The sequence below is a fragment of the Litorimonas taeanensis genome (genome assembly GCF_003634015.1).
GTDB lineage: Bacteria > Pseudomonadota > Alphaproteobacteria > Caulobacterales > Maricaulaceae > Litorimonas > Litorimonas taeanensis.
Genome location: NZ_RBII01000001.1, coordinates 634,387 through 692,057, shown reverse-complemented (window position 1 = coordinate 692,057; position 57,671 = coordinate 634,387). Strand labels below are relative to the sequence as shown.

The 57,671-nt window shown below is 45.5% G+C and carries 53 protein-coding genes (2 of these 53 only partly in view); 22 read left to right on the top strand and 31 right to left on the bottom strand.

Annotated elements, in window-relative coordinates; translation table 11 throughout:
* The 3 genes in view from DES40_RS03130 to DES40_RS03120 are tightly spaced (at most 27 nt apart) and all read left to right on the top strand, a layout consistent with a single transcriptional unit that may run on beyond the window.
* Nucleotides 1-281 carry the 3' portion of a DUF6702 family protein gene (locus DES40_RS03130; protein WP_121099102.1) on the top strand. 250 nt of this gene lie to the left of the window's left edge, so 281 of the gene's 531 nt are visible here — the last part of the coding sequence; the start codon falls outside the window, past its left edge; the stop codon is at nucleotides 279-281.
* Nucleotides 282-308: 27 nt separating this feature from the next.
* Nucleotides 309-938: a glutathione S-transferase family protein gene (locus DES40_RS03125; RefSeq protein WP_121099101.1), complete on the top strand. Its 630-nt coding sequence runs from the start codon at nucleotides 309-311 to the stop codon at nucleotides 936-938.
* A 3-nt stretch (nucleotides 939-941) separates the two neighbouring features.
* Nucleotides 942-1,364, top strand: coding sequence for a VOC family protein (locus DES40_RS03120; protein ID WP_121099100.1), 423 nt, complete (start codon nucleotides 942-944; stop codon nucleotides 1,362-1,364).
* On the opposite strand, the gene DES40_RS13145 is transcribed toward DES40_RS03120, so the two are convergent.
* The 3 genes from DES40_RS13145 to DES40_RS03105 form a co-directional block, all read right to left on the bottom strand.
* The gene (locus tag DES40_RS13145) at nucleotides 1,361-1,534 is read right to left on the bottom strand and encodes a hypothetical protein (RefSeq protein ID WP_170144859.1); all 174 of its coding nucleotides are present in this window, start codon (nucleotides 1,532-1,534) and stop codon (nucleotides 1,361-1,363) included. The genes DES40_RS03120 and DES40_RS13145 overlap by 4 nt on opposite strands.
* Before the next feature lie 455 nt (nucleotides 1,535-1,989).
* Nucleotides 1,990-3,108, bottom strand: coding sequence for a zinc-binding dehydrogenase (locus DES40_RS03110; RefSeq protein WP_121099098.1), 1,119 nt, complete (start codon nucleotides 3,106-3,108; stop codon nucleotides 1,990-1,992).
* 31 nt (nucleotides 3,109-3,139) lie between these two features.
* Nucleotides 3,140-4,009: a pirin family protein gene (locus DES40_RS03105; RefSeq protein WP_121099097.1), complete on the bottom strand. Its 870-nt coding sequence runs from the start codon at nucleotides 4,007-4,009 to the stop codon at nucleotides 3,140-3,142.
* A 28-nt stretch (nucleotides 4,010-4,037) separates the two neighbouring features.
* Between DES40_RS03105 and DES40_RS03100 the strand changes: the two genes are divergently transcribed.
* Nucleotides 4,038-4,670 carry a glutathione S-transferase family protein gene (locus DES40_RS03100; RefSeq protein WP_121099096.1) on the top strand — a complete coding sequence of 211 codons (633 nt, stop codon included), beginning with the start codon at nucleotides 4,038-4,040 and terminating at the stop codon, nucleotides 4,668-4,670.
* Here DES40_RS03100 and DES40_RS03095 read toward each other — a convergent pair.
* Entirely contained in the window at nucleotides 4,667-5,302 is a 636-nt protein-coding gene (locus DES40_RS03095) for a carbonic anhydrase (RefSeq protein WP_121099095.1), read from the bottom strand. The two genes, DES40_RS03100 and DES40_RS03095, sit on opposite strands and share 4 nt — an antisense overlap.
* Nucleotides 5,303-5,449: 147 nt before the next feature.
* Here DES40_RS03095 and DES40_RS03090 point away from each other — a divergent pair, with 147 nt between their 5' ends.
* The 4 genes from DES40_RS03090 to DES40_RS03075 all read left to right on the top strand — a co-directional run bounded on the left by DES40_RS03090 (nucleotide 5,450) and on the right by DES40_RS03075 (nucleotide 11,814).
* Nucleotides 5,450-6,355, top strand: a complete 906-nt coding sequence (locus DES40_RS03090) for a fatty acid desaturase family protein (protein ID WP_170144858.1) — start codon at nucleotides 5,450-5,452, stop codon at nucleotides 6,353-6,355.
* Between the two features lie 16 nt (nucleotides 6,356-6,371).
* Complete coding sequence (locus tag DES40_RS03085; RefSeq protein WP_233345374.1) at nucleotides 6,372-7,760, top strand: M28 family peptidase; 1,389 nt, start codon at nucleotides 6,372-6,374, stop codon at nucleotides 7,758-7,760.
* A gap of 99 nt (nucleotides 7,761-7,859) precedes the next feature.
* Nucleotides 7,860-11,045: an amidohydrolase family protein gene (locus DES40_RS03080; protein ID WP_121099093.1), complete on the top strand. Its 3,186-nt coding sequence runs from the start codon at nucleotides 7,860-7,862 to the stop codon at nucleotides 11,043-11,045.
* A 193-nt stretch (nucleotides 11,046-11,238) separates the two neighbouring features.
* A complete protein-coding gene (locus DES40_RS03075; protein WP_121099092.1) occupies nucleotides 11,239-11,814 on the top strand; it encodes a DUF2799 domain-containing protein in 576 nt (191 codons plus the stop codon).
* A 19-nt stretch (nucleotides 11,815-11,833) separates the two neighbouring features.
* Here DES40_RS03075 and DES40_RS03070 read toward each other — a convergent pair whose 3' ends face one another.
* Together DES40_RS03070 and DES40_RS03065 are read right to left on the bottom strand one after the other, a co-directional pair.
* Nucleotides 11,834-12,337, bottom strand: a complete 504-nt coding sequence (locus DES40_RS03070; protein WP_121099091.1) for a hypothetical protein — start codon at nucleotides 12,335-12,337, stop codon at nucleotides 11,834-11,836.
* On the bottom strand, nucleotides 12,318-12,782 hold the full coding sequence (locus DES40_RS03065) for a hypothetical protein (protein ID WP_121099090.1): 465 nt from the start codon (nucleotides 12,780-12,782) through the stop codon (nucleotides 12,318-12,320). Before DES40_RS03065 ends, DES40_RS03070 begins: the two co-directional genes overlap by 20 nt.
* A 49-nt stretch (nucleotides 12,783-12,831) precedes the next feature.
* On the opposite strand from DES40_RS03065, the gene DES40_RS03060 reads away from it, so the two are divergent.
* Nucleotides 12,832-13,182, top strand: a complete 351-nt coding sequence (locus DES40_RS03060) for a hypothetical protein (RefSeq protein WP_121099089.1) — start codon at nucleotides 12,832-12,834, stop codon at nucleotides 13,180-13,182.
* Between the two features lie 84 nt (nucleotides 13,183-13,266).
* Complete coding sequence (locus DES40_RS03055) at nucleotides 13,267-14,304, top strand: aspartate-semialdehyde dehydrogenase (RefSeq protein WP_121099088.1); 1,038 nt, start codon at nucleotides 13,267-13,269, stop codon at nucleotides 14,302-14,304.
* A 76-nt stretch (nucleotides 14,305-14,380) separates the two neighbouring features.
* On the opposite strand, the gene DES40_RS03050 is transcribed toward DES40_RS03055, so the two are convergent.
* Genes DES40_RS03050 through kbl form a run of 3 tightly spaced genes read right to left on the bottom strand, consistent with a single transcriptional unit; the run spans nucleotide 14,381 to nucleotide 17,303 of the window.
* A complete protein-coding gene (locus tag DES40_RS03050) occupies nucleotides 14,381-15,001 on the bottom strand; it encodes a nitroreductase family protein (RefSeq protein ID WP_121100376.1) in 621 nt (206 codons plus the stop codon).
* A gap of 44 nt (nucleotides 15,002-15,045) precedes the next feature.
* The gene (gene tdh, locus DES40_RS03045) at nucleotides 15,046-16,080 is read right to left on the bottom strand and encodes an L-threonine 3-dehydrogenase (RefSeq protein WP_121100374.1); all 1,035 of its coding nucleotides are present in this window, start codon (nucleotides 16,078-16,080) and stop codon (nucleotides 15,046-15,048) included.
* A 17-nt stretch (nucleotides 16,081-16,097) separates the two neighbouring features.
* Nucleotides 16,098-17,303, bottom strand: coding sequence for a glycine C-acetyltransferase (gene kbl / locus DES40_RS03040; protein ID WP_121099087.1), 1,206 nt, complete (start codon nucleotides 17,301-17,303; stop codon nucleotides 16,098-16,100).
* An 85-nt stretch (nucleotides 17,304-17,388) separates the two neighbouring features.
* On the opposite strand from kbl, the gene DES40_RS03035 reads away from it, so the two are divergent.
* Complete coding sequence (locus tag DES40_RS03035) at nucleotides 17,389-18,003, top strand: uracil-DNA glycosylase family protein (protein ID WP_121100373.1); 615 nt, start codon at nucleotides 17,389-17,391, stop codon at nucleotides 18,001-18,003.
* On the opposite strand, the gene pbpC is transcribed toward DES40_RS03035, so the two are convergent.
* From pbpC to DES40_RS03020, 3 genes are all read right to left on the bottom strand, one after another.
* Nucleotides 17,968-20,007: a penicillin-binding protein 1C gene (gene pbpC, locus DES40_RS03030; RefSeq protein WP_121099086.1), complete on the bottom strand. Its 2,040-nt coding sequence runs from the start codon at nucleotides 20,005-20,007 to the stop codon at nucleotides 17,968-17,970. The genes DES40_RS03035 and pbpC overlap by 36 nt on opposite strands.
* Nucleotides 20,007-24,956 carry an alpha-2-macroglobulin family protein gene (locus DES40_RS03025; protein WP_170144857.1) on the bottom strand — a complete coding sequence of 1,650 codons (4,950 nt, stop codon included), beginning with the start codon at nucleotides 24,954-24,956 and terminating at the stop codon, nucleotides 20,007-20,009. Before DES40_RS03025 ends, pbpC begins: the two co-directional genes overlap by 1 nt.
* Before the next feature lie 349 nt (nucleotides 24,957-25,305).
* Nucleotides 25,306-25,701: an Hpt domain-containing protein gene (locus tag DES40_RS03020; RefSeq protein WP_170144856.1), complete on the bottom strand. Its 396-nt coding sequence runs from the start codon at nucleotides 25,699-25,701 to the stop codon at nucleotides 25,306-25,308.
* Nucleotides 25,702-25,791: 90 nt separating this feature from the next.
* On the opposite strand from DES40_RS03020, the gene DES40_RS03015 reads away from it, so the two are divergent.
* Entirely contained in the window at nucleotides 25,792-26,955 is a 1,164-nt protein-coding gene (locus DES40_RS03015; protein WP_121099083.1) for a CPBP family intramembrane glutamic endopeptidase, read from the top strand.
* Here the strand turns inward: DES40_RS03015 and DES40_RS03010 are convergent.
* Nucleotides 26,912-27,166 carry a hypothetical protein gene (locus DES40_RS03010; RefSeq protein WP_121099082.1) on the bottom strand — a complete coding sequence of 85 codons (255 nt, stop codon included), beginning with the start codon at nucleotides 27,164-27,166 and terminating at the stop codon, nucleotides 26,912-26,914. The genes DES40_RS03015 and DES40_RS03010 overlap by 44 nt on opposite strands.
* Nucleotides 27,167-27,313: 147 nt before the next feature.
* Between DES40_RS03010 and DES40_RS03005 the strand changes: the two genes are divergently transcribed.
* Entirely contained in the window at nucleotides 27,314-29,311 is a 1,998-nt protein-coding gene (locus DES40_RS03005) for a coiled-coil domain-containing protein (protein ID WP_147405839.1), read from the top strand.
* A 292-nt stretch (nucleotides 29,312-29,603) separates the two neighbouring features.
* Here the strand turns inward: DES40_RS03005 and DES40_RS03000 are convergent, their stop codons facing one another.
* Nucleotides 29,604-32,267, bottom strand: a complete 2,664-nt coding sequence (locus DES40_RS03000) for a TonB-dependent receptor (RefSeq protein WP_121100371.1) — start codon at nucleotides 32,265-32,267, stop codon at nucleotides 29,604-29,606.
* Between the two features lie 184 nt (nucleotides 32,268-32,451).
* On the opposite strand from DES40_RS03000, the gene DES40_RS02995 reads away from it, so the two are divergent.
* The 3 genes from DES40_RS02995 (at nucleotide 32,452) to DES40_RS02985 (ending at nucleotide 35,153) form a co-directional block, all read left to right on the top strand.
* The gene (locus DES40_RS02995) at nucleotides 32,452-33,513 is read left to right on the top strand and encodes an RluA family pseudouridine synthase (protein ID WP_121100369.1); all 1,062 of its coding nucleotides are present in this window, start codon (nucleotides 32,452-32,454) and stop codon (nucleotides 33,511-33,513) included.
* A gap of 240 nt (nucleotides 33,514-33,753) precedes the next feature.
* Nucleotides 33,754-34,626 (top strand): RNA polymerase sigma factor RpoH, encoded by an 873-nt coding sequence (gene rpoH / locus DES40_RS02990; RefSeq protein WP_121100367.1) that lies wholly within the window; start codon nucleotides 33,754-33,756, stop codon nucleotides 34,624-34,626.
* A gap of 71 nt (nucleotides 34,627-34,697) precedes the next feature.
* The gene (locus tag DES40_RS02985; RefSeq protein ID WP_121099080.1) at nucleotides 34,698-35,153 is read left to right on the top strand and encodes a hemerythrin domain-containing protein; all 456 of its coding nucleotides are present in this window, start codon (nucleotides 34,698-34,700) and stop codon (nucleotides 35,151-35,153) included.
* Between the two features lie 112 nt (nucleotides 35,154-35,265).
* Here the strand turns inward: DES40_RS02985 and DES40_RS02980 are convergent, their stop codons facing one another.
* The 14 genes from DES40_RS02980 to DES40_RS02915 form a co-directional block, all read right to left on the bottom strand.
* Nucleotides 35,266-36,156, bottom strand: a complete 891-nt coding sequence (locus DES40_RS02980; protein WP_121099079.1) for an acyl-CoA desaturase — start codon at nucleotides 36,154-36,156, stop codon at nucleotides 35,266-35,268.
* A gap of 102 nt (nucleotides 36,157-36,258) precedes the next feature.
* Entirely contained in the window at nucleotides 36,259-36,627 is a 369-nt protein-coding gene (locus DES40_RS02975; protein ID WP_121099078.1) for an MmcQ/YjbR family DNA-binding protein, read from the bottom strand.
* Nucleotides 36,628-36,636: 9 nt separating this feature from the next.
* The gene (locus DES40_RS02970) at nucleotides 36,637-37,017 is read right to left on the bottom strand and encodes a HesB/IscA family protein (RefSeq protein ID WP_121099077.1); all 381 of its coding nucleotides are present in this window, start codon (nucleotides 37,015-37,017) and stop codon (nucleotides 36,637-36,639) included.
* 9 nt (nucleotides 37,018-37,026) lie between these two features.
* The gene (locus DES40_RS02965; protein WP_121100365.1) at nucleotides 37,027-37,479 is read right to left on the bottom strand and encodes an SUF system Fe-S cluster assembly protein; all 453 of its coding nucleotides are present in this window, start codon (nucleotides 37,477-37,479) and stop codon (nucleotides 37,027-37,029) included.
* A gap of 35 nt (nucleotides 37,480-37,514) precedes the next feature.
* Entirely contained in the window at nucleotides 37,515-38,732 is a 1,218-nt protein-coding gene (locus DES40_RS02960; RefSeq protein ID WP_121099076.1) for a SufS family cysteine desulfurase, read from the bottom strand.
* 4 nt (nucleotides 38,733-38,736) lie between these two features.
* Complete coding sequence (locus DES40_RS13140; protein ID WP_170144855.1) at nucleotides 38,737-38,901, bottom strand: hypothetical protein; 165 nt, start codon at nucleotides 38,899-38,901, stop codon at nucleotides 38,737-38,739.
* 212 nt (nucleotides 38,902-39,113) lie between these two features.
* Entirely contained in the window at nucleotides 39,114-40,166 is a 1,053-nt protein-coding gene (gene sufD, locus DES40_RS02950; protein ID WP_170144854.1) for a Fe-S cluster assembly protein SufD, read from the bottom strand.
* Nucleotides 40,147-40,893: a Fe-S cluster assembly ATPase SufC gene (gene sufC, locus DES40_RS02945; RefSeq protein ID WP_121099073.1), complete on the bottom strand. Its 747-nt coding sequence runs from the start codon at nucleotides 40,891-40,893 to the stop codon at nucleotides 40,147-40,149. The genes sufD and sufC overlap by 20 nt, the downstream gene beginning before the upstream one ends.
* An 85-nt stretch (nucleotides 40,894-40,978) precedes the next feature.
* Nucleotides 40,979-41,371, bottom strand: a complete 393-nt coding sequence (locus DES40_RS02940; protein ID WP_121099072.1) for a Rid family hydrolase — start codon at nucleotides 41,369-41,371, stop codon at nucleotides 40,979-40,981.
* A 24-nt stretch (nucleotides 41,372-41,395) separates the two neighbouring features.
* Nucleotides 41,396-41,908, bottom strand: coding sequence for a hypothetical protein (locus tag DES40_RS02935; protein WP_121099071.1), 513 nt, complete (start codon nucleotides 41,906-41,908; stop codon nucleotides 41,396-41,398).
* A complete protein-coding gene (locus tag DES40_RS02930) occupies nucleotides 41,908-42,453 on the bottom strand; it encodes a hypothetical protein (RefSeq protein WP_121099070.1) in 546 nt (181 codons plus the stop codon). Before DES40_RS02930 ends, DES40_RS02935 begins: the two co-directional genes overlap by 1 nt.
* A complete protein-coding gene (gene sufB / locus DES40_RS02925) occupies nucleotides 42,453-43,949 on the bottom strand; it encodes a Fe-S cluster assembly protein SufB (RefSeq protein ID WP_121099069.1) in 1,497 nt (498 codons plus the stop codon). Before sufB ends, DES40_RS02930 begins: the two co-directional genes overlap by 1 nt.
* Before the next feature lie 3 nt (nucleotides 43,950-43,952).
* A complete protein-coding gene (locus tag DES40_RS02920) occupies nucleotides 43,953-45,122 on the bottom strand; it encodes a cysteine desulfurase family protein (protein WP_170144853.1) in 1,170 nt (389 codons plus the stop codon).
* Nucleotides 45,119-45,586: an Rrf2 family transcriptional regulator gene (locus DES40_RS02915; RefSeq protein ID WP_121099067.1), complete on the bottom strand. Its 468-nt coding sequence runs from the start codon at nucleotides 45,584-45,586 to the stop codon at nucleotides 45,119-45,121. Before DES40_RS02915 ends, DES40_RS02920 begins: the two co-directional genes overlap by 4 nt.
* Nucleotides 45,587-45,784: 198 nt before the next feature.
* On the opposite strand from DES40_RS02915, the gene DES40_RS02910 reads away from it, so the two are divergent.
* A complete protein-coding gene (locus DES40_RS02910) occupies nucleotides 45,785-46,465 on the top strand; it encodes an alpha/beta hydrolase (protein ID WP_121099066.1) in 681 nt (226 codons plus the stop codon).
* A 116-nt stretch (nucleotides 46,466-46,581) separates the two neighbouring features.
* On the opposite strand, the gene DES40_RS02905 is transcribed toward DES40_RS02910, so the two are convergent.
* Both DES40_RS02905 and DES40_RS02900 read right to left on the bottom strand, forming a co-directional pair.
* Complete coding sequence (locus DES40_RS02905) at nucleotides 46,582-48,408, bottom strand: M1 family metallopeptidase (RefSeq protein WP_407656781.1); 1,827 nt, start codon at nucleotides 48,406-48,408, stop codon at nucleotides 46,582-46,584.
* A 178-nt stretch (nucleotides 48,409-48,586) separates the two neighbouring features.
* Nucleotides 48,587-49,720, bottom strand: a complete 1,134-nt coding sequence (locus DES40_RS02900; protein WP_121099064.1) for an anhydro-N-acetylmuramic acid kinase — start codon at nucleotides 49,718-49,720, stop codon at nucleotides 48,587-48,589.
* Nucleotides 49,721-49,780: 60 nt separating this feature from the next.
* Here DES40_RS02900 and tyrS point away from each other — a divergent pair, with 60 nt between their 5' ends.
* Nucleotides 49,781-51,055, top strand: a complete 1,275-nt coding sequence (gene tyrS, locus DES40_RS02895) for a tyrosine--tRNA ligase (protein WP_121099063.1) — start codon at nucleotides 49,781-49,783, stop codon at nucleotides 51,053-51,055.
* Nucleotides 51,056-51,059: 4 nt separating this feature from the next.
* Here the strand turns inward: tyrS and DES40_RS02890 are convergent, their stop codons facing one another.
* On the bottom strand, nucleotides 51,060-54,542 hold the full coding sequence (locus tag DES40_RS02890) for a DUF3971 domain-containing protein (RefSeq protein ID WP_121099062.1): 3,483 nt from the start codon (nucleotides 54,540-54,542) through the stop codon (nucleotides 51,060-51,062).
* Nucleotides 54,543-54,624: 82 nt separating this feature from the next.
* On the opposite strand from DES40_RS02890, the gene bcp reads away from it, so the two are divergent.
* The 4 genes from bcp to DES40_RS02870 all read left to right on the top strand — a co-directional run.
* Nucleotides 54,625-55,092, top strand: a complete 468-nt coding sequence (bcp, locus tag DES40_RS02885) for a thioredoxin-dependent thiol peroxidase (protein WP_121099061.1) — start codon at nucleotides 54,625-54,627, stop codon at nucleotides 55,090-55,092.
* A gap of 48 nt (nucleotides 55,093-55,140) precedes the next feature.
* Nucleotides 55,141-55,968 (top strand): ferritin-like domain-containing protein, encoded by an 828-nt coding sequence (locus tag DES40_RS02880; protein ID WP_121099060.1) that lies wholly within the window; start codon nucleotides 55,141-55,143, stop codon nucleotides 55,966-55,968.
* A gap of 113 nt (nucleotides 55,969-56,081) precedes the next feature.
* Nucleotides 56,082-57,296 carry a M23 family metallopeptidase gene (locus tag DES40_RS02875; protein ID WP_121099059.1) on the top strand — a complete coding sequence of 405 codons (1,215 nt, stop codon included), beginning with the start codon at nucleotides 56,082-56,084 and terminating at the stop codon, nucleotides 57,294-57,296.
* Nucleotides 57,286-57,671, top strand: the 5' portion of a protein-coding gene (locus tag DES40_RS02870; RefSeq protein WP_121099058.1) for a bactofilin family protein. The gene runs 52 nt beyond the window's last position; the window shows 386 of its 438 coding nt (coding positions 1-386); it begins with the start codon at nucleotides 57,286-57,288; its stop codon lies beyond the right edge, outside the window. Before DES40_RS02875 ends, DES40_RS02870 begins: the two co-directional genes overlap by 11 nt.

Here is a 57,671-nt window from a genome sequence, read left to right as displayed (position 1 = left end):
AAAGAGCCCAAATGGCCCTCTATGTCGAAAAAACATTCTCTATCTTGCAGAATGGTGAACCTATTGACCTCAGATTAGTGGGGGCCGAAATCGACAGAGGTAATGTCCTGACATATCAGGAAGGGAAAATAGAGCTCCCTCTGGGCGAAATCTCTATCACGGCTGAAATGATGCGAAGTTTTGTGTTAAACCAGATCAACAATGTTGACGTTTACATAGACGGCAAAGTTCACTCCCTACAGTTCCGTGGGTCGGACGGACGAAAAAATATACTTGCCTAAACCACGAAGCTCTGTTCATACAGGCTTATGCTTATAGTACACCATTTGAATAACTCCCGCTCCCAACGTATCCTTTGGATGCTTGAAGAACTTGGTGTCGAATATCAAATCAAACATTATCAACGAGACCCAGACACAAGCCGCGCTCCAGCAGAATTAAAGGCCGTCCATCCACTAGGGAAAAGCCCGGTTATAGAAGATGACGGCTTAATCGTTGCGGAAACTGGGGCAATCATTGTTTACCTGCTAGACAAATATGGCGAAGGCCGTTTTCGACCTGAAAAAGGGACGCAGCAATATGTGGACTATGTTCACTTTCTTCATTTTGCAGAAGGGTCTGCGATGCTACCGCTCCTCTTATCCCTTTATACAGGGTATCTAGGCGAGGCAGCGGCCCCTATACAGCCCATGATCATTAGTGAAATCAAAGGCATCTTGGATTATTGTGAATATTCGCTCACTCGCAGTGAATATTTTGCAGGGGACGATTTGACAGGCGCCGATTTTCAGATGATCTTTCCTTTAGAGGCCGCTAAAGCCCGAGGCAGGCTACACGGTTATGAAGCCTGCCTTGATTATGTTGTAAAAATACATTCACGCCCCGCGTATTTAGCCGCTTTAGAAAAAGGCGGCGAATATGCATATGGGCCTAAGTAAACTGTGCAAGCGGACGTCTTTCACCTAGCCTACCCTATCAAAGATAAAGAAGACACGCGTCTGTTTTATCGAGATATCTTAGGTTGCTCAGTGGGGCGTGAAGCAAAGAACTGGATTGATTTCAATTTTTTCGGCCACCAACTATCTTTTCATATTCGTCCTGATGCTTTTACAGGACCGTCTGTAACAAATGATGTTGATGGCAAGAAAGTGCCCGTCCGTCATTTTGGAGCGGTGTTAGATTGGCAAGATTGGCACGTCCTACGTGATCGCTTAGTCGAATTTAATATTGAATTTGTTATCAAGCCTTACATCCGGTTCAAAGGCGAGACTGGAGAACAAGCGACCATGTTTTTTCTGGACCCAAGTGGAAATGCGCTAGAATTTAAAAGCTTTAAGGATAGGTCTCAAATATTCGCTCCTTAGTCTTGGTTAAGCCCATTAAGTTCTTTAATCGCACGATCTCGGAACTCTTGCAGTTGCTCAGTATGCCGCAATCGTTTTTCTTCATTATAGAAAATTTGATTTTTTGCGAATTTAATTTGCCAATCTAAATCCTGTAAACGCTTCTCTAGGGTCGTCCGGCGGTTGGCCATTTTAAGGGCCTCCGTGTCAGGAAATGTATAGGGTCTTTTTTCTAATTCTTGCATGTATCAAATCCACTTAAGTGGAGAGTTATATGCAAGCCGTATGCCTCAATACCGCACAAGCTATGAAATTTCGCGTTATTTTAAAGGCGTATGTTTCAACCACGAAAATCTAATAAATATTTGGCCATCAGATCGACCTCGACCACCACAGTCACTATCAGGATTACCCTTTATTTAATCCCAAAATTTCATTTCCTTGAAATACCCGTCAACAAAAGCCGCAGCACATATATATTCTAAAACTTAAGGGCGGCTATCATGAGGTTGAGTACACCTTCATGTATCTAAATGAGACAGTTGAGATGTGTAAGTTAATTGCGGTTACAAGCCATTTCCTTGGCTTCAAGCCCCTTTAGGAGCTTGAAGTAAACTATTGTAAAAATTACTTTTTAAAAACTGGGTTACAAATCTTTCTGGGGAAGAAGTAGGTATTTCTCACCCGTTTTCTTAGCATTATAGGCCTTCACGATATCCGCCTGTAGAGCCTCTGCTAATGAAATTTCATGATTGTAATGGCTAGCGAAAGTCGTTGTCAGTTCATCCGCCACGCGTTTCCGTAAACGTACGCCGACTTCTGGTCCTACTTTGGCCAAGAAATTTGGCAACAACCAGCCCCCAACACCCCAAGCCATACCGTAACCACGTGTCAAAGTCGTCTGGCTCATATCCAAACTGCCATACAAATAGACCTGCTTATGTTTAACTGAACCATAGATACTATAAGCACCAGGAGTACGTGCTGCTGCGGCCTCCATGGCCGTTAAAATATCTGATGCTAAAGAGCCGCCACCTGTTGCGTCAAATGCCAGAGTTGCACCTGTTTCATGAATGGCATCCGTTAAGTCTTTCATGAAGCTATCTGAACTACTATTCACGACATATTTAGCGCCCATTTCTTTCAAGATATTCGCTTGCTCATCTCGGCGAACAATGTTGACCAATTCGACGCCATCAGCTTGGCAAATTCGGTTTAACATTTGCCCGAGATTGGACGCAGCGGCCGTATGAACCAGTGCCTCATGACCTTCTAAACGCATTGTTTCAACCATAGACAGAGCTGTAAGAGGGTTCACAAAACTAGACGCCCCATCTTTGGCCGTTGAGCCTTCATTTAAAGGCAAAGCCATGACCGCTTTTATACAACGATATTGCCCGTACATCCCGCCGCCCATTACAGCGACGGTCTTTCCGATTAACGACTGTGCGTATTTATCGTCTCCAGCCTCAATAACGACCCCTGCACCTTCATTGCCGACAGGCAAAGCTTGTCCAACACGGGCTTTCATGCGCCCCATAAGCTGTTTGGAGACAGGGGCAACAAATTTACCATCAACCGTCGAACCAGCGTTCACATCTGCGGCACCAAACATAACACCATGATCTGAAGGGTTAATGGGTGTCGCATCAACTCGAACAATTATCTCATCGGATTTTGGTATTGGCATCTCTCTATCGACAAGCTCCATAGTTAATGTGCCATCATCTGATATGGTCGAAAGCATTTGTTTATAAGTTGTCATAAGATTTCTCTCTTTTTCGTGTTAAACGTATTTATTCTGGAAGTGGAATAAACTCTTCGTCGTCATTCGGTATTTTATCAAACCGTCCTTGTAGCCAATCCGCCTTAGCTTGCTCGATACGGTCCTTTCGGGATGAGATAAAATTCCATTCCATATAGCGTTTGCCTAGGGCGGCTCCCCCAATAATAGCAAGCCGCGTCTCTGACTTGGCGCTAATCAATTTTGCAGAGTCCGACAATACGCTCATCGAATAAACAGGACTAGGCTCACCATCAATTTCAGCTTGTCCATTAACGACATACACACCCATTTCATCGGCAAAGGGTAATTCCAGACTACTTCCCGCTGACATTTTTGCCTCTAGGTAAAGAATAGGAGAATAGGTTTTGACTGGAGATTTCAAGCCATAGGCTTCTCCCATCATGACTCTATATTCCACCCCCTTACTATGACCGCATGGTATGTCCTCAGCCGACGTATGAAAGAATGCCGGATCAATTTCTTCAACAGATTTCGGTAGTGCATGCCACAATTGTAAACCGTGAAGTTTGTAGCCCGTTTCCTTGAGGGCCTCACGTGTACGTTCAGAGTGCACAATACCCTTACCTGCAACCATTAAGTTGATTGCGCCAGGATGTATTGCTAGAGCATTTCCAAGGCTATCTCTGTGATATATCTCACCTTGAAATAAATAGGATACAGTTGCTAAATTTATATGCGGATGCGGACGAACATTAATGCCCTCACCTGGCAAAAAATCTACAGGGCCAAAATGGTCAAAGAACACCCAAGGGCCAATCGATCTCTGACCAATTTGCGGAATTGATCGCCGGACATCAAACCCACCTAAATGTTTGACATGCGGATTTATTGATTTGAGAATAGACCGTTCTGATGTCATATGTGCCTCTCGTTTGTTAGGATAGATAATGATTACACTGTATGATTACCACCCCGCCCCCTCTCCGCGTCGTGCGCGTATATTCTTGGCAGAGAAAGGCATTGCGTATGATTGCAAGCAAGTCGACCTCACCACAGGTGAACAAATGGGTGCATCATTTCAATCCATTAACCCTCGCTGTGCCGTTCCCGCTCTCGTCACAGAAGACGGAACAATCATATGTGAAAACATAGCCATAGCCGTCTACCTAGAAGAAAAATTCCCTAACCCACCCCTATTGGGCACGGATGCAATTTCAAAAGCCGCTATCTCTGAGTGGAATTGGCGTTGCGAGTTTGATGGTCTTGCAGCCATTGCTGAGATTCTAAGAAACTCATCTCCTAATATGAAAGGCCGAGCAATGACGGGACGCAAGAACATTGAGCAAATCCCAGCTTTAATCGAGCGCGGTCGCCAAAGAATCGAAATATTTTGGGAAGATTTAAATGCACAGTTACAGAACAACGCTTTCGTAGCTGGTGACACCTACTCCATGGCCGATATAACGGCCATGGTGGGCATGGATTTTGCTAAATGGGTGAAGGCCTCTCCTGATGAGGGCTTAACGGCATTACATAATTGGCACAAAAAAGTCTCAGAGAGACCCTCTGCCAGAGCTTAGACTGATTCCACTTCAGAGAAGACACCTGCCTCATCTGACAATAACAAGCGCGCGCGAATGATAGAGAAATACGCGCCTTGCAGTGTTAATGTTTTGTTTGCGACAGCTTCACGGACAAAATCAAAGGTCATTAAATTCGTCAAAGACTGGCGTACATTTTCAAGTTCCATTTCGAACTGCATTTCGTCTTCAGGCACTTTACGCCCCACAACAGTTTCTCGCACACCGTTAATCAACGATAGCCAACGTCCAACATAGCCAGCATTCTCATCTTGCCCCATGCCTTGTAAGCATCCTTGAATGCCGCCACAGCTTTCATGCCCCATAACCACAATGCATTCTACTTTTAAGGCCTTTACGGCGAATTCGATTGACGCCGATGTTCCATGATATCCACCCGTTGGGTCCAGCGGCGGAACAATGTTCGCCACATTACGCACTACAAACATTTCACCCGGGTAAGCATTAAAAATATCGGTGGGATCAACACGGGAATCCGCACACGCTATAATCATAATCTTCGGGTTCTGCCCATGCGTTCCTAGGGTCTCATAAAGTGATTTTTGCTCGGCATAATCTCCTGCTCTAAAAGATTTATAACCTGCGATCAGAGCTTCTTTAGGGTGGGTCATGTTTACTCCCATTTCCGTTTCCAGAGGCTTGTTTCTGACATACTACATTCAAAAACAAAACAACCAGATCAGTATATACTGTCAAAATTGTGAACGGCCATAGAATTGACAGCAAGGTCTTAGCGCGCAATGAAGTTTAGGATGCCTATGGATTCCAAATTATTGCCCCGTGCAACCGTAAAGAATCTTGCCGCACGTTCCAACCTCTGGGGAGCTTGGCTAACTTGTCATGTGTGGGGCGTAATTATCGGCTCTATCTGCCTCTTTATAGCTTTTCCCAATGCTTTCACTTTCGTCTTTGCCTTTATGATGGTCGGCTCTCGACAACACGGCATGGCAATTTTGATGCATGAAGCAGCACATGGTGTGTTGTTTAAATCACGGAAAATCAATGATTTAGTCGGCGAATATGTTTTGGCGGCCCCTTATGGTGGCAATATGAAAACCTATCGTCAGTACCACCTGAAACATCATCGTCATACCCAGACAGCCAATGACCCTGACCTCCCGCTTTCTGCAAAATTCCCTGTCAGTAGATCTAGCCTTCGACGAAAATTTTTTCGCGACTTAACGGGGCAAACATTTCTAAGGTTACGCTTGGCAAAATTTAAAAACCAAAGCTTAGAAGGCAGCGAAGCTTTTGAGGGGGCAAATGACAAAATAAGCGCTAACCCTGTCATATGGATAAATTTGGGCCTCCTCACCCTCTTTACGCTTGCGGGACATTGGTGGATTTACTTTGCATTATGGCTCGCCCCTCTGATGACATGGTTTATGGCGGTACTCCGATTGCGCAATATTGCTGAACACGCCCTGACTGAAGAAAATGGTAATCCCCTTCGTCACGCGCGAACAACCCAGGCAAATCTTCTGGCCCGTATATTCTTAGCGCCTTATTGGGTGAATTATCATGTGGAACATCACGCTTATATGTTTGTGCCATGTTTCAATCTTCCCAAATTGCACAAAGCTCTAATTTATGAGGGGCATGAAAGTCACATGATGAAAGCCCCTTCCTACTCTCAAGTTCTCACTCAAGTTGCCCTTAATTAGCAATATGGATAGATTTATGCTCCCCACAAAACGCCTTGCAGGCATTTCAATGATTGCCATAAGTTCGGTTCTATTCCTGCCTAACACCAGTCATGCGCAAGATGACGTTAAAGCACCTCCCTCAGAGGTTTTAAGCCTTTATGATATTGCAGAAGCCCCCTCTGCAGATCGTATCCAAAACGACATCCAAACATTGGTCGACTTTGGGACACGTCACACGTTATCAGAAACACAATCAGAGACACGCGGCATAGGTGCGGCACGGCGATGGATACATTCTGAATTTCAAAAAATTTCATCCGAATGTGGTGGATGTCTTGAGGTCATTTATGTTTCGGACACAATTCAAGGTGAGAGTCGAATTCCTAATCCAACCGAAGTCGTTAGCGTTCTCGCAATACAACGTGGATCAATTGACCCGAATAGATATGTTATGATGAGCGGTGATATTGATAGCCGCGTAACCGACCCATTAAATGGCACCTCAGACAGCCCGGGCGCCAATGATAATGCTTCGGGCATGGCCGGCGCCTTAGAAGCCGCCAGAGTACTATCGAAATACAAGTTTGCTGGTTCGATTATTTACGCAGGGCTTTCCGGTGAAGAGCAAGGACTTTTTGGCGGAGAAATCGTTGCCGAGCATGCCTTAGCAAACGGATGGCAAATAAAAGGCGTCCTGAATAATGATATGATTTCTAATATCACTGGCATAGATGGCGTCATAAACAATTCTACAGTTAGAGTGTTTTCCGAAGGTACGCGCGCCAATGAGACGCCAGAGGAAGCCAGACAACGCCGTTTTACAGGTGGAGAAGTCGACAGCCCGTCACGTAATTTAGCCCGGTACGTAAAATCTCAAAGTGATCAATATATGACTAATTTGGATGTCATGATGGTTTACCGCTTAGATCGTTTTGGGCGTGGGGGGCATCACCGCCCTTTCAACAAAGTTGGAATACCTGGTGTACGTATAATGGAAACACACGAACATTATGACCGGCAACATCAAGACTTACGTCAAGAAAATGGCGTCACATATGGGGACACTATGGAAGGTGTAGATTCTGATTATGCCGCAAAACTTACGGCTTTAAATGCCATCACCTTAGCCGGTATGGCTGGGGCTCCGCCCTTTCCGATGAATGTAGAGGCCAGTGGGGCAGTCAAACCTTCTGCAAAACTGACTTGGGAGACCCCCTCAAATGCGGCAAATCTTGCGGGTTACAGAGTTCATTGGCGTCTAACCACTGAGCCTGAGTGGACACACTCTCGCTTTGTCGGCAAGGTCAATGAATGGGAGTTTACAAATCTCGTAATTGATAACTATTTTTTCGGTGTCAGCGCAGTCGCCAAAGATGGCAGTCAAACACCCGTTGTGTTCCCCGGAGCAGCAGGCCGCTTTTAAATCAGCACAGCTCTCTTCTTAATAAATCAAACAAGGGATAAATTAGGTATAATTTACCCCGCACATTACCCTACAAAAAGAAAAAACTTAAGGTTTATCATGACACTAAAATCCTTTCTTCTCGCTTCAATTGCTGCGGCTTCTCTCTCTACATTCGCTTATGCTGATGAGGAGGTTGATAATAAGAAAGAAGAGGAAAAGTGGGACGTCACAAATCCTCCGGGACAAAAATCCACAATCAATATTGATGTGACCGAGGGCACATGGATGAGCCTCGATGTGTCACCTGACGGTCAAACAATCGCCTTTGATTTACTGGGTGACATTTACACAATGCCCATCACTGGCGGTACCGCGACCAATATCGCCTCAGGTATGGCGTGGGAAATGCAGCCACGTTTTTCTCCCGATGGTAAACGCATTGCTTTCATTTCCGACCGTGCGGGTGGTGATAATATTTGGACGATGAACGTTGATGGATCCGACTTGGAACAAGTGACTAAAGAAACTTTCAGGCTGCTTAATAATCCAACCTGGCACCCGAGTGGTGATTTCATTGCAGGCCGCAAACATTTCACAACAAGCAGATCTCTTGGGGTGGGCGAAATTTGGCTTTATAGCACTCAAGGCGGCTCAGGCATTCAACTCGTAAAAAAACCATCCGAATCACATCAGAAAGAACTTGGAGAACCCATGTTTAGTCCTGATGGAAATGCAATTTACTACAGCCAAAACATCACCTCTGGTCCAATATTCGAATACGCTCAAGATTCACATAGTGAGCTATTTCAAATCAAAAAATATGACATGAACACAGGCGAAATCTCTACGGCAGTGGGAGGTTATGGCGGTGCGGTTCGTCCGACACCGTCCCCAGATGGGAAATATCTCGCCTTTGTTAAGCGTGTTGACGGAGACACGCGCCTTTTTATCAAAGATGTACAAAGTGGAGAAGAGCGCGAGATTTTTGACCACCTTGATCGCGACATGCAAGAGACATGGGCTGTTCACGGTCTTTATCCTAACATGGACTGGAGTCCTGATTCTCAAAGCCTTTTCTTTTGGGCAAAAGGTCAAATTCACAAACTAAATGTTACGACGCAGAAGGTTGAACATATTGACTTCCATGTCAAAGACACGCGTGAAATTCTAAAAGGTCCGCGTCCATCTGTAGAAGTCGCACCCGACACCTTCGACACTACGATGCCTCGTTTCACTCATGTATCACCTAATGGTCGCACAGTGGTTTTTGAAAGCCTTGGCAAACTTTATGTCAAACCTGTTTCCGGTGGCACAGCAAACCGTTTAACGCGCCTACCTGATTCTGTGAAAGAGTTGCACCCGAGCTTTTCAAAAGATGGGCGAACAGTGACATTTGTCACTTGGGACGACAAATCCTTAGGTAACGTGCATACAATTAATATCTCATCTCGTCGTCTAAATACAGTGACATCACATCCTGGGCATTACGCTAATCCGGCTATATCACCAAACGGCAATTATGTGACCTACCAAAAACGAAGCGGTGGATTTCTTACAGCTCCTGAATGGTCAGCCAATACAGGCATTTATGTAAAGTCTTTGACGCAGAATATTACTCCAACGCGAATTTCGAAATCTGGATCTTTACCGCATTTTGGGCCAAATAATGATCGTGTATTTATAACGAATAACGAAGACGGCAAGAATGCCTTGGTCAGTGTTAATTTACAGGGACACGACAAACGCGTCCACACGAGTTCAAAAATGGCGCAGAGCTTTCATGTTTCAATGGATGGGCGTCAGGTCGCTTTCCGCGAGAACTATAATTTATATACTATGCCGCTTCTTTCTGGTCCTCAAAATGTCGCTGCAGGAATGAGCGCAAAAGCCCTCCCCGTCACTAAACTAAGCCAAAATGGAGCGACCTATCCAAGCTGGACAAATGACGGTCAAATTTACTGGAGCCTTGGGTCCAAATTATTTACGGCCTCTCCATCAGCTAAAGAGCAGCCTGAAACGCCAAAATTTGTCACAACCTTATCCCAGACAGTCAAAAAAGATACACCATCAGGAATCACGGCACTGACAAATGCAAAAATTATCACCATGGCGGATGAAGCAGGCGGGATAATTCAAAACGGAACTATTTTGATTAAAGGTGATAGAATTACCGAAATTGGTACGGATGTAACCATACCCTTTGGAGCAAATAAGGTTGACCTTAAAGGGAAAACCATTGTTCCCGGTTATGTCGATGCACATGCTCATGGCCCTCAAGCCGTAGGCGATTTGATACCGCAGCAAAACTGGAAAGCTATAGCCACCCTAGCACTTGGCGTCACAACAGTCTTTGACCCGTCCAGTAGCGCAAGCACCATATTCCCGGCGTCTGAACTACAACGAACTGGCAATCTCTTGGCACCAAGAACCTTTTCAACTGGCGAAGTTATTTATGGAGCTAAAGCCCCCGGATTTTTTGCAAATATTCAATCTGCCGAAGATGCACAAGAACATGTTTCTCGCCTAAAAGCTCAAGGCGCCCATGGTGTCAAAAACTACAATCAGCCCCGCCGCGATCAACGTCAACAAGTTGTCCAAGCGGCACGTAAAGAAAACATGATTGTTGTTGCCGAAGGAGGCTCTCTCTATCACATGGATATGGCGCTCGTTCAGGACGGAAACACATCGCTTGAGCATAATCTCCCACAAGAATTCATTTATGATGATGTCATTCAAATGTATTCACAAACCAATGTGGCTTATATCCCTACACTTGTCGTAACTTATGGCGGCGTAAGGGGTGAAGATTATTATTACCAAGAAAGTGATGTTTCGGATCACCACATTCTTTCCAAACATGTTCCACCTGCAGCCTTAAGAGCACGTGCTAAACGCCGCCAAATGGCACCAATTGAGGATTACGCAGATGGTCAGTCAGGGTCCACCGCAAAACAACTCGCTGATGCAGGCGTTTTAGTAGGCATTGGCGCTCATGGGCAGCGCGAAGGTCTGGCAGCACATTGGGAAATGTGGAGCTTCGTTCGCGGGGGAATGTCTCCCATCCAAGCTCTATCAACAGCAACATCGATGCCTGCGAAACACCTTGGCTTCTTCAATGACATCGGGTCGTTGGAAAAAGGCAAACTTGCAGACCTTGTTATTTTGTCAGATGATCCGTCAGAGGACATTAGAAACACAGATAGTATTGAACATGTCATGATAGGTGGGCGTCTATATGAAGCCGATACCATGAATGAAGTCGTCACAGGTTCTAAAAAACGTCTACCTTATTGGTGGGAATAGAATAACGCCCAGGTCAAGTACTTTTAAATCTATCATCACCGTCTATCGCGGCTTTGATGGTAGATTGAAGCATTGTGAATATGCCAATGGGATATAGTCCAGATTCTCATCTATTCTAAATCCAATATGAACAAGGCTATCATTGTTTGTTCAATTGGTGCCGTTTAATAAGAAAGAAACGGAGGGCAGGACCATGAAGAAACTTTTTATCACATCAGCCATATTTCTTGGAGCAATCAGCGCGACATCCTGCGCATCAATATCTGAGGATGAATGCCTCGCGGGTAGTTGGCAGGAAATTGGCTTTAGAGATGGTGAGAATGGTCGCTCTCGCAGTAAGTTAGCAGATTATGCTAAAACCTGTATGAAATACGACATTACACCAGCCAGAGACCTTTACTTTCAAGGCTATGAACAAGGCCTTTTGCGATATTGCACATTTGATAAAGGTTTCTCCACGGGTGAAGCAGGCAATAGTGCCAATGCTGAGTGCCAATCTGCACCAGATAACGGCTACTTTACTGGATATGATGAGGGGCGCATTGTTTGGTCAATCAATCAAGAGTATAATGATTTAATCTCAGCTTACCATGACGCATTAGAAGACAGCCTCGCTATAAAAACACGATTGGACGAAGAAGAATTAGATCAAGACGAGCGCAAAAAGCTAAGAAAAAAGTTACTCCGTCTTGAGGACCGTCGGGATGACATCAGAATTGATATTCGCGCCTTTGAGCGTGTACACAACTTCCCTAAATACAAATTCTAACAAGGTCGCAAAGACAGTGCTAACTCATAGGGGCGTCGCATTGCGGCGTCTGCCCGTCTTTAACGGATCGAGCCGTCCAATATTCTTGATCCAATTCATTCTTGGTTTCAGGGATTTGATCACTGTAATGATAAAAACAATTTTTCACTTTATAAACTCGGAAGCAGCCATTGCTCATACGGTCGTTTTTATACACAAAACATAAGGTGTCATCGAGGATAAACCAAGCACCCGTATTCTCCACGCCGCCTTCTTTATAAAGCACACGCCCCGTATCGTAATGCATCTCTGTATAAGTATTTTGGCTTTGTCCTTCTCGCGTGAAATTATACTCCCCAACATGTTTAACACCTGAAAACTCAGCCCGCAAAGCGTCCCCAACCACTCTTTGTGCGTGAGGTCTAATATCGGTATTTTGATTTTGACTATGAACAGGGATGTAAAAAGCCCCCATAACAATCAAAATAAAAACAGTTAAAAAAGACCGTTTTTCTAGAGTCGATTTAAGACATGGGTGGGTCACAACGCGGCACCTCTCCTTTAACAACGCTTACGGCCGTGAATTGGGAAGAAATAATATCAGTCTGAGCTTCAAGGAAATGATAGATACAATTACCGCGCTGATAATAACTAAGGCAGGTACCATATAAATCCGGAGAATCATACTCAAAACAAATCTTATGCCCTTTCATCGACCAACGGCCAGTATCAACACGGGCCCCCATTTTATGAATTACAGTACCATCTTCTTTCGTGAGTTCCTCAAAGTTAATACCTTTAAAATTTTGAATTTCAAAATTATAGCTACCAATATGGGTCTTCCCACTAAAGAGTGATTTAACATCTTCACGGCCTAATGGTTTTTCCTGTTCTATATCGGGCAAAAATAAGTCTTGGGCCCAAGAAACATCCCCACGGCTCAGAAGGGTAAAACCTAAAATAAAAGCGCTTAAAAAGGTGACTCTCATATGACATCCATAGCATAGAACTTTCTCAAATCCATGCTAAGCTACAAATATGACAGATACGCCTCCTTCAGCTAACGATGACACTCATGCTAACCCGCGTAGGCGTGCTGCGAATAAAAACAGGGTTTCTCGTTATCAACGAGCACAGGAACGACGCGCTGCTCAAGCCAAAAGTGATCAGAAATTTTATGCGGGAATTTTTTCCTTAATTGGTGTCACAGCTTTATTCGCTATTCTCTTAGGCGCAATATCAATCAACGGCGTTTTCATTGATATGCAATTTATGGAGAACTGGACAAAACCATGGATTGGCAGCTTAACAAAACTCGAAGCTGGCGGATTAGCTTTTGTTGGCGTCATCGCCCTATCCGTATATTTAAGAATGCGTTATCTTAAATAAGAACACTTGCCCGAAAGCTGGACTTCGCCTAAACCGCTCCTCGTTTTGCACTCTGGCTTAAAGGGCCACATTAAGGAGACCATTATGGGTTATCGTATCGCAGTCGTCGGGGCCACAGGCAATGTCGGGACTGAAATGCTCACGATTTTGTCCGAGAGCGACCTTGATGTTGAAAAGGTTTATGCTGTCGCGTCTCGTAAATCCGTTGGTCGTGAAGTGAGCTATGGTGATAAAGAACTGAAATGTGTTGACTTAGAGACTTTTGATTTCACACAAGTCGACTTAGCTTTGATGAGCGCAGGCGGAGAAGTGTCAAAAATATGGTCACCGAAAATTGCTGCCGCAGGCGCTATCGTGATTGATAACTCTAGCACGTGGCGAATGGATCCAGACGTCCCCTTGGTCGTTCCCGAAGTTAATGCAGATGCAGTTGATGGCTATAAGAAAAAAGGCATTATCGCTAACCCTAACTGCTCAACAATTCAGATGGTTGTCGCACTGAAACCCTTGCATGATCGAGCCAAAATAAAGCGCGTTGTTGTATCAACTTATCAATCCGTCTCTGGAGGCGGAAAGAAAAACATGGATGAACTTTGGCTTCAAACCAAAGGTATTTATTCGAATGACCAGTTCCAGCCTGTTAATTTCACAAAGCAAATTGCTTTCAACGTAATCCCCCACATCGATGTCTTCATGGATAGCGGCGACACTAAGGAAGAGTGGAAAATGAAAGCCGAAACTATGAAAATTCTTGACCCTAAGGTCAAAGTTTCTGCGACTTGCGTTCGGGTCCCTACTTTTGTTGGCCACGCTGAATCCATCAATATTGAATTCGAGGAAGAGTTATCCGCAGACGAAGCACGCGAACTCCTACGTATTTCACCAGGTCTTATGGTCGTCGACAAACAAGAAGATGGCGGTTATGTAACGCCCGTTGAATGTGTTGGCGAATATGCGACATTTATTTCTCGCATTCGCGAAGATAGCACTCAAGATAATACGCTTAATCTGTGGTGTGTGTCAGACAACCTTCGTAAAGGGGCAGCTCTTAATACTGTGCAAATTGCAGAATTACTTGCAAACCGAAAGTTACCGCGGAATGCAAAGTCAAAAGCTGCATAAATCTCATTTCGGCAAACTTTAGTTCATCACTCTAACGTAGAGGGTGATGAACGCATTTAGTATCAAACACTGGACTTCAGCTTATAAAGGTCGATATCTCACCGAGATCCTTCTTGACCAAAGCATGTTTAGGAACGGTTGCATCTTTTGCGGGGTGCCCCACAACCATTAGAACAAAGGGCTTCTCAGTTTCAGGCCGTCCACATATTTCACGTAAAAACCCCATAGGGGCAGGCGTATGTGTGAGAGTCCCCAATCCAGCGCTATGTAAGGCAGTGATTAACATTCCTGTGGCAAGGCCAACAGATTCCGTGACATAATAATTTTTCTTATCCTGTCCTAGTTTCTCGCCGCCTCGCCTCTGTGCGAATACAGCAATTAACCATGGCGCCACTTCTAAAAACGGCTTGCTTGCATCTGTCCCCAATGGCACCAAAGCCTCTAGCCACTCTTCAGAAGCCCGCCCTCCATAAAATTCTGCCTCTTCCGCCTCAGCGGCTATACGGATTTTACGCTTCACATCAGGATTCGAAATCGCCACAAAATGCCAAGGCTGGTGATTAGCGCCACTAGGGGCCGTACCGGCCGCCTGAATACAACTCTCAATAATCGCAATGTCGACAGGTTTATCAGAAAAATCTCTTATTGTTCGTCTGGTACGAAGCTTATCAAGAACAGCTATTGCACGCGTCCTCATTTCTTCAGACGATAGATCCTCATAATTCTCTAATGTAACAGTACTCAAAGATCGGTCCAATCCAGAATCACTTTACCTGTTTTTCCTGTTTCCATTAAATCAAAAGCTTTCTGGAAATCAGTCGCTTTAAAGCGGTGCGTTATCAAAGGGTTCATATCCAAGCCGCTATCAATCATAGCTAGCATTTTATACCAAGTCTCATACATTTGACGGCCATAAATACCGCGTAAAGTCAGAGCTTTTCCAACAAGCTTGCCAAAGTCGACAGGGAAAGGTTTTGCCGGAATGCCTAGCATCGCAATATTTCCTCCCATCAGCATATTATCGAGCATTTGATCAAAAGCCGGCTGAGCACCACTCATCTCTAAACCAACGTCAAAGCCTTCTTCCATACCGATTTCGTCCATGACATCACGTAAGTTTTCTACGGTGGTGTTGACCATGCGAGTACGCGTCGTCAGTGTCTTTGCAAAATCCAAACGCCAATCATTGATATCTGTCAGTACAATACGGCGTGCGCCCGCACGCTCGGCAACAGCAGCCGCCATAATACCTATGGGCCCTGCCCCTGTAATCAAAACATCTTCACCCACTAAATCAAAAGCCAAAGCCGTGTGAACGGCATTTCCCAGGGGGTCTAGAATAGCAGCGATTTCTAATGGAAAATCAGACCTTAAAGGAATGACGTTAAATTCTGGAAGGGCCAAATATTGGGCAAAGGCCCCAGGTAAATTTACGCCAATACCTTTCGTATCAGGGTCAAGGTGGAAACGGCCAGCACGGGCATTTCGTGAACGCCGGCCTACCACATGGCCTTCTCCGCTAACTCGGTCTCCCACAGCGACACGCGTGACAGTAGAGCCTATTGCAGCTACGCGGCCGCCATATTCATGACCAACCACCATGGGGACAGGCACAGTATTCTGCGCCCATTCATCCCATCGGTAAATATGCATGTCTGTTCCACATATCGCAGTCCGCTCAATTTCAATCAGCACTTCATTTGGTGCGATTTCAGGAACAGGCACGTCTTGCATCCAAAGTCCTTTTTCAGACTTTGCTTTAACGAGCGCTTTCATAGTTTTGGGTAATTGTGTCACGCGATGACTCCCAGCTCTTTACCGACCTTTGTGAAAGCCGCAATTGTTCGGCTGATTTGTTCTGGGGTATGGGCGGCGCTCATTTGGGTTCTGATACGGGCTTGACCTTTGGGCACAACAGGAAAGAAAAAGCCGATGACATAAATTCCTTCATCTAAAAGCTTTGCAGCCATATCTTGTGCAATATTGGCGTCACCCAGCATAACAGGAATAATTGGATGTTCTCCGTCTGGCAGCGTAAATCCAGCCTCAGTCATACCCTCACGAAACTGCTTGGCATTTGCCTTTAATCGCTGTCGAAGATCATCTCCATTCGCAGCAAGCTCAATGGCTCTTAGACTCGCCCCTACTAACCCTGGGGCAAGGGAATTCGAAAACAAGTAAGGCCGGGAGCGCTGGCGAAGCATGTCGATGATAGACTGCTTGGCGCATGTAAAACCGCCCATCGCGCCGCCCAATGCTTTACCGAGTGTCCCCGTTAGAATATCAACTTGACCTTCAACACCTCTAAATTCTGCTGAACCGCGACCGCCTTCACCTAAGAAACCCGTGGCATGACAGTCGTCAACCATAAGCAAGGCCCCAAACTCTTTTTTCAGGGCCACAATTTCGTCTAATTTGGCTATCGTTCCATCCATTGAAAACACACCATCTGTCGCAATCATTATATGCCTCGCTCCGTCGGCTTTTGCCGCTTCTAGCTGAGACCTAAGGTCAGACATGTCAGATGTTTTGTAACGGTAGCGTTTCGCTTTGCACAATCGAATGCCATCGATAATGGAAGCATGGTTGAGCGTGTCAGATATAATGGCGTCTTCTGGCCCTAATAATGGCTCAAAAACGCCGCCATTCGCATCAAAGCACGCTGCATATAAAATTGTGTCTTCAAACCCTAGCCATTGAGCTAGAGCTGTTTCAAGCGCTCGATGCTGGGCTTGTGTCCCACAAATAAAGCGTACGGATGCCATACCAAAACCATGTGTATCCGTTGCCTTTTTTGATGCAGAAATTAGGTCGGGATGATTGGCCAGCCCTAAATAATTATTGGCACAAAAATTTAAAACGTCTTGTGTTTTTCCATCACGGGTTATCTGAATATCTGAGGATTGGTCACTCGTGATTAAGCGTTCACTTTTCCAAAGGCCATCCGCTTTAATTTGCAAAAGCTCTTTATCGAGAGCCTCATAAAAACTGTTTGACATAGTGTCCCCTTTTGTCCGCCCCATGTGGGATTTGATTGCACACAATATGATTTTCATACATTAAACCAGTTCTATGATGGACAAAATGAAAAAAAATTTGCCTGCACATGAAAAACTAGAGGGCTTGCTCGCAAGAATTCGCCGTTGTGATGTTTGTGCTCACGCACAGCCCCCTTTACCTGTTCAACCCAACCCGATCGTTAGAGCTAATCAGAACGCAAGAATCCGAATCATAGGACAGGCGCCAGGAACACTCGCTCATGCCAGTTCAATGCCTTTTACTGACCCGAGTGGCGTTCGCCTGCGAGATTGGCTCGGTGTTGATGAAACGGAATTTTACAATGAAGACTTCTTTGCCATTACGCCAATGGGATTTTGTTTCCCTGGTCAAGATAATAAGGGCGCGGACAAACCTCCCCGTAAAGAGTGTGCGCCTCTATGGCAGGATAGCTTAACGAGAGCCCTTCCCAATATAGAGCTAACGCTATTGGTTGGACTTTATGCCGTAAAAGAATATTTAGGCCCAAAAGCAGAGCGGAACTTAACCGAAACTGTACGGCAATGGGAACGCTATGGCCCTGAGATTATGCCCCTGCCTCACCCTAGTTGGCGGAATAATGGATGGATAAAGCGACATGAATGGTTTTCTGATGAGCTCTTGGCGTTAAAGAGGCGTGTTAGGAATATCATCAGCGCCTAAAACGCGGAAACGTGATATCGCGCTTTTTCCTTGTGAATCCACGACCTTCAAAATGTAAAAACCAGACGAAGGCGGCCTAAATTCCGCCGCGCCATATTCTACGTCCAGTCTATGCCCATCAATGTAAAATCGCAGCCTGTCGACAGATTGCGCTTTGACTTTTACTGTTGGCTTGCCTGCCGTTACTAATATCTCTGCTCCGTCCATTGGGAACGTAATTTGCGGTCCTTGATCCAAAGTGGTTTGGAAGTCTTGCTGTGATGCGTGATTTCTCGCAATCGCGAATTTATTTGATTTACTACCTTCTTCTAGACCATCAAATACATCAAACAAAAGTGGAGCAGCCGATTTTCGTCCTGTATCTCCGGGTCTAGGGGCTCCATCGGGTCGCCCGACCCATGCGACAACCGTATAGTTTGTTGTATATCCTGCGGCCCAACTGTCTCGCGCGCCGTAAGATGTACCGGTTTTATACGCGACCATAGATCGTCCCGCTGATAAATGCCCCGGAATTCGGCCATTAGGCGGAGTCGCCTCAGCCAATATTTCAGTTATCTCTTGAGCCGTTTCTGCAGAGAAAAGTTGAATACCATTTTCCGAAGAGGCATGAGATTTCGTCCAAACCAAGGGTTTCGCCACGCCTTCATTGGCAAGCGCTGTATAAAGCACCGCTAAATCTGTACCTGTCATTCCTGCACCGCCTAAAGCCAAAGAAAGTCCAGCATCCTCGGTTCTATGTGAAGGCAACCTTGGAGGCGCGCCAGCCGATACCAACATCGCTTCAAAGCGAGCCGGGCCAATTTGTTCTAGAGCGGCAACAGCTGGCACATTTAATGAATGTTTTAATGCATCCTTCAAGCGAACTTTACCATAATATCGACGATTAAAATTCTCAGGTTGATATGCGCCAAAACGAGTCGGCGCATCTTGGATGGCACTTTGTGAATTTGCTTGGCCGTCACTCATAGCCAGAGCATATATAAAGGGCTTGAGCGTGGAGCCCGGGGAACGTACCGCTGCGGTCAAATCTAACCAGCCCCCCTCATGTGCGCGGTCACCGGCGGTCACATGCGCAACAACTCGACGAGTGTCATTTTCCACCACCAAAATTGACGCATTCACCGCATCACTCTGGTTTATCAGGCTATTTTGCAGAACACGATGTGCCATGCGCTGTATATTAGGTTTTATAAAACTTTTTACGTCTTGGCCCTTTACCATCAACAAAGGTGCGCCGTTATTCTGATCCGAGGGGAAGTCATAGAAAGCCTGTGGAATAGGAATAGACTTAGCTTCATCAGCAATGGATTTTGATATCAGATCAGCTTGTACTAGCTTATCTAGAAGACGATCTCGCCCTGCCTTTGCCGCAACTGGGTGCCTATCTGGTCGGCGCGATTCCGGGGCTTGAGGCAGAGCTACAAGAAGCGCTATCTCATCCCATGTTAAATATTCAGGAGACTTTCCAAAATATCGCCAAGTCGCAGCTTCAACACCCTGTATATTTCCCCCATAAGATATTCGGGTCAAATATTGAGATAGTATTTCTGACTTTGTGAACACTAACTCATATTTCAACGCAGCCAGAGACTCTATGATTTTAGAAGAAAGAACCCTCTTTCGGGGTTTATACTGCCGAACAAGTTGCATTGTAATTGTAGATGCTCCAGAGACCACCTCACCCTTCGCACGCCAAGTTTTTAGCGCTCGTAAAATAGCCGGCACATCCACGCCGCTATGCAAAAAGAAACGAGCATCCTCTATCGCTAAGACCGCTTTGATGTAATTTGGGTCTATCTTCTCAAGCTTAGCATTATATCGCCAATAATTATCCTTGGTCGCTTTGCGAACCAAAATTTCGTCATTCACATCATAAAGTGTTGCCGCGCTTTCTAAGCGGACAGACTTGGGCGCTATCGGGAAGGCCAGAAGGGCGATAATAGCGAGCCAAGCCAACCCAAGAGCTGACTTTAAATAAAACGGGTATGAAACCCGCCAAAGCATTAGTTTGAACCCGTGCCCGTAACTGTCAAGCGAGTTGCCGCTGTTCGTCCTCGAATATCAGGACGATACATATCTTCTGCTACAGCCCCTGGGAAGATGAAGTCCCCTTGAGTCACAGCCCGCACGACATAAGCCACTTTTACAGTCTGAGAATCCCACCGGCTAAGGCGCTTAGAGGCGACAAGTCTATCATCTCTTGCCTCTGCTAAATCTAGATCACTTAACTTTCCGACAAAACTATACAAGCTACCCGTGCCTGCCTCTTCTGGCATCAATATACGCTCTATCTCAAGACCTGCTGGCAAAAGATCGGCCAATACGATCATCGCCGCACGTTCCTGAACAGGGTCAATACTAATGCGGATAATAGCCTGCTCACCCTTTGTCAGAGTTGAGAGCGACAACGCCTCACCTGACATGGTAAACATTTCTTTTTTCAAGCTATATCCTTCAGAAACTTTGCCTGGGTCTGATTGAGGCAAGCCTGAAAGCGTTTCTGAAACCCAAAGTGATTTACCCCCTATATTTTTAATCGTTCGACTGCCGTTGATAGATGAGCCCACTAAAGACACGGTTTGGGATGTTTTGGATTGGGTAAGGGTCAAATTCTTAGTCTCTAGTGAAAGGTCTTCATCAGACGCCCCTAAAGCTGCAATCATCCGCACGAGATAAGATTGTTCTTGCGTGTTGAGATACTGACTGTCCTGTGCCGCAGCACCTACATATTTCATGAGTTCTGAAGCTTGTGAATCTGAGAGATAATCTTGTGATATAGCTAACATTGCAGCAGCGTTACGTAAGCCAGACGCATAATAATCATCGCTATTAGTTTTGCCCGATTTCTGCAAATTAATGGCTTTATCAAATAAGGCCACAGCCCTACGATTATCCCCTATCTTGGACAAAGCAGTCGCTAAATAGGTTAAGGCTAATGGATCTTTGATATCTCCGGAATTATTATCGGCCAAATAGCGCAAATCCGGTACATCTACTTTATCGGCCAAAGAAAGCACATAATGTGCATAAGCCGCGCGTTCATATTTTCTCTGATTATTAGAATGCCCCCCCGAACGAGACCAGCCATAGTTATAATCCAAATTTAGACTGGAATAACGATTAGGATCAGACAAGAGCTGGGCCGCTGAGATAGCCTTCTTTATCGCGTCCTGTGGTACATCTTGACCATTCGCACTGGCTAAAATCAAAAACTCTGACACATAAAGTTGGAGCCAAGGTGAAGCATTGCCGTCGCCAACATGCCACAAACCAAAGCTCCCCTGACCATCTTGCCGAGCGATGATGCGCTTAATGGCCAAATCAACACGCGCTTTTCGTTGTGGCTCGCTTAGATCTTTCAGACCGCCAAGCTCTGCAACAAACAATAGAGGCATTGCTTTACTGACAGTCTGTTCTGTACATCCATATGGATAACTAGAAAGCGACTGAACATAAGTTTGTGCATCCAGACCTGGTAGAGTTGAAACAGACAAACTCACATCAGTTGTAGCTGGAATGTAACCGTCCAGATTAGAGGCCGAGAATGTATATGTTTCATCAGGACGTAAGCGCGTAAGGTTCTTCTCGACTTTTGGACGGAAAGGCGATCGCGTCTCTATCTGGACAGCCTTAGTCAATTCATATCCATTTTGACCTTCCAAAATAAAGTCAATGTCTGAAACCCCCAAATTCTCTGCTGATAAAGCAAACAGGACATCTTTTCGTTCCTCCTGCGCGAGATCAAAACTTGATGAATTCTCCTTTGTAGAAAGGTGTGAATGAAAGGCCAGTGAATATTGGCCCACAGGACCGTCTAAATTATCAACGCTCACAGTTGCAATGGCTTTATCACCGGGCGCAAGAAAGCGTGGTAACCCCACACTCATTGGGACAGAGTCGCGTACAATCATTGCGTCCTCTGCACTACCAACGGCTTTACTTGACCACGCTGTCGCCATTAGACGTAAGGACCCTTGAAAATCAGGGATTTCCAATTCCACAGACGCCTTGCCATTTTTTACTTTCACGGGTGCAGAATATAGAGAAACGGTTTGAGTAGGCACGACGCTTAAACCTGCGCCGCCAACACTATCTCCCCCTTGCGGCAATATCGCAGCCACACCCAGATTAGGGTTTAATAACCGCGCATAATCATCGCGCACATCAAGGTTGAACGCTTTTTTTCCAAAATAATACTCGGCAGCGTCTGGGCTATCATACTGCGTTAATTGTAATATGCCCTCATCAACAGCGGCCACACTGACCCAAGCTGTGTCTCCTTTAGGTATATTCGTAACCTCAACAGAAAGAGTATATGTCTGGCGCGGCTCGATTTTCTCTGGGGCCGCAAAATCAAGCCCCAAGGTTTGATTGCTGCGATCAAGAGAGACATAACTCAATCCTGCAGCGCGCCTTTGTATGGATTTACCTGTCTTATCTTCTGCAGTGTATAGTGTAAGCATCGCATAAACACTGTCACCCCATGATGGGTTGAAATCGAAAGTCAGCTCTGACTCACCTTCTGGAAGCGTAACAGACTGTATCGAACGCACAGTCTCGTTCGCAATGACTAAGTCCCCCTGGCCTGCATAAGGCGCATTAACGGATAGGGTAATTTTATCGCCCGGTTTAACTGAGTTTTCTACCTTCCCCATGACGATACGGTCTGGCGCATCAATACCAGCTCCAGGCCGTGCCCACCCCACATTAAACCGTATTGCGCCTTTAACCCCATCATTTGAAATAGCTTCCAGACGATATTGGCCACGGGGTAGACGCCGTGTCCAAATATTAGGTTCATCGCCAATCGTCATTTCACCGGTGCTCAAAGCGATGTCTGAGACATCCTTCCGATAACGCCAGCGCCCCCCTTCTCTATACCACTGAAAATCATGTATTTCTTCGAATAGGCGCCATTCTAAATCACTCGCCTTAACATCACCCTGAGATGATAGATTCACGATGCTTAGGCTTACAGGCTCTTTATGGCTCGCATATCGACCTTCAAACCCTGCCTTGAAACCTATATAACTATCTTGTGTACGTAACGGAATATAGTCAGTTTTCTGTACATACCGCCCTCCTGGTTCTGCGATACCTGACGTCATCATAAGACGAAGCGGAAAGCTCGAAGAAACATTCTCTGTTCTCAAATTAAGCGGAAGGGAGAGACGGCCCTCGTCATTTGTGACACCAACGCCTACCTCTATAAGCTGTTCTCGGAAAGTTTCTTGAGTGTCACCAAACTTATAGTCTTCGTAACCCTTAAATGGCTGGGTCTCGATTTGCACACGTGCCTCTGCCTCTCCGTCCAAATTTGCACCTACAGCGCCATACAAAAAGTCCGCTTGGATATTAAGTTCAGTACGGCTTTGGGCATCGAGCACATCAACAGGCAGAGAAGTTGTTACTTTTAGCTTTTGCGGAACAAAGTCTTGCACATCAAAGCGGAGGCTCTTTACCGTATCAAGTCCCTCTGGCGTTAGTTTAATCGTCCATAGACCGCGAGGTGCCCCCTCTGGAAGTTCGTAGGTGACAGCCAAAGCGCCTGCCATCTCACCTTTCTCATAGGTCTCCTGTAATGCGATCCCGCCGTCAGGCTTGACTATCTCAAGACTCACTGGACGATCAAATCTTTCACCACCATCGCTTCCACGTAATAGCGCCGTCAAATACACAGTTTCGCCCGGACGGTACACGCCACGTTCTGTGTAAGCGAATATGTCAATTAATCCTGAGGCACTGCGCCCCTCTACATCATACGCCGTCATATCAAGCGGCGAACGTGTTAAGTCTAGCATGGCAAAATCAGTATCGGCATCATAGGCCAAAACCATTTTAGGCGCTGAGTTGCCCTGCCCCTTCAAAAGCGCGATTGGGAAACTTGCGCGCCCTTTTGCATCAGTAACGACTTGACCAAGTATATCATTATTTTCGGCTATAAGCTCTAACCGTACTTGGGGCTTCAATTGCGCTGACTTAAGCGAACGCACATTCACATGCATGAATTCAGCACCGCGGTAGCTTGTTATAGCCATATCAGTAGAGACGACCCACCTCCAAGCCTGTGCCACGCGTGAGTCATTTTCTTTGTCCGTCGCACGTTTCGCAGTGACAATATAAGCGCCATAACCTAGGTCTGCTGTGATACTTTGTAACGGAAAAATAGTACGGACTGTCTCATTACGGCGGTTTTTAACATCAAGACGGCCCGACCAAACTTTTACTTTTTCCTGCCAAGCGTCATAGTTATAGCTGTAATCTCCTTCGACAGACTGCCCACCAGAATTAGGCGAGGTTTGACTGATTATCCGGTGATTTACGCGTTCAACCGTTATATCCAACTGCCCGACATTTACTGTCTCAATAGCAAGGCCTCCTGTGTCTGTTTTAGGCAAAATAATACCATTATCGGTAAACCCGACGAAAGCAGGCTTGTCCCCAAACCCTATATTTACAGTTTGATTTCCCCCGAGTACCACGTCTGCCCTATCGGATGGCAAACCAGCTTTGAGAGTAACGCGATAATCTTTATTGTAAGAAAGGCCGCCCAAGCAGAGTGCATCACCTTCAACAGAAATTGCAACTTTGGCACTCGGCTCAATATCAATAAAGGGGCGTAGTTCAGATTCCCGTGTTGTGGCGACAACATCAGTGAAGGCAAAGCAGGCCTTGACCTGCCCATTCGAACTTTCTTCTTCATACCAATTATTAAATGCAAAGTCAGATAAAGTTATGGCGTCTTCTGTTTCGAGCTGTTCATCTAAATTTTGTGACGGGGCTGAATGTATAGAGACTGACTTTGCGGTTTCACCTGATAAGTTCCCAAAGTAATCACCAGAGAACTTGGTACCGCTATCTTGCGGGTAAAATACATATCCCGCCCACCCAGCTAAAATGAAGAGTAAGATGCCGCCTAAGAAGCCAAACAACCCAAAAGTTTTATTTTGCATTTTCATCACCCTACAACAAATTTTCGGTACCAATTTTATTAGCCGTCTGAGGAAACAGATAAATAAACCAGTCTCTGTTCTTACTGAGATATTACTAACCTGATTCTTGACGTAACTATGGCGAATTTAAAACCAAATCGCGATTTAACGAAAAATGAGGCCTACCAACATGGTTTTACACATTTTTAACCACAATTTCTAATGGATTCACAATTCAATTATTGTATCAAGACTCAACAAGCCGAAGTAACGCGGTTACAAGATAGAAACAAAATTAACGAAAATGGCTCACGCAAAATAGTCTTTCGTAAACAAGGTCGTCACTTCGGTGGCGGCCTTTTTTAGTGCATCAGCTTGACCGCATTTCGTTTAGCTTCTGACGATATTCCCAACGTTGAATTTCGGTAATTGTTCTCGAGATTTTAAACTCTATATCCTGAACCGCTACTAAGCGGCCTCCAGCAGTCTTTGTTTCACCAACAAGTTGTTCTGCGCGTTCGCACCGCTCGGCCAAGCCTGTTGCCCCCACAGCTTTGGCAGAGCCCTTCAAACTATGGATAACTGACCCCCAACTATCATCATCTGCGGCCGGATCTAGAAGCCTTCCCCACATCTCCACTTGATGCTTAAACAACCCAAATACTTCTTTGGTAAGAGAGATATCCCCCTGCACATACTGATTTAAATGCTCGAAATCGATTTCGTGTGAATTTTCTTCGTCATGAGTATGTGGAGTATTTGCCATACCCTTGCTTAAGCGCCATAAAAGATTCGTATAGTCTTTTCTTGTTCGCGTCAGAATATCTGGCACGGGCATCACTTATAATGAGTTTGCATGCAATATTTTGAAAACACACGGAAGCATGGAAAATCAAGCTTATGGCTTTGGATATTCGTTTTTTGGATAACCGTCATAGGCTGGCTCGTCGGGCAAATCGTGATAACTGGCCCACTACCCACGATCATTCGCGAAATTGACCCTGAGCTCGCAAATGATTTTTTGCAATCCTCTACTGAAGCGATTGAAGCTGCCAATCCTGCTCGCTTAGTCTTTTCGATGTTCGGCTTTTTACTCAGCACTTTAATTGGGGCGGTGTTCTCCCTTTTAGCATTAAACGCAAAATCAGGTAAAAAACGAGGTTTCGCCATAATGACAGGCATATGCATTACGATATCCTTCGCCAGTCTTTTCCTTTTGTTTCCGATGATGAACACCCCTGAGACCACAGAGGTTATGAATCGTATTCTTGCAATTAGTCCGTTCTCATACGCTCTTGTTTTACTTACATTCCCCGCTGCTCTTGTCATGCTTTACGTTGGTCAGAAATTTGTCCTTAAACGCAGCATACTTTCCTTACACACAGCTTTTGAGAAATACCGTTGGCTTAGAATGTTTGTAGCTATTTTTGTGACATGGGCCGTGTTGGGCTTAGGGGCGGCAACGCTTCACTTTACAGGCTTAAAATCTCTCAACTTTGTTTTCGACCCTTCGCGTTTCTTTATTTACGGTCTAGTTTCGCTTTCACTTATTCCTTTACAATCAGCGACTGAAGAAATTGTCTTTAGAGGGTATTTAAACCAAGCCGTTGAGAATGTTACGGGTCAAAAATGGATCGCCTTTATCCTCACAAGCTTACTATTCATGGGTATGCACCTCTCTAACCCCGAGGCTCTATCTGGCGCAGAAGCTGGTATTTTGCCCATCGTCATGAGTGGGTATTTCTTTTTTGGTTTCGCCGCTTGTTTATTAGTTTGGATGGATGACGGCCTTGAATCTGCAATAGGCGTTCATGCTGCCAATAATACTTTCGCCGCTATTCTGGTAAATTATGAAAATTCCGTCTTACCTACGCCTTCAGTATTCCAGATCAAAACGAACCCTGCCATGGATAGCATCTTGACGGTTATATCACTGGGCCTGATAGTCCTGATACTTTTTGTCCTAAGGCGGAAGCCTAAGCCCGTATCGACGCCAAAACACGTTGTCCAGATAAAGTAAGCCGGCACACCATCCAATCCGGACGCATAGGATTTGCGAACCACCCCTCAGCCCAGCCATTCCGGATGGCCAACCGTTGAATTTGTGGATCAACACGTTGACCTAAACCGTCGAAAAGCGACAATCGACCCTCGGGGTTATTCTCCCCTGTTTTAAGCCAAGCAAGAACATGGCGCTCAAGAGCGCGTCTATCATTTTTATTGGAGAGCACAGCCCGCCCCTTATTTTCACCTTCAGAGAATTGACGGTCTTTGCCGCTTTTCTCAATAATAAGAGGAAGGTAGTAGAAATCGTTCTATATTCCGTTAAAACAGTATTCTGGTTTTATTAAGACTTTCAGTTGTCATAAAGGATGTATGTGTCAGACATTTCAAAAAAAATTCTGAGTATCGATCCCGAGCAAGGGGAAAAATCTGTTCGACCTACGACATCCGCGTCACATGATGTGTCGCAATCACCCTCTGATAAGTCCCTTAATAATCATGATGTTATACCTTCTTTCGTAACTAAGCCGTCTCGTCACACCCTGACAGAGACGTCTGACCCCATTAATAAGGCCCTGCTCTGGACAGGTCTTGTCCTTAGTGTTCTCTGGATTACGGCATGCTTGTGCTATCTATTCCTCTTAAAGAACATTGAGCTCGCTGAAATTCCACCAATCCAATGGGGTGAACTTAGTATCATGCTGTTCTTTCCTGCAGCCCTTATTTATCTTTTCTTTTTGGCCTGCCACAAACTAAAGCAATTCTCAGTAAAAGCTGACAAGTTATCACGCACAAGCCTCAGCCTGTTACAAGCGGATGAAAATGCATCAATGCAAACTCGTAACCTTGCTGAGACGATTAGGCATGAAATCTCCAAGCTCGACAAGGCAATGAACCAAGCAACATCCCGGCTGGACACTTTAAGAGATACCTCAAAGCAACACACGGATTTGATTGACGAAAAAACATCCGCTCTTTTATCAATCAATGAAAGCGTGAAAGCGGATATGCAGGAACAAAAGTCAATCTTGGATGATATCACTCAAGTAACCGAGGCAAGACTTACAAATCTATCGAGCCATCTAAAAACACAACAAGCTAATTTTTCTGAAATAACCACTCAATCCGCCGACAAGCTCGTAAAAGTGAATACGGAAATGGCTGGGACGCTTAGTCAGTTTGAAGTCTTTACGCAAAGTGTCGAAGCACGTGTCATACAAGCTACTGAGTCCTTGAAATCAGTTGAGGCCAATGCTGAGAAAACTCTACTGGCCTTGACTGAAAAGTCCGAGAATTTGCAGTCATTGGTCAATATGCTGACAGAACGCAATCAAAGCCTTGAAACCATAATGGAAGGCCATTTTGAAACTCTCTCAGAACTCAACTATAAAAATGAAAAAGCAAATGCACTTTTCGCTGAAACGCTTTCAAAAAGTTTACAAGCCAGTCAGAGCTTAAAAGAGGATATGTTAGCGCACCAAGAACAAGTGGATGCTAAAAAGCAAGCGTTAGAGGCCAAACATAAATCTCAAGAGACGCAATTGGCCGACTCGCTCTCCAAAGCTCGCAATTCTCTTGCCCAAATTGAAGCTAAACTTTCTCAACTAGAAGATGGAACGCGAAACATAGAAGGACAGAAACTAGCTCAAGCTGAGACTCATACTTTACCATTTTCGACCACTCGGTCGCTTGATGTCAATCCGCCAAGCCTTGCAGGGGGCCGTGTACATCTCAAACCTCTGGATACTGAATTACCCTCTGACAATGAAAGCTATTATGGCGAGATGGAAGGCGACATCAGTATTCCCGATAGCCATGAAGATCTTTTAGATTTAGCTACCACAACGCCTGACCTAGTTAGACCCATTGATGAACCGCAATCTGGGTTTGGCAAAAAGAAAAAGAAAGAAAAGTCGGCTTGGCGTTGGCGGGATTTGATGGGCGGATTTGACGGTATTGATATAGACCAAGAGACTACGGATTATAACAATATTGAAATTACCGAAACCAATATAGAAAAGTTAGACCATGCGCCCGCATCAGAACTCAAGCCGTCCTTTGAAAAATGGCTTTCTGACTTAGGCATTGATGGACAAACTATTGTAACAGACGGTACAGTGCTCGATGTTTCCGACGCTATTGCCTCCAGTCCTGATACATCTCAAAGCTTGTTGGAAGAGCGTTTGACAGGCGTGGTCGATCACTTCCGATCAATCAGTCAAGATAACCCATATTTCAAAACTTCCGCGCAAAACCTCTGTGCTGAGTTTGAAGAAACGTTGAACCCTCAAATTATGAATAAGCAAGCCATTCGTGCACGTTTGGGAACACCAGAGGGCAAGATCTATTTACTAGCACGATTAGTAGATTAAGTTATTTAATCACGGCCAGATTAACCCTACCTTTTATCACCATTAGGTGAACCTTAGTTCATTGTGCTTAACCACTAATCTATGTTGGTGTGGATTGTAGATTAAGCATAGAACAGTTTCTAAAGCACCTTGTAGTCCACCCTCACTTCAGACATTCCAAGCGCCAGACCAAAACATTAAGGCTTCATAGAAGCCCCCCTTAAAGCCTACATTCTATTTTGGCTTAGGTTTTCCCATAAAAAAAGCCGAGCTGTGTCGAACCCGGCTTTTCTAAACATTTATAGAGTGAAGCTTAGAAGCTGTAACGCATTGCGACACCATATGTACGCGGCTGGTTAGGATAACCGTTCACAGTACCGGCCTGGAGAACACCAGGGAACGCACTTGTATATGTCTCGTGATTAAACAAGTTTGCTACCCAGTAACGGATTTCCAAACCATTATCAAAATTAAGTCCAGCAGACGCATTTACAAGCTTAGTATCGCGCGTGATGCCTTCAATATTATCAACGATTTGTACCGCGTCTTCATACTGGTAGTTACCACGGATGAAGCCTGACAGGCCATTTTCAAATTGATGCGTATAAGTGGCTGAAGCCGACAAAGCGATCTCATTGATACCAGCGGGTTTTTCGCCTGATAAATCACCAGAACCATCAGCAACGCCATCAGCAAGATCAATAGCAGAACCTGTTGAAACTTGTGCCCCAACAAAGGAGTCATAAACAGGGTCTTGAATGACACCTGCAAATGTAAGTGTCAGCGCTTCAACTGGTGAGTAAGTTGTATCAAACTCAATACCCTTAGTTGACTGAGACCCAGCATTATCAAGAACAAATCCTGTACCCTGGAAGATTGTTGATTGGAAACCTTCTACTGTCTGGTCAAACAAGGCAACATTAAAGGCACCCTTCTCAAAACGACCTTTCAGGCCTAATTCAAAAACTTCAACAGTTTCTGGTTCAGCAAAGCGTGTACCGAAATTACGGCCCGTAGATGGGACATAGTTATTTGGTAACAGACCTGCTGCGCTTAACGCCGCAGCATCTGCTAGGAATGGACGTGAATCCCGTGTCAGGTTCCATGATGACGCCTTAAAACCTGTTGCGTAACTTGCATAGGTATTAATGTTGTCACTTACTTCATACCCGACTTTCGCCGTATATGTAAGCTCATCATCATTTGTCTTCCCGCTTTCAACAGAATTTGGGTAAGCCAAGAATTGCGGTTGGAACTGAAGCGGATACAAGGCTGCCAATGGATTAACGGATGCATCCAGACTTGTTCGATCAATAGCAGCAGCGCCAGCAGCAACTTGCGCTTGGAAACCAGGGTATACAACTGAACCCGGCGCAGTCGTACCCATTGTATCAACAACACACGTCGCGCCTAAAACAGCCCCGACGTTAGCTTGAGAGAAAGGCAATGGCCCTAACCCACAACTTGCAGCCAATGCTGGGAAGTTAGCCGCCAAACCTTGGACAGTTAAGACCTGAAGACCAGCCGCTCCTTGGAAATCTACGTTAGAGAATACGTCATCATTAACTGTTGAACCCGCAACATTTTTCTTATCTTTCGTATAGTTAGCACCAACAGTGAAAGTTAAGCGGTCAGTTGCGTGAAAATCTGCAGAACCAAAGATTGAATAAGCTTTGTCATCCTGAGTAAAGGTTTCAATGATTTGCTGACCATCGGCGAAAAATGTTCCGCGAGCCAAACCAAGGCTGTCCTCAACACCGTTAAGAGCGTTCCCTGATAGGGCATCTACATAATTACGAAGGTCTGCCCCGTAAATGATGCCAGAATTTTGTTCGATAGATTCATCAAAATAGTAACCACCGACCATCCACTCTAATTGGTTGCCGCCATTAGAGGCTAAACGCAATTCTTGTGTAAGCGTGTTAATCTCAACACCCTGATATGTATCCTTCAAAGACTCTAAAGAGGTAAAATCTGAGTCACTGCTAAAGTATGATTCGTTCGTTCTGTAAGCAGAAATAGACGTTAAGGTTACACCGCCAAAATCATAATCAATCTGCGCTGAGATACCTCTGTCATCAATATCGTTAATTGTGTCGCGGTTAAGCTGTGTACCATAAGTAAATTGACTATCAGCTGAAGGCATACCGCCGCCCAATGCATTTACAACATCGCGAGCACGTGGACCAGCGACGCCATTTAATGGGCCTTCAATTGCCACGCCTGTACCACAGCAATTTTCTTTCAAATTGCTCATATCTGCAATAACGCGAAGCTCTAGAGCATCGGTAGGCTGGAACAAGACTTGGCCGCGAAGATTGAAGCGGTCAATATTATTCATGTCACCTGCAGTCGATGTGAAATTCGTGAAGTAACCATCACGTTTCTGGAAACCGCCACCAAGACTGACGGCAGTGTTTTCACCAACCGCGCCAGTGATATAACCTTTGAGGTAATGCTGATCAAAACGGCCTAAACCACCTTCAACATATCCTGCTGTTTCGAATTGTGGCTTTTCAGTTACAATGCTTACAACACCGGCTGATGCGTTTTTACCAAATAGTGTTGACTGTGGGCCTGAAAGCACCTCAACGCGCTCAAGGGCTGGCAAATCACTAATTTGAGCCGCGGCGCGTGAACGATACACACCATCAATAAACAGGCCTACGGCAGGCTCAATACCGATGTTATTACCACCATTACCAAAACCACGAATGGTCAGAGTCGTGTTAGCTGAGTTTTGCAGCTGTGATACACGAAATGTTGGAACGACAGACTGAAGGTCTTTAATATCAAGAATTTGTGCTTTTTCGATAACATCTCCAGAGGTGACGGTAACAGCTACAGGCGTTTCTTGAAGAGTTGAAGATCGCTTAGTCGCAGTCACGATGATTTCATCATCAACGCTTTGCGCAAAGGCAGGCATCGCAGACGAAAGTAACGCAGCACTGCTTATAAGAAGAGTTTTCTTGAACATAAATTTTCCCGTGTTCTTATTTGTGGAACAAATGATTGGCGCTTTTATTTTGCGGCTCATTACGAATTAGCTATCGAAAGTTTTTCGTCATTGCAAGGAACGTTAGTGAATATCGATATATCAAATGTCATAAGGGTAACTGGGTGTTGCTAAATAGACACAACTGATTAAAGCGGGACCTATGATGGAACGCCCAACACCTATATCTCCAGACAGAGAACGCTGGCAAACGCGAGAGGCGGAACCAGATGAAGTCGGTGAACGGCTTGATAAATGGCTGAGCAATTGGACTGGTTTGTCTCGTTCTCGTGTTAAAACACTTATGGAAAACAACCATGTTCGTGTCGATGGTGATATCCAAACCAACGCAACTCATAAAGTAAAGCCAGATATCGAATATGCCATTCTCGTCCCGCCTCCCGTAGACGATACGCCGACCCCAGAAAACATTCCTCTCGACATATTATATGAAGACGATCAACTGATTGTCGTAAACAAACCATCCGGGATGACAGTTCATCCTGCGCCCGGATCACGGTCGGCGACCTTGGTAAATGCCCTTCTTTACCACTGTAAAGATACACTTTCGGGTATTGGCGGCGTCATGCGGCCTGGCATTGTTCATCGACTGGATAAAGACACCTCAGGCGTGCTCGTTGTGGCCAAAACAGACCGCGCACACAGATATTTATCAAAACAGTTCGCTAAACACACGATTGAACGCGTCTATACACTTTATGTGAGGGGCGCTCCAAAACCCCGCACAGGCCGAATAGAGAGCCGCCTCGCCCGTTCACCGCATGACCGTAAGAAACAAGCAATAGTGCGAGGAACTTTGGGGGACATGGATTTTTCTGAACATGGGCGCCATGCTGTCACACATTACGAATATATCAGAGGCTTTGGGCAACAGTCGAATGCGGCGATTGGCACCCCAAAAGTTAGTCATATAGAATGCCGCTTGGAAACAGGCCGAACCCATCAAATTAGAGTACACATGGCGGCCATTCACTGCCCTCTGTTAGGGGATCCCCTTTATGGAAAACAGAGCGGCTTTTTAACCGCGAATAAGCCAGATGAAGCCGCCCTAAGAGAATCAATATTAAAATTTAAACGTCAGGCCCTACACGCTCGACTTCTCGGTTTCTTACATCCTATCACCAAGGAATTGATGGTTTTTGAAGCTGATATCCCTCAAGATATGAAGCATTTAGAGTCCGCGCTCATGGGGCTTGAAACACCATGACGGATATTTAGTCTCTAATCACAGTGATTAGGCGCTAGAAAAAAACTAAGGGTTACAGGTAATTAACCTCATTATTTACTTTTGAACCTTTAATCTAGCTTTGCATTTCTTATATGAAACCTTCGATTTGATTGCTGGGAGGCTTTTGTGGCCGATAACGAAAAAACTTTACCGACTGCGAAAGCTGTAACGGACACGACCAAAGCTGATGCCTCATACACAGGTAACCTCAGCCTTTCGATGGCCCTATCGCCAGAACAAGGTTTAAACAGCTATCTTCAAGAAATTCGCAAGTTTCCAATGCTTGAGCGTGACGAAGAATTTATGCTGGCAAAAAGCTGGATTGAAGACGGAAACACGCAAGCGGCTGAACGTATGGTGACGTCACATTTGCGTTTAGTTGCTAAGATTGCGATGGGGTATCGTGGGTACGGACTACCAATCGGTGAAGTCATTTCTGAAGGCAATGTCGGTCTGATGCAAGCGGTTAAAAAATTCGACCCCGATAAAGGCTTCCGTCTGTCGACTTATGCCATGTGGTGGATTCGCGCCGCGATCCAAGAATATGTGCTACGGTCATGGTCTCTTGTTAAAATGGGAACAACAGCTGCTCAGAAGAAATTATTCTTCAATCTCAGGCGTTTAAAAGGGGAAATGAAAGCCGTTGAAGAAGGCGACCTAACTCCTGAACATGTCGAAAAAATCGCAACAACGTTAAATGTAAAAGTCGATGAAGTACATTCGATGAATCGGCGTATGTCTGGTGGTGGAGACGCATCCCTTAACGTCACAATTGGCGGGGATGATGGTACTGCTGAATGGCAGGAATGGCTTACGGATGAATCAGACTCTCAAGAAGAGGTTCTTGGTGAATCGCAAGAGCATGATGAGCGAATGGAACTTCTACAAAATGCTATGGCAGACCTGAATGACAGAGAACGCGATATAATTATGAAACGCCGCCTTTCCGATTCGCCCATGACGCTCGAAGATTTAGCGTCTATTTATAATGTAAGCCGTGAACGTATTCGCCAAATAGAAGGCCGCGCTTTTGAAAAGTTACAGCAAGCCATGCTAGCAGCATCTCAATCTCAAGGTTACATAGAGGCCTAAGTTCAAGACGCTATTTTGGAACTCATCTTCTCCTTGGCCGTTCTGTTACCAAGAACACAGAGGAGAAGAAAATGGATATTTACGAGCGTTTAGAACAAGATCACAACAAACAACGAGACTTGATAAAATCTATCAAAAAAGCCGAGTTGGGTTCGGATGAACTTGATAAACTCTGGTCAGAGATAAAAGTTGAACTCGAAGCTCACGCTTCGGCTGAGGAACAAGCCTTTTATTCTGAGCTTATGAAAGACCCTGATGGGACCGATGAAACTCGCCACGCTGTGGAAGAGCATCAAGAAATGCATGAGATGATAGCAGAGCTTGATATCATGGATAAATCTGAAGATTTATGGATGAAAAAATTCGAAAAACTTGCCCATAAGGTCATCCATCACGTTGATGAAGAAGAGGCTGATTTCTTTCCGAAAGCAGATAAGCTATTCAATAAAAATGAAGAAAAAGAAATGCTTAAAGCCTTTAATGAACGCAAACCTGTTGAAGAGAAGAAACAAGAAGCGGCTGCTTAAGCCATAAAAGTCGCAATCAGATTCTTAGCCGCTAGCTCTATGCACTTAGAGCTTGCGGCTTAGTATTAAATGAGCTTGATCGCTGAATAACGGGACTTACGGATCGATTGCCTCAAGTAAATCTTGGAGCGATTTTCAAATCTTTCACCCAGCCGAGTTTTTCTAACCCTAGCAATATAGTCCCGTTATAATCGAACACACGGTTCCAAAAGCCTTTGCGGGGCAAATGAAGGGCAGATTGCGGCTCATCATGATGATGATCGTGAAAAGCCTCTCCGCCGGTCAATAACGCCATGGCATAATCTGCCCATTTAGGCGTAGGCATATGCCCCAAAACATTAATGCCATAGGTGGTCGCATGAAATTGAATAGCGCGTCCAATAATAACGCATCCATGTAATATGCCTGTCAATAGGAGCGAACCCCCACTTAACCAGACGATGAGATACACAACAGCCGGAACACCTAAATGCACACCAATTGAAAGTGAATGATAAAACTTATCCATCCAAACTACGATAGGATGCCCCCTTAGCCACATTGCCATAGGGCGCCGACCGTCATTCTCATCACGCCACAATATCCAACCAATCCACGCCCAAAATTTTCCTTCAAACGGATTGTGTGGATCCCCAGGCTTGTCAGCAAAACGATGGTGTTGACTATGATAATTTACCCACTCTCGCACCGTACCTTGCATAGCAATGATAAGGTTTAACATCGTAAGAATTTGCGCTGGCGCACTTAGATCCCCTGCTTTGTGCTGCATAACGCGGTGAAGCGGCCCAATTCCCGCATTACACACAAATATTGATAGTGCCATAACGCCCAAACCGAGTGGAATATACCACCAAGCCATATTCAAATTTTGCACAAACGCGCCGATTGAAACCAAACTCAGCACCAATACAACACCAATCAATGGATAAATAACGGCTGAAAATAGACTACCCAAGCTCAGAGTTTTGAAGTTCCGAGGAATCGTAAGTGAACGCGGTGTCATAGTTTTTCCATAGAGAATGTTGAGTCAAAGACTACATCGAAACGGCGAATCAAACGCCTAAATTAATGTTTAACATGCAGTCCTATGACTAGAGCGCCAGATTCACTCACTTTCGCCTAGACCTAACTCTTTACGGCGTTTTTTAGTCAGTCTTTGAACAGCCATATCATAACTGTCACTAATCAGAGCGCGAAGTTCACTGTCAGACAAGCCATTTACGCCAATATTTTGCAACCACTTCATACCACGCGAGGCTAAATGCGGTGCCGGGATAACCCCCTCTTTTTCCTGTAATATGGCAAAGGCAATTTCAGAGGCTTTAAACGTCACCCGTAGTTTCCCATCTGCTTTGACATAAGCTACGGCAAATAACTTACCATCAACTTTCCAAACATCAGATCCACCCCATTGCACTACATGTTCTGAAAAAGCGAAAGTCGAACAATAGGCATTGTACTCGTCAAGGGTCATACCCCCAACCTAAAACGCCGCAGGCACAATCGTAACGCTTTCGCCGCAACCGCAAGCATCCGTCTGGTTAGGGTTTTTAAAAGTGAATTTAGAGGACAGGATATCGACCTCATAATCGACGACAGAACCAAGAATAAATAGGACGGCTTTTGCATCCACGACAATTTTCACGCCGTTATCTTCAACCACTTCGTCGAATTTTTCAATTTCAGGTACATAATCCATGATATATTCCATACCTGCACAGCCGCCGTTTTTAACGCCCACACGCAAATAGCCTTTATCACGCTCTGCGAGAATAGACTTTACCTGCTCCGCCGCTGCATCCGTCAATGTGACGAGTTTCGGGCGAGGCCGCCGGCTACGTGTCTTTGTCAAAGCTTCGGTCATCAATGGCTCCTAAAGCATGTTCAATTCTAATTTCGCCTCTTCGGACATGCGATCGGGCGTCCATGGCGGATCGAACGTCATTTGCACATCCACGTCGCGAACACCGTCAACGATGGCGCAAGCATCACGCACCCAAATTGGCATTTCGCCTGCAACAGGGCATCCTGGGGCCGTTAGAGTCATATCAACACGTAAGAGCCGATCATCTTCCAACTCCACCTTATAGATCAGTCCCAGCTCGTAAATATCAACGGGGATTTCAGGGTCATATACGGATTTAAGCTGGTCAATTACATCAGTTGTAATGCGTGCAATCTCAGCATCAGTCGGCGGTGTTGTCGGCGCGCCTGATACATCTAGCACATCACGTTTAGCGGCCACAGTGCCGTTTTCATTCTCAGAGGTCAAACCTGGGATTTGCGCATTCGCCATTTCTTCGGCTTGGCGCTGTCTGTCTGTCATATTTTCCATATCACTACCTATATAGTCGCTTGACGCTAAGATAAAAAGAGGGTCGCTTTTTTAACGGCTTCGACAAGGCGGTCTGCTTCATCTAATGTATTATAAATGCCGAAACTCGCGCGTGCTGAACTATGTATACCAAAACGCTCCATTAGCGGTTGGGTACAATGCTGCCCCGCCCGCACAGCCACGCCATATTTATCAAGAATTTGCGCCACATCATGAGCATGAGCGCCCACAAGATTAAAAGCTAAAACCGGCCCTTTCTCAGATGCATCACCAAGTAAACGAAACGCATTAATATCACGCAAACCATCCAAAGCATGGTGGTAGACTGCCATTTCATGTTGATGAACAGCATCAAAGTCAAATTGCGTAAACCAATCAATCGCCGCGCCAAGAGCTATCGCCTCTAAAATGGGCGGCGTTCCCGCTTCAAATTTATGCGGGGCCTCATTATAGGTGACGCGATCCTCAAAAACATCTTCGATCATTTCGCCGCCGCCGTTAAAAGGCTGCATCTTTTCCAATATCGCGAATTTTCCATAAAGCGCCCCAATGCCTGTAGGGCCATAGAGTTTATGTCCCGTCATACACATAAGGTCACAATCCAAATCGACAACATTGACTTTGCGATGAACGGCCGCTTGCGTGCCATCCACGATAAAGGTTGCCCCCGCGGCATGGGCCCATTCACCCATTTGTTTCACGGGGTTTACTGTCCCCAAAACATTTGACATGTAAGTTACAGAAACGATTTTTGTCTTACTCGACAGCATAGATTTATATGCATCCAAATCGAGAGCACCATCTTCTAACACGGGTACAAATTTCAACACCGCACCTAAGCGTTCCCGCATAAAGTGCCAAGGCACAATATTAGAATGATGCTCCATCTGAGTGACGATAATCTCGTCGCCTTCTTCAATTGTGTGCATCAACCCATAAGCCGCAAGGTTTAGCGCCTCAGTTGCACCCTTTGTAAAGACAATATTTTCAGCGGCAGGCGCGCCGAGGAATTTTGCGACCTTGCCGCGTGCGCCCTCAAATGCCTCTGTCGTCTCGTTTGCGAGTGTATGCAAACCACGATGCACATTGGCAAAAGACGTTTCCATTTGATTTGACAACGCATCAATCACGGCACGTGGTTTTTGCGCCGATGCTGCATTATCTAAATAAGCTAAAGGATAGCCATTGATCTCCCGTTTCAATATCGGGAATTGGTTGCGTATTTTTTGAACGTCAAAAGTCATCGTATCAAACACCAAAAATCAATTTTAAGCAGCCATAAAACATAAGCATCAAGCCAAGCATCCGAAGGAATTGCCAATTTTTGCCTGCTGGGTCTTTACGCATCGCAAACCGTACAGTCATAAACATAACGGCACCAGCGATGATAATGGCACTACCAATTATGGACATGTCATTGCCCAAGTTCATCCTGTGAAACATGTTTAAACATCATCACGACAGATACGCCCAAGCAATTTTCATAACGCTAAAGAGCAGCACACAGATCCCCGCAAGTCGTAAATAGCGAAAGAGAGCGCTATCTCCCTTAAATCCCGCCATAACTCGCCCAAATAAGTATAGGTTAGCGCCTATGAACGCCGCAATGAGGTCTGGTGTTGATATCATTGGCTTGTCTCCAACCAATACCGTACCTTTTCTAGCAAGCTTTCCCGCAAATCTTCATCGGCGAGGTCATCAAAGGCTTCAGCGACAAAGGCTTCGGTGAGGAGCGCCCTCGCCTGTTTAAGAGGTATTCCGCGCTGGCGCATGTAAAACAATGCGCTTTCATCTAGTGCCCCAATGGTATTCCCATGAGCGCAGGCCACATCATCAGCATAGATTTCAAGCTCTGGCTTTGACCGAATTTCGGCGGTGTCAGACAGCATCAAAGCGTCATGGCGCATTTCGGCATCTGTATGCTGCGCTGGACGGCGGACATGAAACTTGCCTTGGAAGACACCGCGAGATTTATCAGTAACGACTCCTTTTACGGCTTGGCGAACAAGCGTGTCAGGTGTGGTTAAATCAATATAGCTCGTCAAATCGATATGCCGCTTGTCATCAAGCAAATAAGCGCCATTAGCAGTCAACTCGCAATGCGTTCCCATCACAGCGATACGGCTTTCAAACCGCGCGAGAGACGCGCCAAAGCCAAGCATATGTTGGGTTAGTTTAGCCTTGCCCCACGCCGTAACATGCGTTGTCGCCACGCGAACCGCATCGGCGGGATCAGTTTGCATTTGTACGCGGGACAGTTCTGCGCCCTTCCCCAAATTAATCGTGATATCGGCATTACAAAATGCGCCGTCTTCGGCGGCATAATGTTCGACGACAGACACAACTGCACCTTTGCCAATATTAAGGCGAATGCGAACATGACCCCGCTCAAAACCTTCAATCACAATTGGCTCTTGCGGCGCGGCGCCTTCAGGGACATCAACCGTCCAGACCTGCCCTCCAAAGCGGCGAGCCAATGCGGCCATAGGGCTATTAGTATCATCCTCATCTACAGCCGATTCAGAAACACTTACGCCGTCTGGTAGTGTAAATTTCGGCAAACCCGAAACAGACAAGCCCTTTTGCCCGTCTGTCACTCGGCCGCGCACATCCGTCCATTTCCAGTGCTCATCTCGGCGGGTTGGGAGCGTATCCAGCTTAAGCGGCATAAGCGTCATAACCTTCAACTTCGAGCTTCTTTGCAAAATCAGCATCGCCGCTAGCTACGATTTTACCATCCGTTAGAACGTGTACTTTATCAGGAACGATATAATCCAACAGTCGCTGGTAATGGGTAATGACGAGCATACCGCGTTCTGGCGAGCGAAGTTTATTTACGCCATCCGCAACGATACGGAGCGCATCAACGTCAAGTCCTGAATCTGTCTCATCCATAACGATAAAATTAGGCTCCAACATCATCATCTGGAAAATTTCCATGCGTTTCTTTTCACCACCCGAGAAACCAACGTTTAAAGGACGCTTCAACATATCTGGTTTTATCTTAAGTTCTTTGGCTAGAGCTTTCGCTTTTTTCAAAAACTCAGGCGCTTTCATTTCTTCCTCGCCGCGCGCTTTGCGTTGTGCATTGAGCGCGGTTTTAAGGAAAGTCATGGTTGGCACACCGGGGATTTCCAGCGGATATTGAAACGACAAAAACACGCCTTTTGCGGCGCGCTCTTCGGGATCCATATCCAAAAGACCTTCGCCATTAAGTGTGGCCGTTCCGCCCGTTACGTCATAACCATCACGGCCCGTCAGGACATATGAAAGCGTAGATTTACCCGCGCCATTAGGCCCCATAATCGCATGAACCTCCCCCGCAGGTATCTCAAGAGAGAGCCCTTTAAGGATAGTTTTTTGCCCATCATCTACGGAGGCGGAAAGATTGTTTATTTTTAGCATTTCTGTTCATTCCTGTATCGAGACAACCAAACCCGCTAGCGGGCTCGGTGCTTCACTGAAATTGACAATCAATCAATTTCGGACGTTACGTCCCTTTATACGCCGTCACTTCAATTTCGATCTTTCCAGCAGGATCAACCATATCAGCAATAATCATTGTTGCAGCAGGCAAGATGTTGTCGAAATGTTTCTTGATAATTGGCAAGACTTCTTTGACATATTTACGATCAGACACAGTGTACTGTACGCGGATGGTATGACCGAGCTCAAACCCAGCGGCGTCAAGTGCCTGACGAATATTAGTAAAAGTATTCATCGTTTGTTGTGCTGCGGATTCGGGCAATTCTTGTTTTTTATAGTCATAGCCCATGGTGCCAGAGACAAAACACCAATCGCCCTGTACAACTGCACGTGACATAGCGTAATTTTTCTCGCCTTCGCTAAGCTGTATGAATTTACGCGTTGCTTTTTTAGTCATAATTTTTTCCTATTTTTATTTCATTTATGGGCAGAGCGCTGTCTGCCATTCTGTTGTGTTTTCTCCGCGCCAACATTTGTGGCGAAGACCAAAAGCCGCTAATTTTTGATTACCTTTCTCTCCCGTCAAGATGAGATATATTTCTTGAGATTGAACGGAATCGTCAGCCAATTGTGACGCGCTCATAATGAGCACAGAACCGTCGGGACGATCGAAACTCGACTGTGATGTCTGTATAATATGTGAGCCTTCCTCAGGAGCAAAATAAAGCCGTACAGCGTCTATCGCCTCAATGCGTGATTGTCCTTCTGCAAGCCCCGAAGGTTTCGCAAGCTCTGTTGAATAAGTCGTAAAGTCTATATCCTCAAGGCGCAGTGACTTCGGAACAGGTGGTAAGCCAGGCGTGTCAGTATTTCGGTCTGTGCTATCTGATATAACCGGCCTACTCAGGTTAACGTCTCCGCCTGCCTCATCACTTCGGTTTTCACATGCCATCAGACCTAGACTTATTAGCACTACAGGAGCGAACTTAAACATCACTGACAACGCTCCGTCTGCCATTGCCCCACCTTCGCCCCTCTTCGACATTGCACGCGTACTGTATACTCAGATAAAATGAATGCATCTCGCTGCCCCGGACGGAACATAGCCGTGACTTCTTGTGCCTTCACTGAATCGTCCATCATATTATCAGCCACAGCGATTAGGGTATATCCATTTTGGGTTTGAGGCGTCAGACGCATATCATAGGTTTGATTGCCTTCAGAAGTCTTGGGCTTCAACAGGCGTTCAATGACATTCTCGGCTTCGCCTGACCCCATACCAATGGCTAGCTCAGCTATGGTTACACTCCCTTTATTAACCAAGGCTGTCGCTTCCTCAACGGGGTCGATAGGGTCTGCCGTTTTGTCAGGAGGCGTTAAATCCCCTAATTGCGGCTCACTTGGTGTCTCACCCGCTGGAGCATTCGGTACTAAGTCTGTGCCATTATCTCGTAAAAGGTAAAATGCGAGAGCCAGAATAATACACCCTGCTAATATTAGCCAAAGAGACTTAGATTTTTGGTTTGCTTTATCTGTCATTACCCGACGCTCCCCTCAAGAGAAATGGCAACTAGCTTTTGTGCTTCAACTGCAAACTCCATAGGTAGCTCTTGCAGAACATCGCGACAGAATCCGTTCACAAGCAAAGCAACGGCATCTTCTTCAGATAATCCACGCTGTCGGCAATAGAACAACTGATCATCAGAAAGCTTGGAGGTTGTTGCTTCATGCTCAAATTGGGCACTTGGAACATTGCTCTCTATATAGGGCACAGTATGCGCGCCACAAAGGTCTCCGATGAGAAGTGAATCGCACTGCGTAAAGTTTCGCGCACCTTCAGCTTTGCGATGTGCCGTAACGAGGCCGCGATAAGTTGAATTTGATTTACCAGCACTAATGCCTTTGGAAATCACACGTGATTTTGTGTTCTTTCCAAGGTGAATCATTTTCGTACCTGTATCTGCCTGTTGGTGGCCATTCGTAATCGCGATTGAGTAAAATTCGCCTTGGGAATTATCGCCGCGCAAAATACAGCTGGGGTATTTCCAAGTTACAGCGGAGCCAGTTTCGACTTGCGTCCATGAGACTTTTGAATTGGCACCGCGGCAATCCGCCCGTTTGGTCACGAAGTTATAAACCCCGCCCTTGCCCTCGCTATCACCCGGCCACCAGTTTTGTACGGTCGAGTATTTCACTTCTGCGTCTTCATGAACAATAATTTCCACGATTGCCGCATGAAGCTGATTTTCATCGCGCATTGGCGCCGTACAGCCCTCAAGATAAGAGACATAAGAGCCTTTATCCGCAATAATCAGTGTGCGTTCAAACTGGCCTGTCCCTTGTGCATTCATACGGAAATACGTGGAAAGTTCCATAGGGCATCGCACGCCAGGTGGGATGTACACGAATGACCCATCAGAAAATACTGCATTATTGAGCGTCGCATAGTAATTATCTGTTACAGGCACAACTGAGCCCATATATTTGCGAACGAGATCTGGATGTTCTTTAACAGCTTCGGAAAACGAACAGAAAATCACACCTTTTTTAGCAAGTTCTTCCTTGAAGGTTGTCACTACGGAAACAGAGTCAAACACCGCATCGACAGCCACTTTAGGAGCGCCCTCAACACCAGCAAGAACTTCTTGCTCTTTGAGTGATATACCAAGTTTGTTATAAACCTCTAGGATTTCAGGATCGACTTCATCCAAAGATTTAGGGCCGTCTTTCTTTTTTGGTGAGGCATAATAATACATGTCCTGAAAATCAATTTCTGGGTAATCGACCATTGCCCATTTCGGCTCTTCGAGCTCAAGCCAACGGCGATAAGCCTCTAGGCGCCATTCAAGCAACCACTCAGGCTCTTCTTTTTTAGCCGAAATAAAACGAACTATGTCTTCGTTTAGCCCCTTAGGCGCAAACTCTTGTTCGATATCACTATCAAAGCCATATTTATACTTGTCAGCTTCAAGCGAGCGCACACCATCAACAGTGGATTGGTCGATTGAGTCTTTTACGTTTACGGTTTCGGACATACCTTAACCTACTTTCTCTTCTTGAATGTTTGCACAAGCATCATCTGGCGAAACGACGAAGGACGTTAATTTCCTAATTTTTGCCCATGCTCCGAGGAACCCATCCACATCGGATTGTGTAGAATCATAACCGAGGCTAATTCGAATAGCGCCTTTCGGGGCTTCATCGCTTCGGCGCATGGCCGTTACGGCACGACTTGCTCCAACCTTTCCAGAGGAACACGCCATACCTGTGCTAACCGAAACTCCGTGTAAGTCGAGATTCATCATCAATGTATTATTTGCCGCGTCAGGCACCGCAAAAAAACTGGTATTGGGCAGACGGTCTTCTTCCTCACCAAAGATAACCAGTTTTGGCTCCATAGCTTTCAAACCTGCCTCAAGCGTATTACGCAAAAAACGGATGTGTGTGATATCTTGTAAGGCCTTCAAAGCCGCATGAAAACCAGAGGCCCCAGCGACATTTATGGTTCCAGCCCGCCGGCGGCGTTCTTGTCCTCCACCCTGCATAAAGGCTGAATAGGGCGCATCTGGGGACACATATAAAGCCCCAATACCCATTGGGCCGCCAATTTTGTGAGCAGAAACACACATATAATCAGGCTGGACTAACAACGACGTCTTGCCGAGTGCCTGCACAGCATCCACTAAAACAAGCCCGTTGTGCTCATGCACAAGGTCTATAATTGCCTCTACAGGCTGAATAACACCTGTTTCACTATTGGCCGCCGTTGTCGAAACAAATGGTCGCCCGTCAGCCACATCCCAATTCTCAAGTGTATCCTTCAACCAAGCCACATCAAGAATGCCGCTCCGCATTGAAGGAACCATTTCAAGTTTGACACCTGCATCTTCTGCAGCCCGTATTGACGCTGGGTGGTCAAGCGAAGACACTAATAGCCTCTTACACCCAGCAGATACTGCGCTGTGAATCGCTGTGTTAGCCCCTTCTGTACCGCCAGAGGTAAAGTAAATATCTTGAGCACACACGCCCATCGCAAGCCCGAGAGCCTCACGAGCTTGGGAAACCAAATTCCGTGCAGCGCGGCCATGAGCATGCGGGGCTGAGGCATTACCAACAATACGCATAGCCTGTGAGACAGCGTCGATAACTTCGGGCCGAGCAGGACTTGTGGCATTATGGTCGAGATATATGCGGGAAGACGTGCTCACTGCGCCGCCTCCATTTTCGAATGTGATGACACTGCGATAGGCGACACCAGCTCAATATTATCCAGAAGCACGTCTAATAAAGTAATTGAAGATAAAAAACTCCCGATATGGTTCTCAAGAGCTCCCCATAAATTATGCGTCAAGCAACGGTCTGATTTCCCTGTACAGCCCAGACGGTCGCTTGGGGTGCAACTATGGGCCTTAATATCAATATCTACGGCGTGAATAATACGGTCCAAAGTCAAGATATCTGCGGGAACCTTTAATACATAACCGCCTTTCGCCCCTCTTACACTGTCAACGAGGTCAGCGCGGCGCAATTTGTTGAAAAGTTGCTCAAGGAATGCAGTCGAGATGCCTTGCCTCTCACCAATTTCCGCTAAAGAGGCACGCGCACCCTCACCTTGCGCGGCAAGGTCTGCCATCGCCATTACGGCATATCGTCCTTTCGCGGTAAGTTTCAAAGCAGAATTGGCCCTTTATGAAGGTTTTACGTGCAATCCGTGGCGTGACTTGTTAACAGGCGCTCGAATTATTATTTCAATAGCTATTTACAGGCGGGATGTATGTATCCCGACTAAAATAGTCAAGTTTAGAATATAGCTTTTTGGCAGGGCATTTGCAGCAAAATGTACGCCAAAACAAAGAAAATGTGAGAGTTAATGCCAGAAGTCATTTTTGCCGGTCCCGAAGGTCGCCTAGAGGGCCGTTATCATCCATCAGATGACCCCCAAGCCCCTTGCGCTCTGATTCTTTCGCCCCACCCGAAAGCGGGCGGCCATATGGATCACCGTATACCTGTTGCAATGTATGAAAGTTATAAACGTCGTGGTTTTTCTGTATTACGGTTCAACTTCCGCGGAATTGGCCGTTCAATGGGCGTTTATGATAACGGCCAAGGCGAACTTCAAGATGCGGCTTATGCTCTTGATTGGCTTCAAAGTTTTAATCAAAACGCCCCTTTCTCATGGGTTTCAGGATACTCATTTGGGGCATGGATTGGCATGCAGCTTTTGATGCGACGCCCCGAAGTTGCGGGGTTTATCTCTATGTCGCTGCCGGTAAATACCTATGACTTTGCGTTCCTTGCGCCGTGCCCAGCCTCTGGACTCGTGACCTACGGCTCTGAAGACCCAATCGTACCTGCTGATGATGTTGACCGCGTCGTTGACAAAATCCGCGTTCAAAAAGGACATGTCATCCAAACGCATCGGGTTGAAGGAGCAGACCACTTCTACTCAAACCATTTAGAAGAAGCCCTTGATGTCATTGAAGATTATCTCGATGAAAATTTAGACCCACGATATTCGCCTCCAAGAGAAATGAAATACCTTGAAGGATAAAAATAAACCCCGCCAAAAGCGGGGTTTTTTTATTGGCGTAAGACTGAAACATTGGACTCCATCAAGGAGAGCGATCAAACTTACGAAGCGCTTTCCCGAGGTAAGTATTTTAGCCTTTACTCGTTTAAAATGGCATCAATACGTCTCTGTGCAATTGGGTGGTACCCTGCTCGGGCCTGTGTATATACGTCTTTCGCCCAATCCCCTTTGCCATTTGTATCCAATGCTGCGTATAAACGATAAATAAATTTGCCACGCCCAACTGTCATAAGAAAATTTTCTAAGTCCGCATAAGCTGGCTCATACCCGCCTTTGATGGCTTGCATATACCATGCAAATGCTGTTTCGGCATTTTGTGTGCCAGACAAATCGAATGTACCATCAAGTTGAACATATTGAGCCTGAGAAAGTTCGGGCAATGTATTCAAGAAATGAAGCCACTCATGCGTAGACCAAGCCTGTGTTGTCTCTTGTAAGGCTTCAACATTACCGCCCTCAAACCATGTCTGAGAGGCTTGTTCGACCTGATCAAAGGCATCAGATTGTGGGTTTTTAGCGGTATCAGGCAATCCCCCTTCATAAACCCAAGCATTGATTTCCTCATCTGTTACAGCGTCAGGGAATTTTTCACGTAGGTTTTCATTCAAGTAATTCAAAAAGTCTTCTGTTGTAACGCTTTGAAAGGCGTGTTCTGTGAACCAGCTTTTTAAGAACGGGTCAAAGGCTGCACGACCAAATCTTTCCTCCAAGAAAATCAGGAAATACTGTCCCTTAACATAGGCAACTTGGGTGAAAGCATCATCAGGATGTTCTATGTCTGTTGGCAATTTAAGTTGCGTCAGTTCAGGACGCTTCGCTCCTGCAATATCACGCTTTAAATCACTAAGCGCCAAAGCCTGCTCCATCACAGCACGACGTTCACCATATAAATCTTCCATGACACGGTTTTCAACATAAGAGGTGAAACCTTCATTGAGCCAAGCATCAATCCAGCTCGCATTGGTTACGAGGTTACCAGACCAACTATGTGCGAGTTCATGCGCCACAACATTCGTAAGACTCTTATCACCTGCAATCAAAGTTGGCGTCATAAAGCTAAGCCGTGGATTTTCCATCCCGCCAAAAGGGAAACTTGGCGGCAACACGATCAAATCATACCGCCCCCATTGATATGGCCCATATAGGCGCGCATTGGCTTCCTCCATCAATGGCGTTTCAGAAAACTCTTCAGCGGATGCATCAAGAATATACTCTTCGGCATAAACACCAATATGATCATTAATCGCTTTGAATTTTATATCCCCAACCGCAATGGCAATTAGATAAGAAGGAATAGGTTGCGGCATGTCGAATTTGTATGAACCATCAGCCTCTTGCTCGCCTTGAGAGGCACTCATAAGCGGCCTTAAACCTTCAGGCACTCTTAATGTCGCTGAATAAGTATGGCGGACAGCCGGCGTATCTTGAAGCGGTGCCATAGTTCTAGCGTTTATCGCTTGCGCCTGAGAAAACAAATACGGCTTCTCTTTGCCAGCTGTTTGCACAGGCGATAACCACTGAAGCCCCTCAGCTTCTGGCGACGTCCGGTAAGCAATACGAATTTGGTCAGTTTCTGCTGTTAATGGGATGGTAAGAGCTGTTCCCAAAACAGAATCCGCTGCACCAAGAGTGTAATCAACAGCGCTTTCTACTTTGCCTTCGGCTAGGCGATCTACGCCACCAATCGTAAGATTTTTTGTATCAAGAACAATATTCTCAACAGAGTCATTAATGCGAACAAAATCAATAGTCGCCACACCGTCCAAAGTTTTGACATCAAAATTTACATCAAGGTTTAAATCAACATGCGTAATTTGGATTTCATCATAATTGGCATATGTAAACTTATCATCTTTTTTGGTAATACGTTTTGACATGTCCAGAACAGGCCGTTCGGTTTTCATTTCCTGGGCAGGACTTTTCGCCTTATTTTCAGTTGAATTATTACAGGCCGTCAAAAGCGTTGATGCAGCAAATAAGCTGAATATTACGGGTTTCGTAAAGGACATAAAGGTCTCCAAAATTTGACAAAGCGTATCACAGATAACGAGTGCTTCAAGCCGCAAAAACCCGCATAATGATTTAAGGCTTTACAATTACGCCCCCGGTCATCGGCATTGCGACACCGGTTGTACCTGGAAATGAAATTGGTAAATCTCGTAACTTTCTAACTGCCAAATAGGCAAAGGCTTGAGCCTCAAGGGCATCCCCGTCCCAGCCCACATCTTCGGCCTTTAGGACTTTGCCATTCGTATGCATATCAAGCATACCCATAATAGCGGGATTATGTCGCCCTCCACCGCAAACAACAATTGTCTCTGGATTATATTTTTTCATGTCTCGCGCTATTGCATGGGCACAGAAACTGGCCAAAGTCGCGGCTCCATTTTCAATCGACATATCGCGCATATCTGGCAAAACATCGAAATCATATCGATCTGCCGAACGAGGGATTGGACGCTTGAAGAAGTCACGTTCCAACCAACGATTCACACGGTCTAAATCGACATCTCCTGCCCACGACAAGCGCCCATCTTTATCGTAACTCCCAACACCTTTTAATTCCATCCAGCTATTGAGCGGACCGTTTCCAGGCCCACAATCTGTGGCTATCAATGGCTTTTCACCATCCACTAAAGTTACATTGGAAACGCCTCCAATATTGACGACTGCTACTCGGCCAAACAAATTAGAGTAACGACACAAGGCTTGATGATATATAGGGGCGAGAGGCGCACCCTGACCGCCTGCCCTGACATCATCGCTACGAAAATCATAAACACATGGGATACCGAAGTTCGCAGCTAAGCTTTGACCACTTCCCAGTTGTAGCGTTTGTCCTTTCACACCACCTTGTGGGGGCAAGTGATATACTGTCTGACCATGATACCCTATGACATCAACATCTTCTTTCAAACCAGTATGCTCTTGGAAGAGTTCTTCAATGGCCTGTATATGTTTTGCATCCGTAAATTCCGACCCAGCTTGCAATGAGTTTGGAGGAGGACCTGAAAACTTCCATTCTAAGGCCGCCTTCACAGCGAGCTTTAACGCGACAATCTCTTCATCAAAATCGAGACAGCCAGATTGCCCAAATGCAAAAACTTCCTCGCCATCCGTTTCAATAACTGCCACGTCAACACCATCCAAGGATGTACCGCTCATCAAGCCTAATGCCGTATAGATTTTCTTTTCCATCACCTTAGCCTTTGACATGATTTGTCTGATTGATAGAAGCCGCAATATTGAATTATTCAAACAGAATGTAACTTTATCATGACTTCCACGCCTACTTACAAATCAGAATTGATGAAAACGCTAACCGAACGCGGTTACCTTTATCAATGTACAGATGAAGTAGCCTTAGACAAGGCTGCAGCCACTTCTGTCGTCACAGGGTATATAGGCTTTGATTGCACAGCGCCGAGCTTGCATGTTGGTTCGCTGGTTCAAATTATGATGTTACGTCATCTACAAAAAACGGGCGGCCGGCCAATTGTTCTCTTAGGCGGTGGCACCACTAAGATTGGCGACCCCTCTATGAAAGATAAGTCCCGTCCAATTTTGACGGACGAGATGATTGAGAAAAACAAACATGGCATCAAACAAGTTTTTTCAAAATTTGTAGATTTTGAGGGTCCCAATGCCGCTATATTAGTCGACAATGCCGATTGGTTGGACAAAATGGGCTATATTGACTTCTTACGCCTTGTCGGCACGCAGTTCACCATCAACCGTATGGTGACTATGGAGACGGCTAAACGTCGTTTAGAAAACGAATTACCTATGACATTTTTAGAGTTCAATTACCCGCTTTTACAGAGCTATGACTTTGTTGAGCTTAACAAGCGATATGGTTGTTCACTACAACTTGGTGGTTCTGATCAATGGGGTAACATTGTTACGGGTGTTGACCTTACGCGCCGCATGGAAGGTGAAGAAGTCTACGGCTTTACTACGCCGCTCATCACGACAGCGTCTGGTGGAAAGATGGGTAAAACCGTAGATGGTGCCGTATGGCTTAATGGCGACCCCGCCATCGGGCCTGAGCACGTACGCAGTCCTTATGAATATTGGCAGTTCTGGCGCAATACCGAAGATGCAGATGTAGGGAAGTTCCTGAAACTTTTCACAGACTTACCTATAGAAGATATTGCAAAGCTAGAAGCTCTTGAAGGCGCTGAAATCAATAAAGCAAAAATCGTATTAGCCAATGAAGCAACGACCCTCTTGCACGGTGAAAAAGCTGCTAAAGATGCCGAATCCACAGCAACAACAACATTTTTGCAGGGCGGAACGGCTGAGGGACTACCATCAGAAGAAGTCACTGAAGGCGCCCTTAATGAAATGGGTATTCTTGCCGCCACTGTTTTTTTGGGACTGGCAGGATCAAATGGAGAGGCACGCCGCCATATCAAGGCAGGAGCGTTAAAAATCAATGATTCCAAAGTCGATAGTCATGAAAGAGTTCTATCCTCAGATGACATTCAGGATGGCGTCGTAAAGATTTCTGTTGGCAAGAAAAAGCATGCCTTATTAAAAGTGGTATAAAACCTTAGCGCCTCTCTTGGATGAGAGGCGCCTCATCTAAATCATCAGTTGTTTCGCTACCCTTTTTCGCGCCCTCAATTTCAGGTAAATCATCTCGCTTTTTTCGAAATATCCCTCGTAGGAAACCCGGGGTCAGTGCAGATAAAGGGTTTACGGCAATTTGGGTCGCCTCAAAAGGACCACTCACAGAATAGTTAAGAGCGAAGACACCCTCTCCTTCTTTGCCCACAAAAATATCGCCGATTAAAGGTATTCCGCCAAGCATTGAGTTTGCGGTATAGGCAGGTACCAACGCTCCGTCCATGTCAACGGTTCGGGTTGTTAGGTTAATTTGCCCCTCACCTGTCATCCCCAAGGCTGGCCCAAAAACCTGAGCATCACGAATAGTTATATCGCCGCCCAAGAGCTGAAAGGGTGCATCAAACCTTTCAAAAGCAAGGCCTTCACCTGAGAGGGTATCGAAGAGACCCGTGAGCGACCCCAAAGAGAGAAGTTGAGCCAAAATTGGCGCTTCCACTAATGTAAAGTCATCGATGACAGCTCGGCCTATATAAGCCCCATCCTCACCTGAAAGCGGTAAAGTTCCTTCAAGTTTGAAAAAACCACCATCCATACCATCAATGTCTAAGAATGCTTTTGCTGCTTTCGAGGCATGGGGTAAAGTCACGTCCACTCTTCGCGTTTTCGCAGATAGGTCGGTTTCCAACAAGACGCTCATCTCCTCGCCCTCATGCTCCCCTATCAAATTGAGTGTTGTTACGGCTTCACCATTATGATCATAGATTAGTTTAGCGTTACTCACTCTATAAAGTGGATCTAAAATGAAGTCCTTGACCTCAGCCTGAAACGCGACGGGTATACTAAAGCTTGAGGTTTGCTGAGAAAGTGAGCGATCAACAACCGCAGAAATATCCAGTTTTTCACCTGTAAATGAAGCTTCGAAGTGGTTCCGGCTCATCGCTGGTTTTAAACTAAACGCGCCGTCAATGATATCTGAAACCATAACACGATCGAGCCTTAAAACATCCAAAGCAGAGGCTTCATTCAGCGACATAGTGCCTGAAATGTTCAATTTTGGGGCTTCCACATTCAGATGGTCAATTCTTATGCCTGTATCGCCGCGCGATAGTAAGGCTTCCACGCTACCAGCCTGCCCCGAAGGCTTATTCCAGTACTCACCAAAGCTCATTTCAGCTAAAGATAAGTCAGCAAAAACTTTTGCTGACGTAATATTTATTCCTGTTCCTTCTGCTTTGACGTCCATCATAATTTCGCCATCGAAAAACTCACGAAAGCCAAACCCAAAGGCTTCATAAACTTTAGAATCCATTGGCCCAGAAATTTGATATCGGGTCGGCGTAGCCCCCTCATCAAAAGTTTCCACTCCTTTGAACTGAGCTCGCCAAGGCCCTATATTTACTGGACCGGTCACACTCAAACCTTCCCTGTCGGCGACCATTGAAACATTTCCATCTTCAAATTGGTGCGGCCCAAATGAAAACGGAGCATTTACGCCGAAAAACTCTCCATTTGCACTATATTGGATTCGGCTTTCATCAAAATATTCGAGCAATGGACGCGATATGGTTAAAGACACCCGCCCAGTACCTTTAATATCTTTTGGGTCGACGCCGTATCGATCTGCATATTGAAACGGTTTTTGATTTATCAGTGCCATCAAGTCAGAAGCCTGTCCTTCACCATTAGCAGTAATGATAATGTCTCCGCCCTTCGGCTTAAGTCGAGGAATGTCCACGCGACTCGGAAGAATTTTAACGGGCCCAATCTGACCACTTTCCAACTCAAATGTGAGGGCATTATCAGCAACTCGTGCCTTCCCATAGGCGCCTGACATGGGTGTCATAGTAGATATATACTGCACAGTGGCGTCACGAACTGTGTATTCCATATCCATTGAGGTTTCCTCCAGCTCCCCTTCTGTACTCAGCCCATACTCAGTTTCAAAAGAAAGAGTATCGACATCACCCTCGAGAATGGAGCGTTCAATCCAACGCCTCGCACCATCAGCAAATTTAACTGGCCAGATTTCTAATAGCTCAGAAGGCAGCAATATCCCGTTTAGCTCACCATCCGCCTTTATAGCTGACAGCTTTCCCTCAGAATTCTGAGAAGCAAAAACTTTCCCAGATATAGAATGGGTAGAACGGTCGATGATATAATCGTCAATCGAAACCGTACGAGAATCAATATCGAGACGCCCAATTAGGCCGACAGCTTTCAATCTAATAGGCGCCTCAAAGATAGGAGTCGGATCTATCCATATTTGATTGAAATTAAGCTCGAATAACGGTGATGAATTGATATTTCCGTCACTAATAGCCCCAAGGTCAGATATTTCACCTTGCCCAGTAAAGATTAAAAGGTCTGAATTAAGATCAAATTTCTCAACTGACATAATTGAGTCGCCCGCGTCCAAACTTGCCGCGGCTTTAAAATCAGAAAAAGCAAATGGCTTTGCATCATTCAGATAGTGTATTTCTCCAGCCTGAACGTGCAAATCAACACTTGCAGAGGTTAAGCCAATCGTGCGCGAAAACACAAAATCTCCTCCCAGCGATACAGGTGCATCAATACGGTTTAGGTCAGTATAACGGCCTTTTTTGGGCCCAAAAACAGATGGACGAACCGCCTCGGCATTAAAGGACACTTCGAAATGTTCGAAATCAGGATCCGTATCGACTTGTAATGCAAGTGGACGATTTTCGGCACTTAATTCATCTAGTAGATCAGCGTTCAATTTGAATTTAACATCATCTTTTTGGCGGTCAAAATTCAAAGAAACATTTTGAAGACTTAAGCTTAAGTCATTGTGTATATTTATATAATAAGCTGAAGCATTTGTCACTTCGACTGAGGTAACACCGTTAAAGTCTAATTCACCACTTTCAGTGCCAACTGCTCTTTGCCCCTCCCATACGGGACCTAACCGCCCCAATGTTTCAGGTGTCCCCAATCCGGCCTTGATGCGACCATCTTCATCCTCAACCCATGTAACGACCCCACCATCTAAGTTAATCTTGCGAGGTATAGTTCTGCCTTTCCGAACCTCATTTAGTGAGAAAAAGCTCTTGAGTTCTGATAAGGATTGAATGGGGGTGCCCTGACTATCCTTAATAAGAATATTACGACCTGTGAACACAATGTCATCTGTCGCCGGATACCAATCCAACTTCATATCAGGAATGTCAACACCCGTACCTGCAACTACATCCGCAAAGAACAATCCAACATTGTTGTTGGCGCCCGAAATATCGACACTTTGTTGGGTCAATAAGAACGACAAACCATAGAGCCAAGCGATAACCACGCCCATGGCCACGGCACCAAATTCGGCAAAAAGACGCCATACCCGATAACAAACTCGTTTACCCCACAGCAAAGCTGTCGACTGGATAGCCGATTTAGCTGGACTGGAAATCAATCCCTCAGAAGTTTCCATGTCAGTAGATGTTGATTTATCATCCATAATTTTACTGGCTCTAACGCCCCCGTTTGAATATGGCTATGGGGACATATGTATTTACCCTGACTTAAATTAGGACATTAGAATGAGCGACTTAAATATTGGTGATAAAGCACCCGACTTTTCCGTTGAAGGGGATGGCGGAAACACTGTCTCGCTATCTGAGTTCAAAGGTAAAAATGTAGTATTATATTTTTATCCCAAAGACGACACGCCAGGATGTACGAAAGAAGCAATCGGCTTTTCAGAAATGAAGTTGGAATTTGACAATGAAGGAGCTATCATTATCGGCGTATCCAAAGACACCGCGGCAAAACATGATAAGTTTATAGCTAAGCACGATTTAAAAGTACGACTCGCGGCTGATACTGAAGGCGATATTGTCGAAAAATATGGCGTCTGGGTAGAAAAGAATATGTATGGTCGCAAATATATGGGGATTGAACGCGCCACATTTTTAATAGACGGCGATCAAAATATTGTAAAAATATGGCGCAAAGTACGTGTGAAAGATCACGTCGCAACCGTCTTAGAGGCCGTAAAATCGCTTTAAATCGATAGACCTCTACTTTTACAACACCGGCCACTTAAAACAATAGACATGAACATTTTCGCGAAAACCGTCGAAATATTACGGCAAAGCTCTCCTATGGAGAAAGCTGAAGCGGCACTCTCTCTTAGAGAGAACTGGTCGCTTATGGACGCCGCACAGCGCGACCAACTTGTAACGAATACGGACCCTATTTCCGTTCCAGATACACCAGGTCGCCCAAATAAACCTGAACTTGTGTCTCCTGGCGACGTCCCTCGTCGACGTCTGGGTAGCGAACAAGGGCGTGCGGCCTTATATCATGCAGTCGCCCACATAGAGTTAAACGCAATTGATTTAGCCGCGGATATGATCGCCCGCTTTTCTACCAATTCAAATATTAGCAAAGAAGAAAGAGCTGACTTCATAGAAGATTGGACTCGCGTCTGCGCCGAAGAAGCTAAGCATTACAAGTTACTATCTGAACGTCTTAAACAAATTGGCTATAATTACGGTGATTTCCTAGCGCATAATGGTTTGTGGGAAGCGGCCCATAACACTCGAAAAGACATTGCCGCTCGACTGGCGATTGCTCCTATGGTTTTGGAGGCTCGCGGCTTAGATGTGACCCCACCTATGATAGAGAAGCTTTCCAGAATGGGCGACCAAGAAGGTGTCGATGTATTACAAGTGATCTATGACGACGAAATTGGTCATGTTAAAATTGGTGCAAAATGGTTTCAAAAGGTCGCCCTGCATCAAAATCAGTCACCACGTCCATATTTTCACACTCTTATCAATGAGTATTTTGCAGGCAAATTAAAACCGCCTTTTAACGTTCAAGCACGCACATTGGCTGGTTTAACGGAGGACTACTACCTCCCTTTAGCCAATTGTTAACATCTGAAAGTGATGACAAGGTAAAATTTAATGAATCAGGACTGTAAAATCGCTTGAACCCTTTAGGCAGTTTATGGTCTAACCTTAAGTAATAGGGATTCAGATAGGATAATATGATAAACGACGTTTTTAAGGACGCCAATCAGCGCATCCTAAAACATTTTCCAGAACGTCAAATTTATCTCCGCTCAGGAGGTGAAGTAAAATACTATGTGTTATCCACTAAAGTACAAATCACCTTTGTTTCTGTATTAGCTGGCATGTCTCTGTGGTGCCTCTATACGATGTTAAATCTCTTCTGGGGCTTTAACCCACTTAGAACACCGAGCCATACTATTAAGGCTGAATCAGCAAAATATGAGCGTCTTCTCGCTGATGAGCGAGCCAAACTATTGAACGCCGAACTTATGCTAAATGAACAAAGGCAAAGTTTCGAAACCATGGCTAAAAGTTTTGAAGAAAAACATTTAGCCATTTCTCAACTCGTAAGCTCCGACCCAACCGCAACTCAACCCATTACGCCTACTCTAAAATACGCTCCGAATCGCGTGTTAATGGCCCCAGCCCTAAGAGATGCCGCTCCACGAACAGCGCGCAAAACCATTACACCAGAAGCTTTTGCTGAAACAGGACTGAGCATTGACCGCTCACTGAACAATCTTGATCAGACGCAAAACAAGATACTCGCCTCCGCTGAATATAAGACGTTAGACCGCATAGAAACAAATCGCGCCATAATCAGAGCCGCCAATATGCAGGTCGACACAGTTTTGGAACAAGGGCCATTTGGTAAAGGCGGTCCTTTCATACCCCTTGATGGAGAAGAAGTGACACTCGTAAGTGGAGAGTTTGGTTCTCGTGTCTCCAGTATTCAAGCACGCTTAGCTGAAGCCGAAGCTCTTGATCGTGCCTTAGCCTCCCTACCACTTGGCCACCCGGTCCAAGACGAAAGCTACAAAACTAGTCGCTATGGCATGCGCCAAGACCCCTTTACTAAACGCCCCACCTTTCATGAAGGGTTAGACTTTGGTGGCCGAAGCTTGGCGCCAATCGTTGCGACAGCGGATGGCGTCGTCTCTTTTGTCGGACGAAATGGCGGTTATGGTCGCGTTGTAGAAATTGACCACGGGCATGGCTTTGTCACTCGCTATGCTCATCTAAAGAAAACCTATGTGAAGCGTGGTCAAGCCGTTAAAAAAGGTGATAAAATAGCAGGTATGGGCTCAACAGGCCGCAGTACAGCTACTCACCTGCATTATGAAATCCATTTTGAGGATCGCGTTTATGATCCAGAAAAATTTCTAAAGGCGGGCCTCTATGTTCAATAAAACTAATAATGCTCCAGTGGTTGACACCGCAAGGAAGAACACACCGCAAATACCTCGTCCAACTAACAGTGCTCCGTCAATTCTCGCGACAAACCTTGTCATAACAGGAGATATTAACACTGATGGGGACGTTCAAATTGATGGACGTGTTGATGGGAACATTAAAGCAGGAAAAGTGACTGTGGGCGAACAGGGCATAATCAACGGTAAGATTATCGCCAATGAGGTTCATGTTCGCGGGAAAGTCACCGGTAAGGTTGATGCAGCCTCAATTGAACTTGCTGAAACAGCAAATGTTCAAGCTGACCTCATACAAGATAAATTAATGATCGCGAATGGCGCCTTCTTTGACGGCAAATGCGCTCGAAAAACTGC

Excerpts from the sequence above, each read along its gene's own strand:
- DES40_RS03125 (WP_121099101.1), top strand. The coding sequence starts at position 309 with ATGCTTATAGTACACCATTTGAATAACTCCCGCTCCCAACGTATCCTT.
- DES40_RS13145 (WP_170144859.1), bottom strand. The coding sequence starts at position 1,534 with ATGGCCAACCGCCGGACGACCCTAGAGAAGCGTTTACAGGATTTAGAT.
- DES40_RS03110 (WP_121099098.1), bottom strand. The coding sequence starts at position 3,108 with ATGACAACTTATAAACAAATGCTTTCGACCATATCAGATGATGGCACA.
- DES40_RS03105 (WP_121099097.1), bottom strand. The coding sequence starts at position 4,009 with ATGACATCAGAACGGTCTATTCTCAAATCAATAAATCCGCATGTCAAA.
- DES40_RS03100 (WP_121099096.1), top strand. The coding sequence starts at position 4,038 with ATGATTACACTGTATGATTACCACCCCGCCCCCTCTCCGCGTCGTGCG.
- DES40_RS03095 (WP_121099095.1), bottom strand. The coding sequence starts at position 5,302 with ATGACCCACCCTAAAGAAGCTCTGATCGCAGGTTATAAATCTTTTAGA.
- DES40_RS03090 (WP_170144858.1), top strand. The coding sequence starts at position 5,450 with ATGGATTCCAAATTATTGCCCCGTGCAACCGTAAAGAATCTTGCCGCA.
- DES40_RS03085 (WP_233345374.1), top strand. The coding sequence starts at position 6,372 with ATGCTCCCCACAAAACGCCTTGCAGGCATTTCAATGATTGCCATAAGT.
- DES40_RS03080 (WP_121099093.1), top strand. The coding sequence starts at position 7,860 with ATGACACTAAAATCCTTTCTTCTCGCTTCAATTGCTGCGGCTTCTCTC.
- DES40_RS03075 (WP_121099092.1), top strand. The coding sequence starts at position 11,239 with ATGAAGAAACTTTTTATCACATCAGCCATATTTCTTGGAGCAATCAGC.
- DES40_RS03065 (WP_121099090.1), bottom strand. The coding sequence starts at position 12,782 with ATGAGAGTCACCTTTTTAAGCGCTTTTATTTTAGGTTTTACCCTTCTG.
- DES40_RS03060 (WP_121099089.1), top strand. The coding sequence starts at position 12,832 with ATGACAGATACGCCTCCTTCAGCTAACGATGACACTCATGCTAACCCG.
- DES40_RS03055 (WP_121099088.1), top strand. The coding sequence starts at position 13,267 with ATGGGTTATCGTATCGCAGTCGTCGGGGCCACAGGCAATGTCGGGACT.
- DES40_RS03050 (WP_121100376.1), bottom strand. The coding sequence starts at position 15,001 with ATGAGGACGCGTGCAATAGCTGTTCTTGATAAGCTTCGTACCAGACGA.
- tdh (WP_121100374.1), bottom strand. The coding sequence starts at position 16,080 with ATGAAAGCGCTCGTTAAAGCAAAGTCTGAAAAAGGACTTTGGATGCAA.
- kbl (WP_121099087.1), bottom strand. The coding sequence starts at position 17,303 with ATGTCAAACAGTTTTTATGAGGCTCTCGATAAAGAGCTTTTGCAAATT.
- DES40_RS03035 (WP_121100373.1), top strand. The coding sequence starts at position 17,389 with ATGAAAAAAAATTTGCCTGCACATGAAAAACTAGAGGGCTTGCTCGCA.
- pbpC (WP_121099086.1), bottom strand. The coding sequence starts at position 20,007 with ATGCTTTGGCGGGTTTCATACCCGTTTTATTTAAAGTCAGCTCTTGGG.
- DES40_RS03025 (WP_170144857.1), bottom strand. The coding sequence starts at position 24,956 with ATGCAAAATAAAACTTTTGGGTTGTTTGGCTTCTTAGGCGGCATCTTA.
- DES40_RS03020 (WP_170144856.1), bottom strand. The coding sequence starts at position 25,701 with ATGGCAAATACTCCACATACTCATGACGAAGAAAATTCACACGAAATC.
- DES40_RS03015 (WP_121099083.1), top strand. The coding sequence starts at position 25,792 with ATGCAATATTTTGAAAACACACGGAAGCATGGAAAATCAAGCTTATGG.
- DES40_RS03000 (WP_121100371.1), bottom strand. The coding sequence starts at position 32,267 with ATGTTCAAGAAAACTCTTCTTATAAGCAGTGCTGCGTTACTTTCGTCT.
- DES40_RS02995 (WP_121100369.1), top strand. The coding sequence starts at position 32,452 with ATGGAACGCCCAACACCTATATCTCCAGACAGAGAACGCTGGCAAACG.
- rpoH (WP_121100367.1), top strand. The coding sequence starts at position 33,754 with ATGGCCCTATCGCCAGAACAAGGTTTAAACAGCTATCTTCAAGAAATT.
- DES40_RS02985 (WP_121099080.1), top strand. The coding sequence starts at position 34,698 with ATGGATATTTACGAGCGTTTAGAACAAGATCACAACAAACAACGAGAC.
- DES40_RS02980 (WP_121099079.1), bottom strand. The coding sequence starts at position 36,156 with ATGACACCGCGTTCACTTACGATTCCTCGGAACTTCAAAACTCTGAGC.
- DES40_RS02975 (WP_121099078.1), bottom strand. The coding sequence starts at position 36,627 with ATGACCCTTGACGAGTACAATGCCTATTGTTCGACTTTCGCTTTTTCA.
- DES40_RS02970 (WP_121099077.1), bottom strand. The coding sequence starts at position 37,017 with ATGACCGAAGCTTTGACAAAGACACGTAGCCGGCGGCCTCGCCCGAAA.
- DES40_RS02965 (WP_121100365.1), bottom strand. The coding sequence starts at position 37,479 with ATGACAGACAGACAGCGCCAAGCCGAAGAAATGGCGAATGCGCAAATC.
- DES40_RS02960 (WP_121099076.1), bottom strand. The coding sequence starts at position 38,732 with ATGACTTTTGACGTTCAAAAAATACGCAACCAATTCCCGATATTGAAA.
- DES40_RS13140 (WP_170144855.1), bottom strand. The coding sequence starts at position 38,901 with ATGTCCATAATTGGTAGTGCCATTATCATCGCTGGTGCCGTTATGTTT.
- sufD (WP_170144854.1), bottom strand. The coding sequence starts at position 40,166 with ATGACGCTTATGCCGCTTAAGCTGGATACGCTCCCAACCCGCCGAGAT.
- sufC (WP_121099073.1), bottom strand. The coding sequence starts at position 40,893 with ATGCTAAAAATAAACAATCTTTCCGCCTCCGTAGATGATGGGCAAAAA.
- DES40_RS02940 (WP_121099072.1), bottom strand. The coding sequence starts at position 41,371 with ATGACTAAAAAAGCAACGCGTAAATTCATACAGCTTAGCGAAGGCGAG.
- DES40_RS02935 (WP_121099071.1), bottom strand. The coding sequence starts at position 41,908 with ATGTTTAAGTTCGCTCCTGTAGTGCTAATAAGTCTAGGTCTGATGGCA.
- DES40_RS02930 (WP_121099070.1), bottom strand. The coding sequence starts at position 42,453 with ATGACAGATAAAGCAAACCAAAAATCTAAGTCTCTTTGGCTAATATTA.
- sufB (WP_121099069.1), bottom strand. The coding sequence starts at position 43,949 with ATGTCCGAAACCGTAAACGTAAAAGACTCAATCGACCAATCCACTGTT.
- DES40_RS02910 (WP_121099066.1), top strand. The coding sequence starts at position 45,785 with ATGCCAGAAGTCATTTTTGCCGGTCCCGAAGGTCGCCTAGAGGGCCGT.
- DES40_RS02905 (WP_407656781.1), bottom strand. The coding sequence starts at position 48,408 with ATGAAAACCGAACGGCCTGTTCTGGACATGTCAAAACGTATTACCAAA.
- DES40_RS02900 (WP_121099064.1), bottom strand. The coding sequence starts at position 49,720 with ATGTCAAAGGCTAAGGTGATGGAAAAGAAAATCTATACGGCATTAGGC.
- tyrS (WP_121099063.1), top strand. The coding sequence starts at position 49,781 with ATGACTTCCACGCCTACTTACAAATCAGAATTGATGAAAACGCTAACC.
- DES40_RS02890 (WP_121099062.1), bottom strand. The coding sequence starts at position 54,542 with ATGGATGATAAATCAACATCTACTGACATGGAAACTTCTGAGGGATTG.
- bcp (WP_121099061.1), top strand. The coding sequence starts at position 54,625 with ATGAGCGACTTAAATATTGGTGATAAAGCACCCGACTTTTCCGTTGAA.
- DES40_RS02880 (WP_121099060.1), top strand. The coding sequence starts at position 55,141 with ATGAACATTTTCGCGAAAACCGTCGAAATATTACGGCAAAGCTCTCCT.
- DES40_RS02875 (WP_121099059.1), top strand. The coding sequence starts at position 56,082 with ATGATAAACGACGTTTTTAAGGACGCCAATCAGCGCATCCTAAAACAT.